40 protein-coding genes and 1 rRNA gene (1 of these 41 running past the window's edge) are annotated in these 44,042 nt (G+C 62.1%); 33 read left to right on the top strand and 8 right to left on the bottom strand.

The features are described 5' to 3' along the window. Positions 1-4: 4 nt before the first annotated feature. A 5S ribosomal RNA gene (gene rrf, locus GYK42_RS05290) occupies positions 5-117 on the top strand. A gap of 191 nt (positions 118-308) precedes the next feature. Here rrf and GYK42_RS05285 read toward each other — a convergent pair. After that, positions 309-869, bottom strand: a complete 561-nt coding sequence (locus tag GYK42_RS05285) for an acyloxyacyl hydrolase (RefSeq protein WP_166446600.1) — start codon at positions 867-869, stop codon at positions 309-311. Between the two features lie 107 nt (positions 870-976). Here GYK42_RS05285 and GYK42_RS05280 point away from each other — a divergent pair, with 107 nt between their 5' ends. Further along, entirely contained in the window at positions 977-1,873 is an 897-nt protein-coding gene (locus GYK42_RS05280) for an NAD(P)-dependent oxidoreductase (RefSeq protein ID WP_277346560.1), read from the top strand. Between the two features lies 1 nt (position 1,874). On the opposite strand, the gene GYK42_RS05275 is transcribed toward GYK42_RS05280, so the two are convergent. Beyond that, positions 1,875-3,068, bottom strand: coding sequence for a M20 aminoacylase family protein (locus GYK42_RS05275; protein WP_166446598.1), 1,194 nt, complete (start codon positions 3,066-3,068; stop codon positions 1,875-1,877). Between the two features lie 207 nt (positions 3,069-3,275). Between GYK42_RS05275 and GYK42_RS05270 the strand changes: the two genes are divergently transcribed. The 5 genes from GYK42_RS05270 to GYK42_RS29050 all read left to right on the top strand — a co-directional run bounded on the left by GYK42_RS05270 (position 3,276) and on the right by GYK42_RS29050 (position 10,404). After that, positions 3,276-5,351 (top strand): molybdopterin-containing oxidoreductase family protein, encoded by a 2,076-nt coding sequence (locus tag GYK42_RS05270; protein ID WP_166446597.1) that lies wholly within the window; start codon positions 3,276-3,278, stop codon positions 5,349-5,351. A gap of 2 nt (positions 5,352-5,353) precedes the next feature. After that, positions 5,354-6,403 carry an aminopeptidase gene (locus GYK42_RS05265; protein WP_166446596.1) on the top strand — a complete coding sequence of 350 codons (1,050 nt, stop codon included), beginning with the start codon at positions 5,354-5,356 and terminating at the stop codon, positions 6,401-6,403. 276 nt (positions 6,404-6,679) lie between these two features. Continuing rightward, positions 6,680-8,362, top strand: coding sequence for a long-chain fatty acid--CoA ligase (locus tag GYK42_RS05260; RefSeq protein ID WP_166446595.1), 1,683 nt, complete (start codon positions 6,680-6,682; stop codon positions 8,360-8,362). 60 nt (positions 8,363-8,422) lie between these two features. Continuing rightward, positions 8,423-10,105, top strand: coding sequence for a long-chain-fatty-acid--CoA ligase (locus tag GYK42_RS05255; RefSeq protein WP_166446594.1), 1,683 nt, complete (start codon positions 8,423-8,425; stop codon positions 10,103-10,105). A gap of 155 nt (positions 10,106-10,260) precedes the next feature. Further along, positions 10,261-10,404: a LytTR family DNA-binding domain-containing protein gene (locus GYK42_RS29050; RefSeq protein ID WP_346768060.1), complete on the top strand. Its 144-nt coding sequence runs from the start codon at positions 10,261-10,263 to the stop codon at positions 10,402-10,404. On the opposite strand, the gene GYK42_RS05245 is transcribed toward GYK42_RS29050, so the two are convergent. Together GYK42_RS05245 and GYK42_RS05240 are read right to left on the bottom strand one after the other, a co-directional pair. Continuing rightward, positions 10,401-11,993, bottom strand: coding sequence for an alkaline phosphatase D family protein (locus tag GYK42_RS05245; RefSeq protein WP_166446593.1), 1,593 nt, complete (start codon positions 11,991-11,993; stop codon positions 10,401-10,403). The two genes, GYK42_RS29050 and GYK42_RS05245, sit on opposite strands and share 4 nt — an antisense overlap. 21 nt (positions 11,994-12,014) lie before the next feature. Then, positions 12,015-12,380, bottom strand: coding sequence for an acyl-CoA thioesterase (locus GYK42_RS05240; protein ID WP_223278886.1), 366 nt, complete (start codon positions 12,378-12,380; stop codon positions 12,015-12,017). Positions 12,381-12,516: 136 nt separating this feature from the next. Between GYK42_RS05240 and GYK42_RS05235 the strand changes: the two genes are divergently transcribed. From GYK42_RS05235 to GYK42_RS05185, 12 genes are all read left to right on the top strand, one after another. Further along, positions 12,517-14,367, top strand: coding sequence for an ABCB family ABC transporter ATP-binding protein/permease (locus GYK42_RS05235; RefSeq protein ID WP_166446592.1), 1,851 nt, complete (start codon positions 12,517-12,519; stop codon positions 14,365-14,367). A 195-nt stretch (positions 14,368-14,562) separates the two neighbouring features. Then, complete coding sequence (locus tag GYK42_RS05230) at positions 14,563-15,519, top strand: amino acid ABC transporter substrate-binding protein (RefSeq protein WP_166446591.1); 957 nt, start codon at positions 14,563-14,565, stop codon at positions 15,517-15,519. Positions 15,520-15,617: 98 nt separating this feature from the next. Then, complete coding sequence (locus GYK42_RS05225) at positions 15,618-16,367, top strand: amino acid ABC transporter permease (RefSeq protein WP_077409318.1); 750 nt, start codon at positions 15,618-15,620, stop codon at positions 16,365-16,367. Position 16,368: 1 nt separating this feature from the next. Beyond that, positions 16,369-17,061, top strand: coding sequence for an amino acid ABC transporter permease (locus tag GYK42_RS05220; RefSeq protein WP_166446590.1), 693 nt, complete (start codon positions 16,369-16,371; stop codon positions 17,059-17,061). Between the two features lie 19 nt (positions 17,062-17,080). Further along, entirely contained in the window at positions 17,081-17,806 is a 726-nt protein-coding gene (locus GYK42_RS05215; protein ID WP_046684546.1) for an amino acid ABC transporter ATP-binding protein, read from the top strand. A gap of 37 nt (positions 17,807-17,843) precedes the next feature. Beyond that, positions 17,844-19,292 (top strand): amidohydrolase family protein, encoded by a 1,449-nt coding sequence (locus GYK42_RS05210; RefSeq protein WP_240943455.1) that lies wholly within the window; start codon positions 17,844-17,846, stop codon positions 19,290-19,292. A gap of 151 nt (positions 19,293-19,443) precedes the next feature. Further along, on the top strand, positions 19,444-20,508 hold the full coding sequence (gene pyrC / locus GYK42_RS05205; protein ID WP_166446588.1) for a dihydroorotase: 1,065 nt from the start codon (positions 19,444-19,446) through the stop codon (positions 20,506-20,508). A gap of 6 nt (positions 20,509-20,514) precedes the next feature. Then, on the top strand, positions 20,515-21,333 hold the full coding sequence (locus GYK42_RS05200) for a DUF3025 domain-containing protein (RefSeq protein WP_166446587.1): 819 nt from the start codon (positions 20,515-20,517) through the stop codon (positions 21,331-21,333). A gap of 1 nt (position 21,334) precedes the next feature. Then, entirely contained in the window at positions 21,335-22,324 is a 990-nt protein-coding gene (locus GYK42_RS05195; RefSeq protein WP_166446586.1) for a Gfo/Idh/MocA family protein, read from the top strand. Between the two features lie 11 nt (positions 22,325-22,335). Beyond that, entirely contained in the window at positions 22,336-23,550 is a 1,215-nt protein-coding gene (locus GYK42_RS05190) for an MFS transporter (RefSeq protein WP_166446585.1), read from the top strand. Beyond that, complete coding sequence (locus GYK42_RS29515; RefSeq protein WP_257620246.1) at positions 23,550-23,675, top strand: hypothetical protein; 126 nt, start codon at positions 23,550-23,552, stop codon at positions 23,673-23,675. The genes GYK42_RS05190 and GYK42_RS29515 overlap by 1 nt, the downstream gene beginning before the upstream one ends. A gap of 106 nt (positions 23,676-23,781) precedes the next feature. Continuing rightward, a complete protein-coding gene (locus GYK42_RS05185; protein WP_166446584.1) occupies positions 23,782-24,273 on the top strand; it encodes an REP-associated tyrosine transposase in 492 nt (163 codons plus the stop codon). 130 nt (positions 24,274-24,403) lie between these two features. Here the strand turns inward: GYK42_RS05185 and recG are convergent, their stop codons facing one another. Then, the gene (gene recG, locus GYK42_RS05180; RefSeq protein ID WP_166446583.1) at positions 24,404-26,506 is read right to left on the bottom strand and encodes an ATP-dependent DNA helicase RecG; all 2,103 of its coding nucleotides are present in this window, start codon (positions 26,504-26,506) and stop codon (positions 24,404-24,406) included. 178 nt (positions 26,507-26,684) lie between these two features. Here recG and queA point away from each other — a divergent pair, with 178 nt between their 5' ends. The 8 genes from queA (at position 26,685) to GYK42_RS05140 (ending at position 34,709) form a co-directional block, all read left to right on the top strand. Then, positions 26,685-27,740 carry a tRNA preQ1(34) S-adenosylmethionine ribosyltransferase-isomerase QueA gene (gene queA / locus GYK42_RS05175; protein WP_166446582.1) on the top strand — a complete coding sequence of 352 codons (1,056 nt, stop codon included), beginning with the start codon at positions 26,685-26,687 and terminating at the stop codon, positions 27,738-27,740. Position 27,741: 1 nt separating this feature from the next. Next, positions 27,742-28,881, top strand: a complete 1,140-nt coding sequence (gene tgt, locus GYK42_RS05170) for a tRNA guanosine(34) transglycosylase Tgt (RefSeq protein ID WP_035822848.1) — start codon at positions 27,742-27,744, stop codon at positions 28,879-28,881. Positions 28,882-29,077: 196 nt separating this feature from the next. Further along, positions 29,078-29,410 carry a preprotein translocase subunit YajC gene (yajC, locus tag GYK42_RS05165; RefSeq protein WP_035822846.1) on the top strand — a complete coding sequence of 111 codons (333 nt, stop codon included), beginning with the start codon at positions 29,078-29,080 and terminating at the stop codon, positions 29,408-29,410. A 95-nt stretch (positions 29,411-29,505) separates the two neighbouring features. Continuing rightward, a complete protein-coding gene (gene secD / locus GYK42_RS05160; protein WP_166446581.1) occupies positions 29,506-31,371 on the top strand; it encodes a protein translocase subunit SecD in 1,866 nt (621 codons plus the stop codon). A 90-nt stretch (positions 31,372-31,461) separates the two neighbouring features. Next, entirely contained in the window at positions 31,462-32,484 is a 1,023-nt protein-coding gene (gene secF / locus GYK42_RS05155) for a protein translocase subunit SecF (protein ID WP_166446580.1), read from the top strand. A gap of 76 nt (positions 32,485-32,560) precedes the next feature. Next, positions 32,561-33,310: a hypothetical protein gene (locus tag GYK42_RS05150; protein WP_166446579.1), complete on the top strand. Its 750-nt coding sequence runs from the start codon at positions 32,561-32,563 to the stop codon at positions 33,308-33,310. Beyond that, positions 33,307-34,008 (top strand): helix-turn-helix transcriptional regulator, encoded by a 702-nt coding sequence (locus tag GYK42_RS05145; protein ID WP_046684534.1) that lies wholly within the window; start codon positions 33,307-33,309, stop codon positions 34,006-34,008. Before GYK42_RS05150 ends, GYK42_RS05145 begins: the two co-directional genes overlap by 4 nt. Positions 34,009-34,082: 74 nt before the next feature. Beyond that, complete coding sequence (locus GYK42_RS05140) at positions 34,083-34,709, top strand: glutathione S-transferase family protein (RefSeq protein WP_166446578.1); 627 nt, start codon at positions 34,083-34,085, stop codon at positions 34,707-34,709. Between the two features lie 179 nt (positions 34,710-34,888). Here the strand turns inward: GYK42_RS05140 and GYK42_RS05135 are convergent, their stop codons facing one another. The 3 genes from GYK42_RS05135 to GYK42_RS05125 form a co-directional block, all read right to left on the bottom strand. Then, complete coding sequence (locus GYK42_RS05135; RefSeq protein ID WP_046684532.1) at positions 34,889-35,737, bottom strand: HDOD domain-containing protein; 849 nt, start codon at positions 35,735-35,737, stop codon at positions 34,889-34,891. 152 nt (positions 35,738-35,889) lie between these two features. Further along, positions 35,890-36,174 (bottom strand): hypothetical protein, encoded by a 285-nt coding sequence (locus GYK42_RS05130; RefSeq protein ID WP_034745526.1) that lies wholly within the window; start codon positions 36,172-36,174, stop codon positions 35,890-35,892. Positions 36,175-36,219: 45 nt separating this feature from the next. Then, the gene (locus tag GYK42_RS05125; RefSeq protein WP_046684677.1) at positions 36,220-36,654 is read right to left on the bottom strand and encodes a MarR family winged helix-turn-helix transcriptional regulator; all 435 of its coding nucleotides are present in this window, start codon (positions 36,652-36,654) and stop codon (positions 36,220-36,222) included. A gap of 131 nt (positions 36,655-36,785) precedes the next feature. On the opposite strand from GYK42_RS05125, the gene GYK42_RS05120 reads away from it, so the two are divergent. The 6 genes from GYK42_RS05120 to astB all read left to right on the top strand — a co-directional run. After that, complete coding sequence (locus GYK42_RS05120; RefSeq protein WP_166446577.1) at positions 36,786-37,730, top strand: GlxA family transcriptional regulator; 945 nt, start codon at positions 36,786-36,788, stop codon at positions 37,728-37,730. 140 nt (positions 37,731-37,870) lie between these two features. Beyond that, positions 37,871-39,112, top strand: coding sequence for an acetylornithine/succinylornithine family transaminase (gene astC / locus GYK42_RS05115; RefSeq protein ID WP_166446576.1), 1,242 nt, complete (start codon positions 37,871-37,873; stop codon positions 39,110-39,112). A gap of 107 nt (positions 39,113-39,219) precedes the next feature. Further along, positions 39,220-40,251 carry an arginine N-succinyltransferase gene (locus tag GYK42_RS05110; RefSeq protein WP_166446575.1) on the top strand — a complete coding sequence of 344 codons (1,032 nt, stop codon included), beginning with the start codon at positions 39,220-39,222 and terminating at the stop codon, positions 40,249-40,251. Positions 40,252-40,264: 13 nt separating this feature from the next. Then, complete coding sequence (gene astA / locus GYK42_RS05105) at positions 40,265-41,329, top strand: arginine N-succinyltransferase (protein ID WP_166446574.1); 1,065 nt, start codon at positions 40,265-40,267, stop codon at positions 41,327-41,329. Further along, positions 41,322-42,812, top strand: a complete 1,491-nt coding sequence (gene astD / locus GYK42_RS05100) for a succinylglutamate-semialdehyde dehydrogenase (RefSeq protein WP_166446573.1) — start codon at positions 41,322-41,324, stop codon at positions 42,810-42,812. The genes astA and astD overlap by 8 nt, the downstream gene beginning before the upstream one ends. Positions 42,813-42,821: 9 nt before the next feature. Further along, positions 42,822-44,042, top strand: partial view of an N-succinylarginine dihydrolase gene (gene astB, locus GYK42_RS05095; protein ID WP_166446572.1) — the 5' portion only. 120 nt of this gene lie beyond the right edge of the window; 1,221 of the gene's 1,341 nt are visible here — the first part of the coding sequence; its start codon is at positions 42,822-42,824; its stop codon lies off the right edge, out of view.

Raw genomic sequence — 44,042 nt, 5'->3', positions numbered from 1 at the left:
TATGCCTGATGACCATAGCAAGTTGGTCCCACCCCTTCCCATCCCGAACAGGACCGTGAAACAACTTTGCGCCGATGATAGTGCTGCAACCAGTGTGAAAGTAGGTTATCGTCAGGCTTGTTATTCGCAGTAGAGAAAAACCCCGCCAGCAATGGTGGGGTTTTTTTTCGTCTGGTGGTTTGATGCGTCGCGGGTGCTTGTCGGATTATGGCCTGCGGCCTGATCCGATAACATTGCTGGCAGACCACGCCATTCAAGGGACAAAAAAAGGCAGCGCTATGCGCTGCCTTTGTTATTTATCGCCTTCATTAAAAGTGATAAGCGACTTTGACGTTCATGTAATTGACGCCGCTATTCGGTTTTTTGTAGCCACCGTTGGAGAAGTGCTGGATCTTGGCAGCGACTTCCCATTTGTTATTGAAGACATAGCCAACGCCGATATGGTCGCCGAACTGGAAGTGGGTCGACAGGCGGTTATCGTCGTTATCGTACAGCTTGGACAGCATGTGTACGCCAATCCCGCCTTCCGCATAGAAACCGAGCTTATTGGTATTTTCAAAGCGGAACACGGGAGTAAAGCCCAGGTCCCACAGTTTTTGATGCTGGCCAGGGACATTGCGATAGCTCTTGCCATCCCAACCGCCGATGCTGGCATCCCAGTAACCGCTCAGCTGCGTGCCATTCGATACGAACCAGGCTTTATCCCAGTTCGAGGTCACGCCAGCACGCAACATTTGTACTTTGACGCCCTTGGCATATTCGCCGTAGACGGAATCGATCAGTTTGTCGTCGGCGGCAAAGCCGACATTGGCTGCCATCAGCGCGGCAACGGCAGCGATGGATTTGAGGATATTCTTCTTGAAGGACATAGAGGCTTTCATCGTAAAATTGGCCGTGAGGCTTGTCTTGTTTGCGCAGGCACCTAGTTTTGCACACTACTCCCGCCACCTGTTTGATCTCAGAGGTTGAATTGACATTGTCTACAAAAATCGCATTTCTCGGTATTGGCCTAATGGGAGGGCCGATGGTCCGGTGCCTGCTGCGCGCTGGATATTCTGTCACAATTTGGAATCGCACGCACAGCAAGGCCCAAGTCCTGCGTGCAGCAGGGGCGCAGCCGGTCGTTTCCGTGGCTGAGGCGGTCAATGGCGCGGATGTGGTCATCTCGATGCTGGAAGCAGGTCCCATCGTGGCAACAGTGCTGCAGGAGGCGCTGCCGGCATTGCAGGCTGGCACGATCTGGATCGACATGAGTTCCACCAAGCAATCGGAAGCCCAGCAATTTCATGCCACTTTGCAGGTGGCAGGCCATGGCTTCATCGATGCGCCCGTATCGGGCGGTGTTGGCGGGGCGCAAGCAGGTACCCTGGCCATCATGGCTGGCGCCAGCGCCAGCGATTACGCGCGGGTGGAAGCGATTCTGTCAGCCATGGGGCGCCCGACTCTGGTGGGGCCGGCCGGCAGTGGGCAGGTGGCCAAGCTGTGCAATCAGCTGATCGTCGGCGCCACCCTCAATATCGTGGCGGAAGCCTTGTTGCTGGCCCAGGCGGCCGGCGCCGATGCGGCTGCCGTACGGACAGCGATCCGCGGTGGTTTTGCCGAGAGCAAGATTTTGGAGGTGCATGGCCAGCGCATGCTGGAGCGCAATTTTATTGCTGGCGGCCAGGTGAAAAGCCAGATCAAGGATATGCACAACATCCTCGCGGCAGCCGAAGCAGCGCACGTCACCTTGCCGGTGACACAACTGGTGACTCAGCGCTATGAAACCCTCGCCACCACGCACCCGACGGCCGATCACGCGGCGGCCTTGCTGGCCCTGGAAGCGTTGAATCCGGGCCAGCGCCTGGGCACCGGTCCGGATCAACTGAGCTGATTCAAGCGATGGGCAGGCTCGCTTCGGCCAGCTTGACCCAGAAACTGGCGCCGATGGGCAGCAGATTGTCGTTGAAGTCGTAGCTGCCATTGTGCAAGACGCATGGACCCAGGCCGTGGCCGCCATCGCGGTGCTCGCCATCGCCATTGCCGATGAAGATGTAACAGCCGGCCTTTTCTTGCAGGAAGAAAGAAAAATCTTCCGCGCCCATGGTCGGTTCGACATTGGCGTTGACCTTGTCCGCGCCCACCACGCTTTTCATCACTTCGACGGCAAATGCCGTTTCCTTCGCATGGTTGACCAGCGGCGGATAGTTGCGCTTGAAGTGGAAGTCGACTTCCGCGCCAAAGGCGGCGGCCGTGTGCACGGCGATCTCGCGCATGCGCTCTTCGATCAAGTCCAGCACGGGCTTGGTGAAGGTACGCACGGTACCGACCAGGCTGGCGTCATCGGGAATCACATTGGTGGCGCTGCCTGCATGGATTTGCGTGATTGACAACACGGCCGTGTCGAGCGGACTCTTGTTGCGCGTGATGACGGTTTGCCAGCCTTGCGCGATTTGCACGGCCACCATGACGGGGTCGATGCCTTTGTGAGGCTGGGCCGCATGGGCGCCCTTGCCTTTGACGGTGACGTGGAATTCATTGCTGGACGCCATCATGGGCCCTTCCACCACGCTCAGGGTGCCTGTTTCGGCGCCTGGCCAATTGTGCATGCCATAGATGGCATCCATGGGAAAGCGCGTAAACAAGCCGTCTTCGATCATTTCGCGCGCGCCGGCACCGCCTTCCTCGGCCGGCTGGAAGACGAGGTAGATCGTGCCATCAAAGTTCCGGTGTTGCGCCAGGTAATGGGCGGCGCCCAGCAGCATGGTCGTGTGACCGTCGTGGCCGCAGGCGTGCATCTTGCCCGGGTGGCGTGAAGCATGCTCGAAGGTATTCATTTCCTGCATTGGCAAAGCATCCATGTCGGCGCGCAAGCCGATGGCGCGTGTCGACGTGCCATTCTGGATGATGCCGACCACGCCAGTGCGGCCCAGGCCGCGTACCACGGGAATGCCCCACTGCGTCAGCTTGGCGGCGACCACGTCCGAGGTGCGCTGTTCTTCGTAGCACAGCTCGGGATGCGCGTGCAGGTCGCGGCGGATACCTTGCAGCTCGGATTGAAACGCCAAGATCGGATCAACTAGTTTCATGGGACTCTCCTGTGGATGCTGGCACGCAGCAATGTATGGCGCGCCGGACCGCGCTTGTTTGATCAAAAACAGACGCGGCTAATAGTGCATTGTAGCCCTTGTTTGCCGGGTAAATCCAGCGCACGGACGTGCTTGCCACGGCGCCAACAGCAAGCGCGCGGAATGGTTTACAGTATCGCCTTCCCCCCAACGTTTTTGGATTGCCCCATGACCACCACCCAAGTGCGCGCCGCCTGCCCCCTCGATTGCCCAGATACCTGCGCCTTGCTGGTCACCGTGACCGATGGCGTGGCCACCGCCGTCAAGGGCGATCCCGACCACCCGACCACGGCTGGCGTGCTGTGCACAAAGGTATCGCGCTTCACGGAGCGCACCTACCATGCGGACCGGCTGCTGCATCCGCTGCGCCGCGTGGGCAAGAAGGGCGAAGGCAAGTTCGAGCGCATCAGCTGGGAAGAGGCGTTGCAGACCATCGCGGCCCGCTTGAAACCGATCGCCGCGCGCGATCCGCAGGCGATCTTGCCGTACAGCTACTGCGGCACCATGGGCCTGGTGCAGGGCGAATCGATGTCCTCGCGCTTCTTCAACCAGCTCGGCGCGTCCCTGCTGGACCGTACCATCTGCGCCTCGGCCGGTGCCACGGGCTACCGCTACACGGTGGGCGCCAGCATCGGCACGGATATGGAGCAGTTCCAGAACGCGAAATTGATCATCATCTGGGGCGGCAACCCGATCGCCTCGAACCTGCACTTCTGGATGCGCGCACAGGAGGCCAAGCGCAATGGCGCAACCCTGATCGCCATCGACCCCTACCGTTCGCTGACGGCCGAAAAATGCCACCAGCATATCGCCTTGCTGCCGGGTACCGATGCTGCCCTGGCGCTGGGCTTGATGCATGTCTTGATCACGGAAGACCTGGTCGACCATGACTATATCGCGCAGTACACCATTGGCTATGCTGAACTGAAACAGCGGGCCCTGGAATGGCCGCCCGAGCGCGTGGCCGAGGTGTGCGGTATCACGGCCACGGAAGTAGTGGAACTGGCGCGCCTGTACGGCCAGGCATGCCGCTCTGGCGAGGGCGCCGCCATCCGTGCCAACTACGGCGTGCAGCGCGTGCATGGCGGCGGCATGGCCGTGCGCAATATCGCTTGCCTGCCCGCGCTGACGGGCGCCTGGCGCCATCCTGCGGGCGGCATGCAGCTGTCGAGCTCGGGTTCCTTCCCTGTCAACCGTAAGGCCCTGCAGCGCCCGGACTTGCTGAAAGGCACGCCGCGCACCATCAACATGAGCACCATCGGCGACGATTTATTGAAAGAAAGTTCCGTCGAGTTCGGCCCGCAAGTGGAAGCCGTGATCGTCTACAACTCGAACCCGTTGGCGGTGGCACCCGATTCCTCGAAAGTGGCGCAGGGTTTTGCCCGCGAGGATTTGTTTACGGTCGTGCTCGAACACTTCCAGACCGATACCGTCGATTACGCCGACATCGTGCTGCCCGCCACCACGCAGCTGGAACATGTCGACGCGCATTCCACCTACGGTCACCTGTACATGATGGCGAACAACGCGGCCGTGGCACCGCTGGGCGAAGCGAAGGCGAATACGGAAATTTTCCGTTTGCTGGCGCAGCACATGGGTTTTGATGACCCGTGCTTCCAGGAAAGCGACGACGCGCTGGCGGCCAAGGCCTTCGATACGACGGATGCGCGCGCCGTGCATTTCGACTGGGAATCGCTGAAACGCACTGGCTGGCAAAAGCTGGCCATGGCCGAGGCGCCATTTGCCACAGGCGGTTTCCCCACGCCATCGGGCAAGTGCGAGTTGTATTCCAGCGCGATGGCGCAGGCGGGACTCGATCCCTTGCCCACGTATATCGCGCCGCACGAATCGCTGTCCAGCAATCCCGCGCTGGCGGCCCGTTATCCGCTGGCCATGATTTCCCCGCCCGCCCGCAATTTCCTCAATTCCACCTTTGTGAACGTGAAAAGCCTGCGCGCGGCCGAAGGCGAGCCGCACCTCGATATCCATCCCGACGACAGCGCCGCGCGCGGTATCGCGGCTGGCGACATGGTGCGCATTTTTAATGACCGCGGCAGCTTCGTTGCCAAGGCCAGGGTGACGGACAAGGCCAGACGCGGCCTGGTGGTGGGCTTGTCCGTATGGTGGAAGAAGCTGGCCAGCGACGGCAAGAACGCCAATGAAGTGACGAGCCAGCGCCTGACGGACATGGGCCGCGCGCCGACCTTCTACGATACGCTGGTCGAAGTGGAAAAGGCTGGCTGACCATGGCCCGCTGGCCGGCCCGCCTGCTTGTCGGCATGCTGTGCCTGTCGCTGGGCGGCTGCACGCAGCTGCGCTACTACACGCAGGCGGCGCAGGGGCAGTATGCGCTGTGGTACGGCGCGCGCCCCATCGGTGACTGGCTCGATGACCCGGCCACCGAGCCGCGCCTGAAAGTGCGCCTGGCCAAGGCGCAGCAAATTCGCCGCTTTGCCGTCAGCGAGCTGGATTTGCCGGACAACGGCAGCTACAAAAACTATGCCGCCCTGCAGCGTCCGTTTGTGCTGTGGAACGTGGTGGCCACGCCGGAATTGTCGCTGCAGCCGCTGCAATGGTGTTTTCCCATCGCTGGTTGCGTCAATTACCGCGGCTATTACAGCAAGGACGAGGCACTCGCGTATGCTGCCGAACTGCGGGCCCAGCATTACGACGTGCAGGTGGGCGGCGTGCCTGCGTATTCCACCCTGGGCTGGTTCGACGATCCCCTGTTGTCGACCTTTATCAATTACAACGATGCGGAACTGGCGCGCCTGATCTTCCATGAACTGGCGCACCAGGTGGTGTACGTGCCCGGTGATTCGGCCTTCAACGAATCGTTTGCCAGCGCCGTGGAAGAGGCGGGCGTGCAGCGCTGGCTGGCGCGCGAGGGCAATGACGCCATGCGCGCCGCGTACGCCCAGTATGCGGCGCGGCGCCAGGATTTCCTGGCCCTGCTGTTGACATACCGGGGTGAACTGGAAGCCGTGTATGCGAGCGGCGCCAGCGATGCGGAGAAACGCGCGCGCAAGGCGCAGGTGTTTGCGGCATTGCAAGACGCCTATCAGGTGCTGAAGAAAAACTGGGGTGGTTTTGCCGGTTACGACCGCTGGTTCGAGCAGCCATTGAGCAATGCGCACTTGGCTTCCGTGTCGACCTACAATGAATTTTTGCCTGCCTTCAAAAAATTGCTGGAAGAAAAAAAGAACTTTCGTGCTTTTTATGCTGCAGTGCACACAATGGCCCAACTCGACAAGCCTGAGCGCAGGCGTGCGCTGGAACAATTGTCCAGCCCCTGACCCGTAAAGATTGTCCTGTACGCCGAGCCAGACGATCCTGCAACAGTGTATTTATCATGCTGCATTGCAGCATAAAATACCCCTAGAGTTGCCGCTCGAATACTGTTGAAAGCGCTTGCATGGAAGCGCGGCGCCCGATAGCATCGCATTAGTAGCATAGAGCAATTGCTCGTCAGAATGCTCAAACTGACTGCAGGACGACAGAATCCGCAGCAATGATCCGCGCCGGCAGGGTGCGCCGGCTCCCCCACGATTATTCGAGACAAGAGGCACAGGATGGAAAAAATTTGGCTGAAGTCGTATCCTCCCGGCGTCCCCGCCGACATCGATCCTGATCAATATCGTTCGCTGGTGCACTTGCTGGAAGAAGCGTTTCAAAAATATGCGGATCGCAATGCTTATGTCTGCATGGACAAATTTCTCACCTATGCCGAACTCGATACCTATTCGCGCCAGCTGGGCGCCTGGCTGCAAAGCCGTGGCCTGAAGAAGGGCGCGCGCGTCGCCCTGATGATGCCGAACGTGCTGCAGTATCCGGTGGCCATCGCCGCCGTCTTGCGCGCCGGCTACACCGTGGTCAACGTCAATCCTCTCTATACGCCGCGCGAACTCGAGCATCAGCTCAACGATTCGGGCAGCGAAGCCATCATCGTGCTGGAAAACTTCGCCCACACTCTGGAACAGGTGCTGGCCAAGACAGCCGTCAAGCACATCATCGTTGCCAGCATGGGCGAAATGTTGGGCGGATTGAAGGGCATGATCGTCAATTTTGTCGTGCGCAACGTCAGGAAGATGGTGCCCGCGTATTCCTTGCCGAACGCCATGCGTTTCAAGCAGGCGCTGGCGCTGGGCAGCCGCATGAAACTCACGCCTGTCGAGCTGAGCATCAATGACGCTGCCTTCCTGCAATACACGGGCGGCACGACGGGCGTGTCGAAAGGCGCGACCCTGAGCCACCGCAATGTGATTGCCAACGTGCTGCAAAGCGAAGCGTGGTCGGGCGCGGCGCTCGACCAGAACAGCAAGGAGCAGATGATCGTTGTCTGCGCCTTGCCGCTGTACCATATCTTTGCCCTGACGGCGTGCGCCATGTGGGGTACGCGCGTGGGTGCGCTGAATATCCTGATCCCGAATCCGCGCGATATCCCGGGCCTGATCAAGGAGCTGGGCAAGTACAAGTTCAACCTGCTGCCAGCGGTCAATACCTTGTATAACGCGCTGGTGAACCACCCTGACTTCGCCAAGCTCGATTTCTCGGGCTTGAAGATCGCCAATGGCGGCGGCATGGCGGTGCAGCAAGCCGTCAACGACAAATGGCTGCAAGTGACGGGCGTGTCCATCATCGAAGGTTATGGCCTGTCGGAAACGTCACCTGTCGCCACCTGCAACCGGGCCGATACCACGGTGTTTTCCGGCACCATCGGCTTGCCCGTGCCCTCGACCGATATCGCCATCCTTGACGATGACGGCAAGGAAGTGCCGCTGGGCCAGACGGGCGAAATCGCCATCCGTGGCCCGCAAGTGATGAGCGGCTACTGGAACCGTCCCGATGAAACGGCCAAGGTCATGACACCTGACGGCTATTTCAAGTCGGGCGACGTGGGCATCATGGACGAGCGCGGCTACGTGAAGATCGTCGACCGCAAGAAAGACATGATTCTCGTCTCCGGCTTCAATGTATATCCGAACGAAGTCGAGGCCGTCATCGCGGCCCATCCGGGCGTGCTCGAGTGCGCCTGCGTGGGCGTGCCGGACGAGCATTCTGGCGAAGCCGTGAAAGTGTTTGTCGTGCGCAAGGATCCGAACCTGACCCAGGCAGTGCTGGCCGCGTATTGCAAGGAACAATTCACGGGCTACAAGCGTCCGAAATACATCGAGTTCCGCGATGAACTGCCAAAGACCAACGTGGGCAAGATTTTGCGTCGCGCCCTGCGTGACGAAACGAAGAAAGCAGCATAAACAGTGCAGGGTGTGCGCATCAGGCTGCACACCCTTTCTACAGATAAAGATGAGGCATAGATGGACAAGATTTGGTTGAAGTCGTACCCGGACAGCGTTCCCGCAGAGATTGATTGCACGCAATACCGTTCCGTCACGCATTTGCTGGAAGAGTCGTTCCAGAAATATGCGGACCGCAACGCGTTCGTGTGCATGGATAAATTCCTCACCTACCGCGAGCTCGACAAGCTGTCGCTGCAGATGGGCGCCTGGCTGCAAAGCAAGGGCCTGAAGACGGGTGCACGCGTGGCGATCATGCTGCCGAACGTGCTGCAGTATCCGGTGGCCATGGCGGCCATCCTGCGCGCCGGCTATACCGTGGTCAACGTCAATCCGCTGTACACGCCGCGTGAACTCCAGCATCAGCTGATCGACTCGGGCAGCGAAGCGATCATCGTGCTGGAAAACTTCGCCACCACGGTGGAGCAGGTGTTGCCGCATACCCAGGTCAAGCACGTGATCGTTGCCACCATGGGCGACTTGCTGGGCGGACTGAAGGGTACCATCGTCAACTTCGTCGTGCGCAAGATCAAGAAAATGGTGCCCGCGTTTTCCTTGCCGGGCGCCATCAGTTTCAACAAGATGCTGGTCGAAGGCGCGCGCTTGAGCCTGAAGCCGGTGCAGCAGGGGCATGACGATATCGTCTTCCTGCAATACACGGGCGGCACGACGGGCGTGTCGAAAGGCGCGATGTTGTTGCACCGTAACGTGATCGCCAACGTGTTGCAGAACGAGGCGTGGATTTCGCCCGTGATGACCAAGGAAATGCGCGCCACCTCGATGGGCTTCATGTGCGCCTTGCCCCTGTACCACATCTATTCGCTGACGGTCAGCGCCCTGATGGGCATGCGCGTGGGCGGCTTGAACGTGCTCATCCCCAATCCGCGCGACATCCCCGGTTTCGTCAAGGAATTGTCCAAGCACAAGATCGTTGTGTTCCCGGCCGTCAATACCTTGTACAACGCGCTGCTGAACAATGCCGACTTCGCCAAGCTCGATTTCTCCAGCTACAAAGTGTGCAATGGCGGCGGCATGGCCTTGCAGCGCAACGTGGCCGAGCGCTGGCTGAAATTGACCGGCTGCCCGCTGATCGAAGGCTATGGCATGTCGGAAACGTCGCCTGTGGTGACGGGCAACCGTGTCGACATCACGGAATTTACGGGCACCATCGGCTTGCCTTTCCCGTCGACGGAAGTGGCGATTCTGAACGACGACGGCGTGGAAGTACCGCTGGGCGAGCCGGGCGAGATCGCCGTGCGCGGCCCGCAAGTGATGGCCGGCTACTGGCAGCGTCCGGACGAGACGGCCAAATCGATGACGGCCGACGGTTTTTTCAAGACGGGCGACGTGGGTGTCATGGATGAACGCGGCTACGTAAAAATCGTGGACCGCAAGAAAGACATGATCATCGTGTCCGGCTTCAATGTGTATCCGAACGAAGTGGAAGACGTGGTCGCTTCCTGCCCCGGCGTGCTCGAATGCGCCTGCATCGGCGTGCCGGATGCCAACGCGGGCGAAGCCGTGAAAGTGTTTGTCGTGCGCAAGGATCCGAACCTGACGGTGGAACAGATCCGCGAGCATTGCAAGCATGAATTGACGGCCTACAAGAAACCGAAATACATCGAGTTCCGCGATGAATTGCCGAAGACCAATGTCGGCAAGATCTTGCGCCGTCAATTGCGCGACGAAAAGAAGGTTGCCTAGTTCGCCGCCAGGATTGTGTCCGCCACCAGGTTCCGGCCTGGTCGGGCGGGCAAGCCGAAGCAGGGGCGCAGCCAGTTCACCTTGCTGATCAGCAGCGACGTCCCCAGCCAGCAAGTCGCCATCGTGCCGCTGAGCATCAGCAGTGGTACCTGCGCGTGCACCGCAGCTATATCGTCAACCTCGATTTCGTGCAGGCAATCACACCAATGGAATCGGGCGACGCGCGCGCTATGCTGTCCACGGGCGGCGAGGTGCCCGTCAGCCGGTGCTACCGCGATGGCTTGAAAAGTAGTTGCTAGATGCGTTGCAGGCCCGCTTTGCCGTCCTGGACGGTAAAGCGGGCCAGTGTCGCGATGGTCGACGCGCTGTCGCGCACGTTCTCCAGGCCCTGGAACAAGGTCGTGGTTTTCTCCGGCGTGATTTCCATCAACATATAGCCGCGCTTGTCGCTGCGCCCGTAGCGGATGTGCGGGTTCATCGCTACGTACTGCTCCGTGCGCGCCTGTGAACGCGAGCTGGACGTGATGGAGGTGCCGCAAAACTCGGTGGCCAGCACGGGGTTGGCCTTGCTGGCGGGGCGCATTGCGTTGCGGCTCAGTTCGGTCGCATAGAAAGTGTGCACGTCGCCCGACAGCACGAGCGGATTGCTGGCCTTGCTGCTTTGCAAGGCGTCGAGCAGGTGCTGGCGCGCCATCGGGTAGCCATCCCAGCCATCGGTCCAGATGCGCTCGTCTCCGGGCCGCAAAATCGGCACCTGACTCGATTGCGCCATCAGCGTTTGCTGGGCCAGGATATTCCAGCGCGCGGGAGAATTATCGAGGCCGGCCTGCAGCCAGCGCTGCTGCGCCTCGCCCAGCATCGTCCGGCCGGGCTGGAGCAAGTCGGGGCAGTTGCGCGTGGTGACGGAGTTCGAGCCGCCACGGCCCGGCCTGGCGCAGGCGTGATGGGCGCGGTATTGCCGGTCGTCCAGCACATGGAAGCGCGCCAGGCGGCCCCAGTCATAGCGCTGGTAGATGCGCATGTCGACAAAGCCCCGCCTTCCCAGCGGCAGCAAACGCAGCGGCATGTGTTCATAAAATGCCTGGTAGGCAGCCGCGCGTCGCTGCAAAAAGGTGGGCGTGAGCAGCTCGTCGCGGTCATTGCCGTAATCGTTGGCCACTTCATGGTCGTCCCAGGTGACGATCCACGGCGCGGCCAGGTGCGCTCCCTGCAAATCCTGGTCGCTCTTGTATTGCGCATAGCGGGCACGATAGTCGTCCAGGCTGAAACTTTCATGTGTGCGCACGGCCCGGCCTGGATGCCGCAGCTGGTAGGGACCCCACTCGTAGATGTAATCGCCGAGGAAGGCCACCAGGTCGGGCGCGGCCGCCGCGATGTGCCGGTGCGCCGCATAGGCGCCGAATTCCCAGTGCTGGCACGAGGCCACGGCCAGTTTCAGCGAGGCAGGCATGGCGCCGGGCTCGGGCGCCGTGCGCGTGCGGCCCACGGGGCTGACGGCGTCGCCCAGCATGAAGCGGTACCAGTACCAGCGTCCGGGCGCGAGACCGCTCGCGTCGACGTGCACGCTGTGCGCGAGGGCGGGCGTGGCCGTGGCTTGGCCCTTGGCGGCGATGCGCCGGAACGCTACGTCTTCGGCCACTTCCCAGCGCACGTTCAGGGCGATGGCGGGCGTGGCGGCTGCGTGCAGCGGGTCGTAGCAGATGCGCGTCCACAGCACCACCGCATCAGGTAAGGGCGAACCGGAGGCGACACCAAGCGCAAACGGATAGCCGGCGCCATTCAAACGCGTGGCGGCGCTCGCGCTGGAACCGGACAGCACGCTGCCGGCCGCGGCCAGCGCCGTGATGCGCGCAGCGCTCTGAAGGAAGATGCGGCGCTGGCTATCCATGCTGTGGAATTATTGCGACAATCAAGACGACAGCAAGGTCTCGATCGGCGGCACCTTGCGCGGCTTGCGGTCGGAGTCCGTCGCCACGTAGATCAGGGTTGCTTCCGTGACTTTCACGATGCATGCCTGCAGGCGGTTGCGCTCGGCATATACCTCGACATTGACGGTGATCGAGGTATTGCCGACCTTGACGATATCGGCGTAGAACGACAGAAGATCGCCGACGAACACGGGGTTTTTGAAGACGAAGGAATTGACGGCGATGGTGGCGACGCGGCCGTTGGCGCGTCGGGTGGCCGGCAGGGAACCGGCGATATCGACCTGCGCCATGATCCAGCCGCCGAACACGTCGCCGTACACATTGGCGTCGGACGGCGCGGGCATCATGCGCAATTCCGGCATTTTTCCGGCGGGGAGGCCGGAGGCGAGGCAGTTGTCGGGACGGTCTGGGGAGGTGCTCATCTTTTATTCTCATGAAAGGCTACAATTGCCCCGATTGAACCATAAAAAGCCGACCTTCGCCATGCGCCGTTCCCAGACTCCCCCTCCGCCCCGCTCGCCAGCTTCCGCCAGCCACAGCGATTTCGCCACCATCAAGACCTTGCTGCCGTATCTATGGGTCTACAAATGGCGAGTGCTGCTGGCGCTGCTATGCCTGGTGGGCGCCAAGCTGGCCAACGTGGGCGTGCCCCTGATCCTGAAAAAGCTCGTCGACGCCATGACGATCACGGCGGCCCATCCGCAAGCGCTGCTGGTGCTGCCCGTCGGCTTGCTGGTGGCCTACGGCTTGCTGCGCCTGTCGACCACCTTGTTTACGGAGTTGCGCGAATTCCTGTTCGCCCGCGTCACGCAGCGGGCCGTGCGCACCATCGCCCTGCAAGTGTTCCGCCACCTGCATGCGCTGTCCCTGCGTTTTCATTTGAACCGCCAGACGGGCGGCATGACGCGCGACATCGAACGGGGCACGCGCAGCGTGGGCTCGCTCATTTCCTATACCCTGTTCAACATCTTGCCGACCCTGGTGGAAATCACCCTCGTGCTCGGCTATCTGGTCTTGCATTACGACATCTGGTTTACCGTGATCACGGCGGTGGCGCTCGTGTCGTATATCGCGTTTACCGTGCTGGTGACGAACTGGCGCACGCATTTCCGCCGCACCATGAATGACCTCGACTCGAAGGCAAATACCAAGGCCATCGATTCGCTGATCAACTATGAAACCGTTAAATATTTCGGCAACGAGGATTACGAAGCGCAGCGCTACGACGAAGGCTTGCAGCGTTATGAGTCGGCCGCCGTGAAATCGCAGACGTCCCTGTCCCTGCTCAATACGGGCCAGTCGCTGATCATCGCCACCGCCGTCACCCTGATCCTGTGGCGCGCCACGGTGGGCGTGATCAACGGCAGCATGACCCTGGGCGACCTGGTCTTGGTCAACGCCTTCATGATCCAGCTGTATATCCCCCTCAATTTCCTGGGCGTCATCTACCGCGAAATCAAGCAAAGCCTTGCCGACATGGAGCGCTTGTTTTCCCTGCTGAACGAGAACCGCGAAATCGCCGATACGCCGGACGCCAAACCCCTCGTCACGCAGGGCGCGGCCGTGCGCTTCGCGCATGTCGATTTCAGCTATGAAGCCAAGCGGCAAATCCTGTTCGACGTGGATTTCCAGATACCCGCCGGCACGACGACCGCCGTGGTAGGCCATAGCGGCTCGGGCAAGTCGACGCTGTCGCGCTTGCTGTTCCGCTTCTATGAAGTCGATGGCGGCGGCATCACCATCGATGGCCAGGATTTGCGGGCCATCACGCAGGACTCCCTGCGCGCGGCCATCGGCATCGTGCCGCAAGATACCGTGCTGTTCAACGACACTATCGAATACAACATCGCCTACGGCAAGCCGGGCGCCAGCAAGGAGGCCATCGTGGCGGCGGCCAAAGCCGCGTCGATCCATGATTTTATTGAAAGCTTGCCAGATGGCTACAACTCCATGGTGGGCGAGCGGGGCCTGAAGCTGTCGGGCGGCGAAAAGCAGCGCGTGGCCATTGCCCGCACCTTGCTGAAAGACCCGGCCATCCTGATCTTTGACGAAGCCACCTCGGCGCTCGATTCCAAGGCCGAGCAGGCGATCCAGTCGCAGTTGAAGGACATTGCCAAGAACCGCACCACCCTGGTCATTGCGCACCGTTTGTCGACGGTGGCTGACGCCCAGCAAATCCTCGTGCTCGACCATGGCCGCATCGTCGAGCGGGGCACGCATCCGCAATTGCTGGCGGCGGATGGCCTGTATGCGCAGATGTGGCAACGCCAGCAGGCGAACATGGACGATGAGGCGCAAGAGGACGAGTTGGCGGGGCTGGCGCCGGCGAAATAAATCGGAAAGGTGAAATCAGTAGGAAAAATGCTACAGCCGCGCTGATTCAGGCGCACGTATAGCGCCTATTTGCGGGCAATCGCAGAAAATGGCTGGTCGGGTGCTGAAAATGAAATAAAATTAATTCCAATGGTGGCGTCTGCACCACAGTTGTTTCGTTCGGAGTCCATCCCGTTTGTCCGCCCAGGAGAATTTATGAAATTGACCAAAATCTTCGCCACGCTGCTCAGCGTCGGTGTCATCAGCAGCATGTCGCCAGTCCAGGCTCAGGAATTGACCGGCACCTTGGCCAAGATCAAGAAAGCCGGTTCCGTCACCCTCGGTGTGCGCGACGGCTCCGTGCCCTTCTCCTATCTCGATGACAAGCAGCAATACCAGGGTTATTCGATCGACCTGTGCATGAAAGTCGTCACGGCCCTGCAAAAGCACCTGGGCCTGAGCGAACTGAAAGTGGTGATGAGCCCCGTCACCTCGGCCAACCGCATCCCGCTGATGGCCAACGGCACCATCGACCTCGAATGCGGCTCGACGACGAACAACCTGGAGCGCCAGCAGCAGGTGGCGTTCGCCCCGACCATGTTCGTCATCGGCAACCGCGTGCTGGCGAAAAAATCCTCGAACATCAAGACCCTGGAAGACTTGCGCGGCAAGACCCTGGTCGCCACTGCCGGTACGTCGACCATCAAGCAGATGACGATCCTGAACAAGGAAAAGAACCTGGGCATGAACATCGCCGTCGGCAAGGATCATCCCGAGTCGTTCCTGATGCTGGAAACGGGCCGCGCGGTGGCTGAAGCCAACGACGATATCTTGCTGGCGTCGCAAGTGGCCAACTCGAAAAACCCGAACGACTATGAAATCACCAAGGAAGCGCTGTCGGTCGAACCGTACGGCATCATGCTGCGCAAGGGCGACCCGGCCTTCAAGAAAGTGGTCGACGACGCGCTGATCCGCCTGTACAAGAGCGACGACATCAACCGCATTTACGCGAAATGGTTTACTTCGCCTATCCCGCCGAAAAACATCAACCTGAAATTCCCCATGCCGCCGCAATTGAAGGCCGTGTTTGCCAATCCGACCGACTCCGGCGACCCGGCTGCGTATGCGGCCGTACCGGAAGCGCAGAAAACGTCGGACAAGCGGAAAAAGTAAAGATTGCGTAACAAACCGGGGGGCGCAAGCCTCCCGATTTATTTGCGGGACGGGTGGCCGGCTGGCCGCTGTCCTCGGGCTGCATGCGAAGGATGATCATGAATTACAACTGGAATTGGCGCATTTTCTGGGAGATTTCTCCCGATGGCGTGGGCACGTATATGGACACCCTGTGGTCCGGCCTGGTCTGGACGCTGGCCACAGCCGGTGCGGCGTGGATCATGGCGCTGATCTTGGGCCTGGTGATCGGCACCATCCGCACCTTGCCGAACAAATGGCTGGTGGGCGTGGCCAATGCCTACGTCGAACTGTTCCGCAACGTGCCGTTGCTGGTGCAGATGTTCCTCTGGTATTTCGTCATGCCGGAACTGCTGCCGCCGGACCTCGGTGCCTGGGTCAAGTCGCTGCCAAATGCGCCGTTCGTCACGGCCGTGCTGTGCCTGGGGTTCTTTACTTCCTCGCGCGTGGCCGTGCAGGTGACGACGGGTATCGAGGCGCTGCCGCGCGGGCAGAAACTGGCCGGCACGGCGCTGGGCCTGACCCTGCCGCAAACCTACCGCTTCATTTTGCTGCCGATGGCCGCGCGCGTCATCATGCCGCCCCTGACCAGCGAATTTTTGAACATCATCAAGAACAGTTCCGTGGCCCTGACCATCGGCCTGATCGAGCTGACGGCCAGCGCACGCGCCATCCAGGAGTTTTCCTTCCAGGTGTTCGAAGCGTTTTCGGCTGCCACCATCATCTACGTCGTCGTCAACCTGCTGGTGGTGGTGCTGATGCACCTGATCGAGAAAAAGGTCGCCATCCCGGGCTTCATCGTCGCTGGCGCCAAGACGGGAGGACATTGATATGTTCGGCAATTTCGACTTCGATGTCATCTCCCGCTCGTGGGTCTACCTGTTCCAGACCGGCATGGTCTTCACCCTGAAACTGACGGCGCTGGCCATGGTCGGCGGCATCGTGCTCGGTACCGTGCTGGCGCTGATGCGCTTGTCCAGCAACCGCATCGTCTCGGGCGTGGCGTCGAGCTACGTCAACCTGATACGCTCGATCCCGCTGGTGCTGGTGATCTTCTGGTTCTACTTCCTGGTGCCGTATATCGCGGCCTGGATCATCGGCGCCAACGAGCCCGTGAAAGTGGGCGCGTTTTCTTCCGCGCTGATCACCTTCATCATGTTCGAGGCGGCCTACTATTGCGAGATCATGCGCAGCGGCATACAGTCGATCCCGCGCGGCCAGGTGTGGGCGGGCCAGGCGCTGGGCATGAACTACCGTCAAACCATGGGCAACATCGTGCTGCCGCAAGCGTTCCGCAACATGATTCCCGTGCTGCTGACGCAGACCATCGTGCTGTTCCAGGACGTGTCGCTCGTGTACGTGCTGTCGATCCCCGATTTCGTCGGCGCCGCATCAAAAATCGCCCAGCGCGACGGCCGCCTGGTGGAGATGTATGTGTTTGTCGCCGTCGTGTATTTCGTGCTGTGCTATGCCTTGTCGTTCCTGGTAAAACGCCTGCAGAAACGCGTCGCCATCATTCGCTAACCGTAAAAGAAAGAACAAGATGATTGAACTCAATAACGTCAGCAAATGGTATGGCCAGTTCCAGGTACTGACCGATTGCACCACCAACGTCGCCAAGGGCGACGTGATGGTCATTTGCGGCCCGTCCGGCTCCGGCAAGTCGACCCTGATCAAGACCGTCAACGGCCTCGAGCCGATTCAGCAGGGGCAGATCGTTGTCGACGGCATCACCGTCAACGATCCGAAAACGAATTTGTCGAAACTGCGCGCGCGCATCGGCATGGTGTTCCAGAATTTCGAGCTGTTCCCGCATCTGTCGATCCGTGAAAACCTCACCATCGGCCAGATCAAGGTGCTGGGCCGCAGCGCCGACGAAGCCAACGCCAAGGGCTTGAAATACCTGGACCGCGTGGGCCTGCTGTCGCAGCAGGATAAATTCCCCGGCCAGCTGTCCGGTGGCCAGCAGCAGCGCGTGGCGATCGCGCGCGCGCTGTCGATGGACCCGATCGCCATGTTGTTCGACGAACCGACATCGGCGCTCGATCCGGAAATGATCAACGAGGTGCTCGACGTGATGGTGGGCCTGGCGCAGGAAGGCATGACGATGATGGTCGTCACGCACGAAATGGGTTTTGCCCGCCGCGTGGCCAACCGCATCGTCTTCATGGACCAGGGAAAAATCATCGAAGATTGCAGCAAGGACGACTTCTTCAACACGACGCGTTCGGACCGCGCACGCGATTTTCTCGCCAAGATCATCCATTAATTTTTCATTATTTTGAAGTTGAGTACGAATGCCTGACATGAAACAACTAGCCGGCGCCATGCTGGCGCTGGGCCTGCTTGCCCATGCCCACGCGGCCGACAAGATCGCCGTCGATATCGCCCTGCGCGGCGCCACCCTGATCGACGTTGCCGCCGGCCGCGCCGTCAAGGGCAAGACCGTGCTGCTCAAGGGAGACAGCATCGTCGCCGTCGTCGATGACGCGCAGCTGCGCAGCTACGCGCCGAAGCAGACCATCCGCCTGCCTGGCAAATATATGATGCCGGGCCTGTGGGATACGCACGTGCATTTCGGCGGCGGCCCCGAGTTGATCGACGAGAACAAGCAGCTGCTGCCCTTGTACCTGGCGCATGGCATCACCACGGTGCGCGACTGCTCGGGCGACTTGCCCGACACGGTGCTGGCATGGCGCCAGCAGATCAATGCGGGCCAGCTGCAAGGCCCGACGATTTTCACCTCCGGCGCCAAACTCGAAGGCATCAAGCCGCTGTGGAAGGGCACCATCGAAGTGGGGACGCCGCAGGAAGTCACGCGCGCGCTCGATGGTCTGCAGGCGCAGCAAGTGGACTTCGTCAAGATCACGGAAAACACCCTGAAGCCGGAGCTGTACCTGGAAGCGCTGCGCCAGGCGCGCGAACGTAGCATGCGCACGTCGGGCCATATCCCCGTGCAGCTGACCCTGGAGCAGATGGCCGATGCGGGCCTGGGCACGATCGAGCATCAATCGTATTTGCTGCGCGCCACCACGCCGCGCGAGCAGGAGCTGACGGCCAAGGTGGCTGCCGGCGCGATGACGGGCAAGGAAGCCATGCAGGCCAGCGTGCAAAGCTACGACGAGCCGACGGCGCGCAAGGCTTTCAGCTACCTGGCCGCGCGCGGCACGGCCATCGTGCCTACCCTGTGGGGTTCGCGCGTGACGGCGTACCTGGACCGCGAAGACCACACCCACGACACGGCCCTGCAATACATCGGCAAGGGCTTGCGCGCCACCTACGACTGGCGCGTGCAGCGTGCCGCCAAGGATGGCCCGGAAGCCATCGTCCAGCGCCACGCGCAGTTCGAGCAATCGGCCAAGCTGCTGCCGATTTTGCAGCAGCAGGGCGTGAGCATCATCGCCGGCACCGATGCGGGCTTCTTGAATTCCTTCGATTATCCGGGCCAGGCTCTGCACGATGAAATCGGCCTGTACGTGCAGTACGGCCTGACGCCGCAGCAAGCCTTGCAGTCGGCCGTCATCAACGGTCCCCGCTTCCTGGGCAAGCTGGACCGTTACGGCAGCGTGGCGGCCGGCAAGGCGGCCGATTTGCTGGTGCTCGACGCCAATCCCTTGCAGGATATCGGCGCCACGCGCCAGATCCGCCTGGTGGTCAGCCGTGGCCGCGTGTATGACCGTGCCGCGCTGGACCAGATGCTGGCCGATATCCGTGCTTGGGTGGCAAAACAGGAGACGGTGCCTGCGGCGTCCTGATTCGCGTGTACTCCTGATCTTGAAAACGGCCAGCGCATGCTGGCCGTTTTGCCATCTGGCAGGCGGCGTGCACTGGGTCTCCCGGCCGGCGGGACCGCCCCGCGGCTGGTAAAATGGCGCTATCCGCAATGACCGCCTGAGAGCAGCCGCCATGTCCACACTCGATCACACCCCAGCCGCCGTGCCATCCTCCATCACCATCACCCGTCCGGATGACTGGCATTTGCACCTGCGCGATGGCGCCGTCATGGCCAGCGTGCTGCCGCACAGCGCGCGCCAGTTCGGCCGCGCCATCGTCATGCCGAATCTGAAACCGCCCGTCACCACGACGGCCGACGCTGCCGCCTACCGCGAACGCATCCTGGCCGCCGTGCCGGCAGGCGTGAACTTCGATCCGCTGATGGTGCTGTACCTGACGAACAACACTTCGCCCGACGAGATCCGCCGCGCGCAGGACAGCGGCATCGTGCAAGCCGTCAAATTGTATCCGGCCGGCGCCACGACGAATTCTGACCTGGGCGTGACGGATTTGAAGAATTGCTACAAGGTGCTCGAAGTGATGCAGGAAGTGGGCATGCCCTTCCTCGTGCACGGCGAAGTGACGGACCCGGAAATCGATATTTTCGATCGCGAAGCCGTCTTCATCGAGCGCGTGATGCGCCCGCTGCGCAGCGCCTTCCCGGCCCTGTCAGTCGTGTTCGAGCACATCACCACCAAGGATGCGGCGCAGTACGTGGCCGAAGCGGAAGGCCCGATCGCCGCCACCATCACGGCGCATCATCTGCTGTACAACCGCAACGAGATTTTCAAGGGTGGCATCCGCCCCCATTACTACTGCCTGCCCATCCTGAAACGCGAAGAGCACCGCCTGGCCCTGATGACGGCGGCCGCCAGCGGCGACGAGCGCTTCTTCCTCGGCACGGACTCGGCGCCGCACGCGCAAGGCGCCAAGGAAATGGCTTGCGGCTGTGCCGGTTGCTACACGGCCCTGCACGCGATGGAAATGTATGCGGAAGCGTTCGAACGGGCCGGCGCGCTCGATAAGCTGGAAGCGTTCGCCAGCTTCCACGGCCCGGCCTTCTACGGCGTGCCGCGCAACACGGACACCATCACCCTGAAACGCGAAAGCTGGACCTTGCCAGCTTCGCTGCCGCTGGGCGACAGCCATGTCATTCCGCTCAATGCGGGCGAGCAGATCAACTGGAAAATGGTCTAAGCGTTCATGCTGCCATCGATAGACTGGACCCGCCCCTGGTTTGCCACGGTGCTGCCGGCGCGACGGCAGCTGGACCTGCAGCGCGACACGGTGATTGCCGCGCTCAATGGACAGGCGCGGGCGCTGGACTTGCACAATCCATCGGGCCTGCCGCTGGCCTTCGTGCCGCAAGCGGACCTGCCCGAAGGCGTGGCCTATGAAGAGTTCATCGGCGCGACGGGCGGCGTGCCCACGCGCGACAATCTGCACGATTTTTTCAACGCGCTTGTGTGGCTCACCTTCCCCCGCATCAAGCGGCAATTGAATGCGCTGCAGGCGGCGCAGATCGCCCTGTCCGGCGTGGGCAAATCGCGTGGTCCCGCGCGCGATGGCGCGACGATTTTTGACGAGAATTCCGCCCTGCTGGTGCTGCGCGACAGCGATGCGGGGCGCGCGCTGGAGGCTGCCTTGCGTGGGCACGACTGGCGCGGCGCGTTCATTGCGCAGCGCGATAAATTTGGCGCCGGTGGTGACGCCGAAGTCTGGCTGTTCGGCCACGCGCTGATGGAAAAACTGGTGGCGCCGCGCAAGGCCATCACGGCGCACACGCGCGTCATTTTTGTCGGCGATGCGTATTTTGCGCTCGATGATGCGGCACGGCGCGCCTGGCTCGACGAACGGGTAGCGCAGGACCTGGCGCAGCAGGGCCTTACGACGGCGGACTTCACGCCGCTGCCGGTGCTGGGCTTGCCCGGCTGGTGCGAGGACCAGGACGACGATTTTTACAATGACGCGGCGGTGTTTCGCCCGAAGCGCAAGGTGGCTGGCGCAGAAAGAGATCAATAGCATGGAAAATACCGTCCGCTGGGGCATCCTCGGCACCGGAAAAATCGCCCGCGCGATGGCCAATGGCTTGCGTGACGCGCCCGGTGCGCAACTGGTGGCGGTCGCTTCGCGCAGCCCTGCCGGTGCGCAGGCGTTCGGCGCCGAATTCGGCATCGAACGTTGCCACGGTTCCTACCAGGCGCTGGCTGACGATCCTGGCGTGGACGTGATCTACATCGCCACGCCGCACACCCTGCATGCGGAAAATGCCTTGCTGTGCCTGGCCGCCGGCAAGCACGTCGTGTGCGAAAAACCATTCACCATGAATGCGCGCGAAGCGCAGGCCGTGGTCGACATGGCGCACGAGAAAAAGCTGTTTTTGATGGAGGCCATGTGGAGCCGTTTCCTGCCCGCCGTGCAGGAAGCGCAGCGCATCATCGCCAGCGGCGAAATCGGCGTGCTGCAGCAGGTGCAGGCCGATATCGGTTTTGTCGCCAACTTCCCGCCCGAGCACCGCATGCTCAATCCGGAGCTGGGCGGCGGCGCGCTGCTCGACGTGGGCATCTACCCGCTGTCGATGGCGGCCTTCTTCCTTGGCCCCGTATCGCAGGTGCAGGCGCTGGCCGAGATGGGCGCCACCGGCGTCGATGAGCAGGTCGTGTTCTCGCTGCTGCACGCGGGCGGCGGCACCTCGTCGTGCGCCTGCAGCTTGCGCGCGCAGACGCCGACGGAAATGACTATTTCCGGCAGCCTGGGGCGTATCCGCTTGCCCAACCGTTTTTACAAGCCCGATCACCTGATCGTCGAAACGATGGATGGCGAACGCCGCATCGTCGCCGCGCCGCACCTGGGCAATGGCTATGCGCACGAAGCCATCGAAGCGATGCGCTGCATCCGCGCCGGCCTGCTGGAAAGCCCCCTCATGCCGCACGCCGACAGCGTGGCGCTGATGCGCAATCTCGACACCATGCGCGGCCAGATCGGCCTCGTCTACCAAGCCGACCAGGCGTGAACAGGAACCCCATGACATTGCACCCATCGCGTCCCAGCCTGAAAACTGTCCTCATCGCCAGCGGCGTCGTCCTGACCTTGGCGATGGGCGTGCGCCACGGCCTGGGCTTCTGGATGCAGCCGATCTCGCAAGCGAATGGCTGGACGCGCGAAACGTATTCGCTGGCGCTGGCCATGCAAAACCTGATGTGGGGCGTCTTCGGCCCGTTCGCCGGCATGGCGGCCGACCGTTTCGGCACCATGCGCGTCGTCATCGTCGGCGCCATCAGCTACATGGCGGGCCTCGTGTGGATGGCGCTCGTGACGCAGCCCACCCTGTTCATCGTCGGCTCCGGCATCTTCATCGGCCTGGCGCTGGCTTGCACGGCTTTTGGCGCCATCAGCGGGATCATCGGCCGCAGCGCGCCGCCCGAGCAGCGTTCGTGGGCCTTCGGCATCTCGTCGGCTGCCGGCTCGTTCGGCCAGTTCCTCATGATGCCCGTGGAGCAGCAGCTGATCTCCGCCGTCGGTTGGCAAAACGCCTTTTATGTGCTGGCAGCGCTGGTGCTGCTGGCGATGATCCCGATGGCTTTCTACCTGCGCGAGCCGCCCGTCTCGCACGCCAGCGGCCCGCAGCAAAGCGTGGGCGCCGCCTTCAGCGAAGCCATCGCCAGCCGCTCGTTCTGGCTGCTGCTGGCCGGTTATTTTGTCTGCGGTTTTCAGCTGGTCTTCATCGGCGTGCACTTGCCGGCTTACCTGAAGGACCAGGGCCTGATGAACCCGAACGTCGCCGTCACGGCGCTGGCTCTGATCGGGCTGTTCAACATCGTCGGCTCCTACTATGCGGGTAAACTCGGTGGCAAGATCGCCAAGCGCTACCTGCTGTCGGCCATCTACGTGACGCGCGCCGTGGTCATCACCGCGTTCCTGCTGGCGCCATTGTCGGCATGGTCCGTGTACCTGTTCGCCGCCGGCATGGGTGTGCTGTGGCTGTCGACCGTTCCGCTGACGAATGGCATCATCGCCGGCATCTTCGGCGTGAAGCATTTGTCGATGCTGGCCGGGATGGTGTTCTTCTCGCACCAGGTGGGCAGTTTCCTCGGCGCCTGGCTGGGCGGCTATCTGTACGAGCACCAGGGCAGTTACCACATCGTGTGGATGATCACCATCGGCCTGGGCTTGCTGGCCGCGCTGATCAACCTGCCCATCGACGAGCGCGCCGTCAAGCGCGTGGCGGTGGCCGCGTAATGGCCAGCTGGCGCACATGGCTGTGGCGCCTGGCTGGCGCCGCGCTGCTGGCCATCGTCTTCCTGGCCTATCTGCGTCCAGATTTCATGCTCGACCTGGCGAACCGCTTCTGGATGTGCATGTAGGCTGCGTGGGCGTAATGTCGTTTGCGAAAAGCCGGATTACGCTACGCTAATCCGACCTACGCGACCTGCTGCGGCGGATTCGCGTAATCCGACAACATCCGAAACCATGCGATACCGACGCGCATTCCAGCCAGGTGGCAGCTTTTTCTTCACGGTGGTGACGGCCCATCGCCGGCCCATTTTTTCGTCAGCAACAGCATTGGACTTGCTGCGTGACGCATTCAGCGCCGTACGCCATCAACGGCCATTCGATATCGACGCCATCGTCATCCTGCCCGATCACCTGCACTGCATCTGGACCCTGCCTGAAGGCGATGCCGATTTCATGACGCGCTGGAGACTGATCAAGACGTGGTTCAGCAAGCATTCAGAATTTAAAGATGTTTGGCAGCAGCGGTATTGGGAGCACGTCTTGCGCGATGAGCGCGACTTCGCCAATCATGTCGATTACATTCATTACAATCCGGTCAAACATGGCTTGGTGGGCAAAGTCATCGATTGGCCGTATTCCAGTTTTCACCGATATGTAAGGCAGGGATGGTGTGCTGCGGATTGGGGCGGGGATGGTGTGGATGTGGCGGGTGTTGGGCGGGAGTGAGGGGCGGTAACAATCTTGTCGGATTACGCGCTGCGCGCTAATCCGACCTACCACGGCGTATTTGTTGCGTAGGTCGGATTAGGCCGTAAGGCCGTAATCCGACAACACCGGGAAATAAACAATACCAGATCTACACCTTCAAAAACTCCTCTTTCCCACCCAGCCAGCGCGCCAGGTGCGCTTCCACGGTGGCGGCGGCAGCCGCCGTGGTGGCGTGCAGCAAATCGTGCGCCACGTCGCGCGCCTGGTCTACCAGCCATTGATCCGTTTCCAGGTCGGCGAAGCGCAGCATGGCCTGGCCGGATTGGCGCGCGCCGAGGAATTCGCCGGGGCCGCGGATTTCCAGGTCGCGGCGGGCGATTTCAAAACCGTCCGTCGTTTCGCGCATGGTCATCAAGCGCTGGCGCGCCACGCCGCCCAAGGGGCCCTGGTACAGCAGCAGGCAGACGCTGGCAGCCGAGCCGCGGCCCACGCGGCCGCGCAGCTGGTGCAGCTGCGACAAGCCAAAACGCTCGGCGTGCTCGATCACCATCAGCGAGGCGTTTGGCACGTCGACACCCACCTCGATGACAGTGGTGGCCACCAGCACGTGGATATGGCCGGCGATGAAGGCGTCCATTACTTCCTGTTTTTCCGCCGGCTTCAAGCGGCCGTGCACGAGGCCCACCTGCAGCGCGGGCAGGGCTTCGGCCAGCATCATGTAGGTGTCGGTAGCCGTCTGCAGCTGCAGCGCTTCCGATTCCTCGATCAGCGGGCAGACCCAGTACACTTGCCGGCCTTCCAGCGCGGCTGCATACACGCGGGCGATGACTTCGTCGCGCCGGTTCTGGTCGATGGCGCGCGTGACGATGGGGCTGCGTCCGGGCGGCAGCTCGTCGATCACCGACACTTCCAGGTCGGCGTAATACGTCATGGCCAGGGTGCGCGGGATGGGCGTGGCCGACATCATCAACTGGTGCGGCACGGCCGCGCTGTCACCCTTGTTGCGCAGGGTCAGGCGCTGGCCCACGCCGAAGCGGTGCTGCTCGTCGACGATCACCAGGCCCAGCTTGGCGAACAGCACGTTGTCCTGGATCAGCGCGTGCGTGCCGATCACCAGTTGCGCTTCGCCCGATTCGATCAAGGCCAGCGCCGCCGTCTTTTCCTTTTTCTTCAGGCTGCCCGTCAGCCACGCCACCTTCACGCCCAGCGGCTCCATCCAGGCGGCGATCTTGCGGAAGTGCTGCTCGGCGAGGATCTCCGTGGGCGCCATCAGCGCGGCCTGGTAGCCGCTGTCGATGGCTTGCGTGGCCGACAGGGCGGCGACGACCGTCTTGCCGCTGCCGACGTCGCCCTGCAGCAGCCGCTGCATCGGGTAGGGCTGGCGCAGGTCGGCGCGGATCTCGTCGAGCACGCGCGCCTGCGCGCCCGTCAGCTTGAAGGGCAGCGCGGCGCCGAAGGCGTTCGACAAATTGCCGACGATGGGCAGCGATGCCGCGCCTTTCGAGCGGCGCGCGCGCTGGGCGCGTTTGAGCGACAGCTGCTGCGCCAGCAGCTCATCGAACTTCATGCGCACCCAGGCCGGATGCGAGCGATCCATCAGCGCGCTTTCATCGATGTCCTGCGGCGGATAGTGCAGCAGGTGCACGGCGGCGCGGAACGGCGACAGCTGCATCTCGCGCAGCAGGGATTCCGGCAAAGTGTCCTGCCAGTCGATGCGGCGCATGGCGTCGGCGATTTCGCGCCGCAGCACGTGCTGCGACAGGCCCTCGCCTGACGGATACACGGGCGTCAGGGCCGTGGGCAGCGGCGCGCCTTCGTTGACGACTTTATACGTCGGATGCACCATCTCGGCGCCAAAAAAGCCGTGTTTGAGTTCGGCGCGCGCACGTACCCGCGTGCCTTCGGCCAGCTGCTTGACCTGGCTGCCGTAGAAATTCATGAAGCGCAGCAGCAAATTGCCCGTTTCGTCGGCGATCGTCACCAGCAATTGCTTGCGCGGCTTGAAATTGACTTCGCACTTGGTGACGATGCCCTCGACCTGCCACGACTCGCCGCCGCGCAGGCAGGCGTCGCGTATCGTGTAGATCTTGGTCTCGTCCTCGTAGCGCATCGGCAGGTGCAGCACCAGGTCCATATCCGTGCGCAAGCCCAGTTTGGCCAGCCGGCTCTCCGTGCTGACCACTTTTTTGACGGCTTTCGGCTTGGCGGCCGGCTTGGCTGCGGGAGGAAGATCGGGCTTGGGATCGGACATATGCAAGGTTTTGGTGCCGCTAGCGTAAAATAGAGGGTTGTCCGGCACACCCTGTGCGTACCGCAGTTGTAAATTGTTGCGGCGGATTATTGTAATGCCTGTATAGGCGCACAGTATAGTGCCAGATGTTCCATTGCGCACTCCTAATCATTTTTGACGTACTTTTGAAGCAAAACGCATGTATTCGCTTTCCGATTTCGATTTTAATTTGCCGCAAGAAAACATTGCGCAAACTCCGCTGGCCGAGCGCAGCGCCTCGCGCCTGTTGCATCTGGACGGCGACGCCCTGGTCGACCGCCAGTTCGCCGACATCGTCGGGCTGTTGCAGGCGGGCGACCTGCTGGTGATGAACGACACGCGTGTGCTCAAAGCGCGCTTCTTTGGCGTCAAGGAAAGCGGCGGCAAGATCGAGGCGCTCGTCGAGCGCGTGCTCGATGACCGCACCGTGCTGGCCCAGGTACGCGCGTCGAAGTCGCCGCCGCCCGGCTGCCGCATCCGCCTGGCCGACGCCTTCGACGTGACGGTCGGCCAGCGCGCGGGCGAATTCTTTACCCTGCACTTCGATGCCGACGTGTTCGAGCTGATCGAGGCGCATGGCCGCTTGCCGCTGCCGCCGTACATCGAGCACGATGCGGACGAGTTTGACGAGACGCGCTACCAGACCGTGTTCAACAAGGTGCCCGGCGCTGTCGCCGCGCCGACGGCGGGCCTGCATTTCGACCAGGCCCTGCTCGACCAGCTGAAGGCCAAGGGCGTCAACTTTGCCTATGTGACCCTGCACGTGGGGGCCGGTACCTTCCAGCCCGTGCGCACGGAGGTGCTGGCCGAACACAAGATGCATACCGAGTGGTACACCATGCCGCAGGAAACCGTCGACGCCGTGCGCGCCGCCCAACTTGCCGGGCGCGACGTGGTGGCCGTCGGCACGACCAGCCTGCGCGCGCTGGAGTCGGCCTCGCAAAGCGGCCAGCTGGTGGCGGGCAGCGCCGATACGGCCCTGTTCATCACGCCCGGCTATGCTTTCAAGACGGTAACGCGTCTGATCACCAACTTCCATTTGCCGAAGTCGACCCTGCTGATGCTGGTGTCGGCCTTTGCCGGCTATGCGCCGATCCGCAGCGCCTACGCGCATGCGATCGCGCAGAACTACCGTTTCTTCAGCTATGGCGACGCGATGCTGCTCACCACGCAATCGCGCGCTCCGCTGAACCTTGATACTCCCGTGAAAGACTGACATGCTGGAATTTAAACTACTCAAGACCGACACGAGCGGCCTGACCAAGGCACGCCGCGGCACCTTGAAACTCAACCATGGTGTCGTGCAGACGCCGATCTTCATGCCAGTGGGCACTTACGGCTCCGTGAAAGCCATGTCGCCGCTGGAACTCAACGAGATCGACGCGCAGATCATTCTGGGCAACACGTTCCACTTGTGGTTGCGTCCAGGCAACACCGTTATGGAAAAATTCGGCGGCTTGCATGGCTTCATGGGCTGGAACAAGCCGATCCTGACGGACTCGGGCGGCTTCCAGGTGTTTTCGCTGGGCGCCATGCGCAAGATCACGGAAGAGGGCGTGCATTTCAATTCGCCCATCAACGGCGATAAATTGTTCCTCTCGCCGGAAGTGTCGATGCAGGTGCAGCGCGTCTTGAATTCCGACATCGTCATGCAGTTCGACGAATGCACGCCGTACGAAATCCAGGGCCGCCCGGCCACCATCGAGGAAGCGGCCAAGTCGATGCGCATGTCCTTGCGTTGGGCGCAGCGCTCGAAGGACGAGTTCCACCGCGGTGAAAACCCGAATGCGCTGTTCGGCATCGTGCAGGGCGGCATGTTCGAAATGCTGCGCGACGAATCCTTGGCCAAGCTGGAAGAGATCGATTTCCCCGGCATCGCCATCGGCGGCCTGTCCGTCGGCGAGCCAAAGGAAGACATGATGCGCATGCTGGCCCACGTGGGCCCGCGCCTGCCGGCTAACAAGCCCCATTACCTGATGGGTGTGGGCACGCCGGAAGATCTGGTGGCGGGCGTGTCGAACGGTATCGACATGTTCGACTGCGTCATGCCGACGCGTAACGCCCGCAATGGCTGGCTGTTCACGCGTTTTGGCGACATCAAGATCAAGAACGCCAAGTACAAGGAAGACCAGGCGCCGCTCGACGAAACGTGCAGCTGCTATGCCTGCCGCAATTTCTCGCGCGCGTATTTGCACCATTTGCACCGCTCCAAGGAAATCCTCGGCGCGCGTTTAAATACCATCCACAACCTGCATTACTACCTGGACCTGATGCGCCAGATGCGCGAAGCGCTCGATGAAGACCGTTTCCACGCGTTTACCCTGCAATTCCACGCGGAACGCGCACGCGGAACTTAAGAAAACCTTAGCTTGCGCCCTGGCCGCAGCAAGGCCGGAAGTTTTGTGTATTGGTGCTTGGACGGGGGCGATAAAGCATTGCATAATGCCTTTTTAGCCCCATTTGAAGCTGCCATGCCTGCAATTGGAGGCTTGGCGGATTGCCAATGCTAGAATACAGCGCTATTTTTTCAAACTGATTAGAACTGGAGTCACCGTGTTTTTCATTTCCAACGCTTATGCGCAAGCCCCAACCGAAGCCCTGGGCCTCGGCGGCAACCTGACCAGCTTCCTGCCGCTGGTATTGATGTTCGTGGTCATGTATTTCCTGATGATCCGTCCACAGCAAAAACGCGCCAAAGAACAACGGGCGATGATGGACGCGCTGGCCAAGGGTGACGAAGTCGTCACCGCCGGCGGCATGCTGGGCCGTGTTGTCAAGGTAGTGGACGCTTACGTCACCATCGAAGTGGCGGCCGGCACCGAAATCACGGTGCAAAAGAGCTCCATTACCACCTTGCTGCCTAAAGGCACCCTGAAGGCGCTGTAATTCCTCGCTGTCATTGCCTCGGCAATGATTAACGGGGCGGCTACCCGCCGCCCCTCGCGACGCCTCCGACGCTCAACACTGAACGCTGAATCAATATGAATCGCTACCCTGCCTGGAAATACATCATCATCGTCGTCGCCTTATTGCTGGGCGCACTCTATACGGCGCCCAACTATTTCGGTGAGTCACCGGCGCTGCAAGTAACCAGCGGCAAGTCGACCGTCAAAGTGACGGGCGAGCTGATGACGCAAGTCGAGCAAATATTGACGAAAGAGAACGTCAAGTCGGAAGGTGTCACCATGGACGGTGCCGGCAACCTCGCCTCCGTGCGCGTGCGTTTCGCCGATCCCGATACCCAGTTCAAGGCGAAACTGGTGCTGGAAAAGGATCTCAATCCCGATACCACCGATCCCGCGTACATCGTGACGGTCAATCTGCAAGCCAATACGCCAGTGTGGATGCAAAAATTGCATGCCTTGCCCATGTTCCTAGGCCTGGACTTGCGCGGTGGCGTGCACTTCCTGATGCAGGTCGATGCGAAAGCCGTACTGAACAAGAAAGTCCAGGGCGTCCAGTCCGCCGCGCGTAGCGTGTTGCGCGACAAGAATATCCGCCATGCCGGCATCGAGCGTGTGGGCGATAGCGTCCAGATCAACTTCCGCGATGCGGAAACGCGCCTGAAGGCAAAAAATGTCCTGTCCGACCAGATGACGGAACTGGCGTTTGCCGATGCGGGCGAAGGCAGCGATTTGAAACTGAACATCACCTTGAAGCCGGCCGCCCTGAAGGCAACCATCGATGAAGGCGTGAAACAGAATATCTCCACCCTGTCCAAGCGCGTCAACGAGCTGGGAGTGGCCGAGCCGCTGATCCAGCAGCAAGGTCCTGACCGCATCGTGGTGCAATTGCCTGGCGTGCAGGACGTGGCCCGCGCGAAAGCCATCATCGGCCGCACGGCGACGCTGGAAGTGCGCCTGGTCGATGAAACCATCGTGCCTGGCACCGAACTGTCGAGCGCCATCCCGTTCAACTCGGAACTGTTCACCGTCGGCAAGGGCGTACCTGTCGTGCTGGCGAAAGACGTGATCCTGACGGGCGACTATATTTCCAGCGCCACGGCCAGCTTCGACCAGAACCAGCAGGCGGCCGTATCGATCGACCTGAACGGCGACGGCGGCCGCAAGATGCGCGAAGCGACGCGCGAACGCGTGGGCAAGCGCATGGCCATCGTGCTGTTTGAAAAGGGCAAGCCGGAAGTGCTGTCGGTTGCGACCATTCAGCAGGAACTCGGTTCGCGCTTCCAGATCACCGGCATGGGCGGCGCGGAAAACGCGAATGAACTGGCGCTGCTGCTGCGCTCGGGCGCCTTGTCCGCACCGATGACCGTCATCGAGGAACGCACGATCGGACCGCAACTGGGCGCGGAAAACATCGCCAAGGGCTTCCACTCGACCTTGTACGGCTTCATCGCCATCGCCATCTTCATGATCGCCTACTACATGCTGTTCGGCGCCTTCAGCGTGCTGGCCCTGGCGGCCAACCTGCTGTTGCTGATCGCCTTGCTGTCGATGATTCAGGTGACGTTGACCTTGCCCGGTATCGCCGCTATCGCGCTGGCGCTGGGTATGGCGATTGACGCCAACGTGCTGATCAATGAACGTATCCGCGAGGAGCTGCGCGCCGGCAATACGCCGCAAGCGGCGATCGCCGCCGGCTTCGACCGCGCCTGGGCCACGATTCTCGACTCGAACGTGACCACCCTGATCGTCGGCCTGGCGCTGCTGGCCTTCGGCAGCGGCCCTGTGCGCGGCTTCGCTGTTGTGCATTGCCTGGGTATTCTGACCTCGATGTTCTCCTCCGTGTTCGTCTCGCGCGGCGTGGTCAACCTCTGGTATGGCCGCAAGAAAAAGCTGACGACCTTGTCGATCGGCACGGTGTGGGTGCCGGGCACCAGCAAGTAAGCGGCGTCCCAGACTCACTCCATAGCGACAACAGCGATCGCGTCCGGTGGCACAGCCGCCGGACGCACAGAATAGAACTCAGAGGATTTCATGGAATTTTTCCGGATCAAAAAAGATATTCCCTTCATGCGCCATGCGTTGATTTTCAACGTGATTTCGGCCGTGACCTTCCTTGCCGCCGTCTTCTTCCTGGTGCACAAGGGCTTGCACCTGTCCGTCGAATTCAAGGGCGGCACCTTGATGGAGGTGAAATACCCGAAGGCAGCCAATCTTGAAGGCATACGCGGCACCCTGATTAAGATGGGCTATGAAGAGCCTGGCGTGACCAGCTTCGATACGGCGCGCGACGTGATGATCCGCCTGCCGGTGGAAAATGGCGTCAGCGCCGCGAACACGTCGCAGCGCGTGTTCGAAGCCTTGTGCAAGGCCGAGCAAGGCACGACCAAGGGCATCGATACCGTCACCGAAAAGGGTGAACACGTCATCAAGAGCGCGTGCGTGGACGCTGCCGGCAGCGAAGCGGTCGTGCTGCAGAAAGTCGAATTCGTCGGCCCGCAAGTGGGCGAGGAACTGGCGCAGAATGGCTTGAACGCGCTGGTGATGGTGATTCTGGGCGTGATGATCTACCTGGCCATCCGCTTCGAGTGGAAATACGCCGTCTCGGCCATTATCGCCAACTTGCATGACGTGGTGATCATCCTGGGCTTCTTCGCCTTCTTCCAGTGGGAATTCTCGCTGACGGTACTGGCGGCGATCCTGGCGGTGCTTGGCTATTCCGTCAACGAATCGGTGGTGATCTTTGACCGTATCCGCGAAAACTTCCGCAAGCAGCGCAAGGCAACCGTGCATGAAGTGATCGACAGCGCGATCACCAGCACCATTTCGCGTACCATCATCACCCACGGCTCGACCCAGATGATGGTGCTGTCGATGCTGGTCTTCGGCGGCCAGACCCTGCACCACTTCGCACTGGCGCTGACCATCGGTATCTGCTTCGGTATTTACTCGTCCGTGTTCGTCGCGGCCTCGATCGCCATGTGGCTGGGCGTCAAGCGCGAAGACTTGATCAAGCCGGTCAAGGAAAAAGACGAAACCGACGGCGCCGTGGTGTAAGCGCAGGGTTTTTTGCAGCTTGAATGAAAGAACGATCACCGTTTGCGGTGGTCGTTTTTTTTTGTGGTGGATGACGATGAAGCGTTTTTTATGGGTAGGTCTGATGGCGGGCGTGACGGCATGCGCGGGCGCCGCCGATTTCAGCCGTGTCGATACCGGCAGCATCGCCATGCGCGGCCCGATTGCCGAGGGCGACGTGGACAAGCTGCGGCTGTTGGCCACGCCGGGCACCGCGCTGTTGCGCGTCAATAGCGACGCAGGCGACCCGCAGGCGGCGATGCAGCTGGCACGCCTGGTGCGCCAGCTGCGGCTCGACATCGCCATCGACACGGTGTGCGCGGGCAGCTGCGCCCTGTACGTTTTCCCCGCTGCGCTGCGCAAGAGCATACCCGGGGACGCCGTGCTGGCGCTGCAGGAATCGGCTTTCCTGCGCGCGCGGATGGACCGGGTGCAGATGCGGCGCAGCCTGGTTGACGCCGGGGTGGCGGCCGAGGACCTGGACAGCGAAACGGTGGCGCTGGCGGCCCAGTTGGCAGAGACTGCGGCGCAGGAAGCGGCGTTTGCCGCGGAGCTGGGCATCGCCGCCGCCTTTTACCGCGAATTCCGGCAAGTGGCGGCGCAGGCCGATAGCGTGCGCCAGCGCTTTCCCGACCAGGAGGCGGCCGTCTACTGGTGGCCGGCCGCCGCCCGCCTGCAGCGCTGCTACGGCATCGCCGGCGTGGACGAGGGCGCGCGCACGGCGCGCCTGGCGCCCGGTGGCTATGTGTACGTGCCGGCCCTGTCGGCCCTCGTCATGGGCGACCAGGCCTTGCAGGGCTGTCCATGAGCCGCAGCGGCCGTTTATTCCTGCTGATGGACGCCATGCGCGCCAAGCGCGTACCCGTCACGGCGGCCCAGCTGGCGCAGCAGCTGGGGGTATCCGAGCGCACGATTTACCGCGATATCCAGACCCTGGCCGAACTGGGCGCGCCCCTGCAGGGCGAGGCCGGCATCGGCTATGTGCTGCGCCGCGGCGCCTTCCTGCCGCCGCTGATGTTCGGTCCCGATGAACTGGAAGCGCTGGTGCTGGGCGCGCGCTGGGTGCGCCGGCAAGGCGATGCGGGCCTGGCGCAGGCGGCCAGCAATGCCCTGGCCAAGATCGCGGCCGCTTCGCCGCGCGACTTGCGCGACAGCATGGCCGAGACCAGCTTGTGGGTGCCGCTTGGGCGTCCCGCCGATGGCACGCAGCCGGCCGACCGTTACGTGCAGCCCGTGCGCGAGGCGATCCGCTACGAACAGAAGCTCACGCTCGCCTATCAGGATGAGCATGGCAGCGCCACATCGCGCACGGTGTGGCCGTTCGCCCTGGCTTTTTTCGAAGGCAAGCGCCTGCTGGCCGCCTGGTGCGAGCTGCGCGGCGATTACCGGCATTTCCGCATCGACCGTATCGCCGAGGTGCTGCAGCATGCGGAGCGCTATCCCACGCGGCGCCATGTGTTGCTCGATGCCTGGCGCAAGGCGCACGAGATTGACCCGGAATCGTGACATTCGCTCCTGACAAAAACTGTCAGTGACGGCGACTACGATGGTGGCTTCTTCACTCACCGGAGCCATCTATCATGCGCCTGTACCACCACCCCATGTCTTCGAATGCCCGCCGTACGCTGATGACGGCGATCCACCTCGGCTTGCGGCTGGAGCTGGCCGAAGTCGACCTGATGAATGCGGACGACCGCCGCCGCCTGCTCGAACTGAACCCGAACGGCAAACTGCCCGTGCTGGCCGATGGCGATTTCCTGCTGTGGGAATCGTGCGCCATCATGCAATACCTGGCCGAGCAGGTGCCGGGCCAGACGATTTACCCGCAGGCGCCGCAAGCGCGCGCCGACGTCAACCGCTGGCTGTTCTGGGCCGCGCAGCACTTTGCGCCCGCCATCAGCGTGCTGGCCTGGGAGCGCGCCTGGAAAGGCATGACGGGCAATGGTCCGGCGGACCCGCTGGAAGAGGCGCGCGGCGAGCATGAACTGCATGCCTGCGCCGTGGTGCTGGACGCGCACCTGGCGCAGCGTGAGTGGCTCTGCGGCGATGCCTTGACCCTGGCCGAGTTCGCCGTGGCCGCGCCGCTGATGTACAGCGAGGCCGTGCGGCTGCCGCTGGCGCAGTACCAGCACATCCAGGCGTGGTTTGTCCGCGTGCGGCAGCTGCGCGCCTGGCAGGAAACGGACGTTGAACTGTTGCCGGGATAATCTGCGCGCTAAGTGAGCCAGCGCACGGAGCCGGCGCGGCGCAGCGCATAAGATAGGGCTGTCTCTTTCAGGACATCCCTAGCTTTGGACTTTACCCGCTTTCGAGCGGGTTTTTTTTGTTTGGAATTCCTGGCGCCTGCTGCTGATAGTGAGTGCCTGTATCCGGCGCGGCAGGCAGCTTAGTGCACGAGCACCTTCAGCAGCGACTGCACTTCATCGTCCGATTCTTCCATGATGCTCGACAAGGTCGCATCGTCGCCGATCAGGCAATCGATGCTGCGCGCGGCGCGGGCGGCTCGCACGGCGATGGCGGCCGGGCTTTCGTTGAGCGGCGACGAGACGGGCGCCAGGTCATTTGCCAGCAGCAGGGTGTCGCCCAGCGATTCGGGCGGGATGGCGCGCAAGCCTTCCCACAGAGCGTCGATGGCGCCCATCACCGCTTCCGGCACTTTCAGTTTGGTCAGGACGCCATGGCCGATGGCCTGTTCGCCATGTTCGACCCAGTCCTCCGGTTCACCGTCGAGGATGCCGGGAAATTCGGCTGCGCGCGACAGCAGATAAAAGCCGCCCACTTCATGCATGATGCCGGCAAACAGGGCCGTATCGGGGTCCACCTTGGTGACGCGGCGGGCCAGTACCTGCGACAGGGCCGCCACGTGGGCCGTATGCTCCCACAGCTGGTTGGCCTTCGCTTGCAGCACGGGATCGGTGATGGTGCTGCCCAGCTGGCGCACGATCAGCGATGCCACCACCGATTGCAAGGTACGCACGCCGAGCCGCTGCACGGCGTTGCGCACGCTGGTGATTTCGTTGCCGGAACGGTTGAACGCCACGGAATTGGCGATGGCCACCGTGCGCGCCGCCAGCAGCGGGTCAGCCTGCACCAGCTTGGCGGCGGCCTCGATATGGCAGTCGGGATCGGCCAGCGCCTCTTGCAGCTTGAGCGAAGCGTCCACATTGGCAGGAAAGGTCAGCTCGCCACGAGCGGCTTGTGCGGCGATGCTTTTAAAGGCGTCGAGTCTGTTCATTGAAAAAATTATACTCGCAATATTTCCGTACGGAACTTTTTAAGCATGATCTTTTCGCAAACAGCCTGGCAAAAGGCAAGCAAAGCCCCATAAACGGAAAAAGGCATGCCGCTGGATCAGCGGCATGCCCTTTTTGGATCTTGCGAGCGTTATCAGTCTGCTTCGCTAAATATCGCATCGCAGCCTTCGACCAGCTCATCGCTGTCTTCCAGCTCATCCGTCAAGCCCAGGTCGAACAGTTCCTCGACGGCGTTCATGAAGCTGTTGTGCTTGGTGGCGCCGATCAGGCGGTAGATTTCACCGTCTTCGTTGCGCACGCCGATGATCAGTTTTTCCTGGCGCACCAATTCCGGCGTGCTGGCGTTGAGCAGCAGGTTGCCGATGATGTGTTTATCGAAATGAGCAGGCTTTTTGCCTTCGAGCAGTGAGGTTTTCAACTTGGTTTCCTTTGTCTTGTTTGAATGTCTGTGCTTGGTGAATAGTCAGCCGTGGCCGTTGGCGATGACGTGTTTCAAGCCCGCCAGGGTGGTTTCCAGCCGCATGAAATCGTCTTCTGTATAGCCGTCGAACAGGCGCTGGCCCTGCTTTGTCAGCTTGGGGAACACATCATGAAACACCTGTTCGCCCTCGCAGCTCAGGCGCACGTAATAGGAACGCTTGTCGCGCGGACAACGTTCGCGTATCACCAGCCCCTTTTGTTCCAGCCGGTCCACCACGCCCGTCAAAGTCCCCTTGGTAATCAGGGTTTTCTGGCCCAGTTCCTTGTAGGACATGCCGCGGGTGTTGCCGAGCGTGGCGATGATGTCGAATTGCGCATGCGTCAAGCCGTACTGGCGCACGAAGTCGCTAGAAAACCGCTCGAAGCCTTGCATGCATTCGGCCAGCAGCCGGATACTTTTTAAATATCGTTCACCCATGGTGGTGATTATATCCTTCCGCTCCGCTTTTTTCCGCCGCGCCTGGATGCGCCCTTGCATGAGGGGCTGAATGGTGCGGAAGTCCGGTATCATGTGGGCAACTCAGCCCTTGCCCCTGGCCCGCCTCGCCGATGTCCTTCGCTAATCTTTCCCGTATCGGCCTCGACAAACCGCTGCGTTTACTGCTGGTGCATGCCGGCGACGCCGAGTCGATTACCTGGGCCGGCCTGGTGCAGCCGCTGCGCCTGTGCGCGCGGGCGCTGGGGCCGGAGGCCCTGCAACTGGACGTGCGCACGCCGGAACAGGTGGCCGCGCAGGGCGGCAACTGGCATATCGCGCTGCTGGTGGCCGACGAGACGCAGGCGCCGCTGCGCGCCGAGCTGTGCCGGGCCGTGATCGAGCGCTGCCGCTCGGCGCCATTCTGGGGCGGCGTGGGCGCGGCCGTGCTGTGGCTGGCCGGCGCGGGCGTCATGGATGGCGTGCGCATCGCCTTGCCGTGGGCCCTGTACGCGGATGCGGAAGCGAAGGCGGAACGGGCCATCCTGACGCCGCATTTGTTCGACATCGATGGCCCGCACATCACCTGCTGCGGCGGCGCGGCCAGCATCGATTTTTCGCTGACCCTGATCGAGACCATCTTTGGCGCCGACGTGCAGGCGCTCGTCAAGGAAGCGCTGTGCGTGGACAAGGTGCGCGGCAAGGAAGAGCGCCAGAGGGTGGCCCTGCAGGCGCGTTTCGGCGTGCTGCAGCCCAAGCTTTCCGAGGCGGTGACCTTGATGGAAGCCAATATCGAGGAACCGCTGTCGACGGACGACATCGCCAGCCTGGTGGGCTTGTCGCGGCGCCAGCTCGAGCGGCTGTTCAAGCAATACCTGGGCAGCTTGCCGTCGCGCTACTACCTGGAGCTGCGCCTGCAACGCTCACGGCAACTATTGCTCGATACACATTATTCCATCGTGCAAGTTGGCCTGATGTGCGGCTTTTCCTCCGGCTCGCACTTTTCCACGGCCTTTGGCACCCTGTTTGGCAATACGCCCCGCGAAGAGCGGCAAAGAAAGCTGATGCCGCCTGTTTGATTAAAGCAAGCCCGGCTGTGATGAATTGTGAAAATCCTTGTCGCAGATTCAAAAGAGTTTTAGCATCCCGCTTTTTATAATGCAGTACACACGTAGCTGTCGTAGCTGCGGAGTACCTAACATATTGATGGGGAAATGCTATGAATGCCAAGCTTGATTCGACCGTAACGGCTCGTCCAGTCACCCGGGAAACCTTTGACCAGGTCCTCGTTCCTACCTACGCCCCTGCAGCCATGGTGCCCGTGCGCGGTTCCGGTCTGGACCTGTGGGACCAGTCAGGCAAGCATTACCTCGATTTCACCTCCGGCATCGCCGTCAACAGCCTGGGCCACTGCCATCCGGCCCTGGTTGACGTGCTGACCAAGCAAATCAATAATTTGTGGCATTTGGGCAACGGCTACACCAATGAGCCTGTGCTGCGCCTGGCGCTGGCCCTGACGGAAGCGACCTTCGCCGACCGCGCCTTCTTCTGCAACTCGGGCGCGGAAGCCAACGAAGCGGCCCTGAAACTGGCGCGCAAGTACGCCCACACCAAGTTCGGCGCGCACAAGTCGCGCATCATCTCGTGCTTCAGCTCCTTCCACGGCCGCACCCTGTTTACCGTCTCCGTCGGCGGCCAGGCCAAGTACACGGAAGGTTTCGAGCCGCTGCCGCAAGAGATCGACCACATCGCCTACAACGACATCGAAGCGGCGCGCGCCGCCATCGGCGATGACGTGTGCGCCGTGATCGTCGAGCCGGTACAAGGCGAAGGCGGCGTGGTGCCGGGCAATCCGGAGTTCCTCAAGGAGCTGCGTGCCCTGTGCGACAAGACGGGCGCCCTCCTGATTTTCGACGAAGTCCAGTGTGGCATGGGTCGCACAGGCGCCTTGTTCGCCTACATGGGCTACGGCGTCACGCCGGACATCCTGACGGCCGCCAAGGCGCTGGGCAATGGTTATCCAATCGGCGCCATGCTGACCACGAATGAACTGGCGCAAACCTTGGCCGTCGGCACCCACGGCACCACCTACGGCGGCAACCCGCTGGCCGCCACCGTGGCCCTGACCGTGCTGGACACGATCAACACGCCGGCATTCCTGGCGCGTGTGAAAGAAGCGAGCGTCAACACCATCGCCATGCTGCAAGGCTTGATCACTGATTACTCGCAAGTGTTCTCCATCGTGCGCGGCAGCGGTTTGCTGCTGGGCCTGGTCGTCACCGATGCCTACAAAGGCCGCGCGAAGGACATCCAGAAAGCGGCCGAAGCGCAAGGCTTGATGGTGCTGATCGCCGGCATGGACGTGGTGCGCCTGGCGCCGGCCCTGATCGTCTCGGACGAGCAGATCGCCGAAGCGGGCCGTCTGCTGCGCGCCGCCATCGACGGCATGCTGAAAGCCTGAAGCTAGCTCCGCTCCCTGTTTGATCACCGGCCCGCCGCTTTGCTGCGGGCCGGCTTGGTTCTACCCGGGTATTCAGCCCAAGTATCGTCAGCATTGAAGGAGTACCCATGTATGTTGTCCGTCCGGTAGAAATTGCGGATATTGCAGCCCTCGAAGCGCTGGCCGCAGTCACCATGCCGGGTGTCCATACCCTGCCGAAGACGCGCGAAAAAATCGCCGCCTCCGTCGAGCGCTCCATCGCCTCGTTTGCCGCCCATGTCGACATCCCCAGCGAAGAGTCGTATCTCTTCGTGCTTGAATCCCTGCTCGACAAGAGCATTGCCGGTACGGCCGCCATCTTCGCCTCGGCCGGCTCGAACGGCACCTATTTTTCCTTCCGCAACGACGTCATCCAGCAAGTCTCGCGCGACCTGAACATCAGCCACAGCGTGCATGCGCTGACCCTGTGTTCCGAGTTGACGGCGTACTCGCAGCTGTCCGGCTTCTATGTGCGCAACATGGAGCAGGCGGGCCTGGAAGCGGCCTTGCTGTCGCGCGCGCGGCTTCTGTTCGCCGTGCTGGCGCCGCACCGCTTCGGCGACCGCTTCTTCGTGCCGCTGGCCGGCATCACGGACGCCGATGGTCAGTCGCCATTCTGGGATGCGTTGGGCCGCAAGTTCTTCCAGATGGATTTCCTCGATGCCGAAAAAGTCATCGGCGGGGCGCGCAACCGCACGCTGATCGTCGAACTGATGCCGCACTACCCTGTGTACGTGCCGCTGCTGCCCGGCGATGCGCAGGCGGCCATGGGCCAGATCCACCCGAGCGGCGAACTGGCTTTCAATCTGCTGACGGAAGAAGGCTTTGAAGCCGACGACTACATCGACATCTTCGATGGCGGCCCGATCCTGCAGGCGCACAAGCATGCGCTGCGCTCGTTTACGGGTTCGCTCACGCGCCGCGTCGTCGCGGGCGTCACCCCCAGCCGCACGGGCCTGAAAGTGCACTATGCGGTCGCTTCCGGCGCCGAGCGCAATTTCCGCGCCGTCACCTTCACGTGCGATGCGCTCGAAGCGCAGGACACCATCGGCTTGCCGGCAGACTTGCTCGAAGCGCTGGCCGTGGCCGAAGGCGATAGCGTCATTTGCGTGCGTATCTAAGGGAGTTAATTTTATGCTAGTAGTACGCGCCATCAACGCCAATGACCTCGATGCCCTGTATGGCCTGGCCAGCCAGGTCGGCACCGGCATGACCACCCTCAAGCCGGATATGAAAATGCTGGGCGACCGCCTGGCCATCGCCTGCGCTTCGTTCGCCGAAACCATCCCGCCCGAAAAGCGCGACTACATGTTCGTCATGGAGGATACCGACACGGGCCGCCTGGCCGGCGTGTGCGCCATCAAGGGCGCCGTGGGTCTGGACGAACCGTTCTATAACTACCGCATTGGCACCCTGGTCCATTCCAGCCGCGAGCTCGATGTGTTTACGCGCATGGAAACCCTGTACCTGTCGAATGACCTGACGGGCAGCACGGAACTGTGCTCGCTGTTTTTGCACCCCGATTACCGCAGCGGCAACAACGGCAAGCTGCTGTCGAAAAGCCGTTTCCTCTTCATCGCCCAGTTCCCGCAACTGTTCACGGAAAAGCTGATCGCCGAAATGCGCGGCTACCAGGCGCCGGACGGCAGCTCGCCGTTTTATGAAGGCCTGGGCCGCCATTTCTTCAAGATGGATTTCCACCACGTCGACGACTTGACGAGCCTCGGTAAAAAATCCTTCATCGCCGAACTGATGCCGCGCCAGCCCATGTACGTGGCCTACCTGCCCGACGAAGCGCAGGAAGTCATCGGCAAGGTGCATCTGAGCACGGCGCCCGCGCGCCGCCTGCTGGAACAGGAAGGCTTGCACTTCGAAGGCTATGTCGACATTTTCGACGCCGGTCCCGTGCTGCAGGCGCGCGTCTCCGAACTGCGCGCCATGCGCGACAGCATGCCGGCCGTGCTCGACGCCGCGACTGTGCCAGTGCCTGCGCCGGAAGTGTGCGGTGACACGGCCCAGGCCGAGCCTTACCTGGTGTCGAACACCGATCTGAAAGATTTCCGCATGATCGTTACCAGCGCCAATCCGCACAGCGGCAAGATCGCGCTCGACGACGATGAACTGCATCTGCTGCGCTGCCATCACGGCGACACCGTGCGCACCTTGTCACTCAACCCGAGGAAGCATTCCCATGTCTAACGTATTGAATCCATCTACCGCAGCATCGAACTTCATCAACGGCGCCTGGTTGCCAGGCACGGGCCGTGAACTGCTCACCATCGATCCGTCGAACGGCAAGCAGACCTGGGCCAGCCTGGAAGCGACAGAGAACGAAGTCGAACAGGCCTGCCAGGCCGCCCGCGCCGCCTTTGAAGCATGGGCCGAGACGCCCGTCGAAGAGCGCATCGCCATCTGCGTGCGCTTTCGCGAACTGCTGAAGGAACATGCGGAAGCGCTGGCGCTGCTGATCTCGGAAGAAGTGGGCAAGCCGTTGTGGGAGTCGCGCACGGAAGTGGCCACCATGGCCAACAAGATCGATATCTCGGTGCAGTCGTACAACGCGCGCACGGGCGTCACGCAAAGCAGGATCGCCGATGGCGACGCCGTGCTGCGCCACCGTCCGCATGGAGTGTTCGGCGTCTTCGGTCCATATAATTTCCCCGGCCACCTGCCCAACGGCCACATCGTGCCGGCCCTGATCGCCGGTAACACCATCGTCTTCAAACCCAGCGAATATGCACCGCGCACGGCCATCAAAACCGTGCAGCTGTGGCAGCAGGCGGGCTTGCCGAATGGCGTCGTCAACCTCGTCAACGGTGGACGCGACACGGGCGTGGCCCTGGGCGCCAATCCACACCTCGACGGCGTATTGTTTACGGGTTCCTGCCAGACGGGCATCAGCCTGCACCGCCAGTTCGGCGGCCAGCCGGGCAAGATGCTGGCGCTGGAAATGGGCGGCAACAACGCCCTGGTCGTGTGGGATGTGAAGGATGTCGACGCGGCCGTGCACCACGCGATCTTCTCCGCCTTTGTCTCGGCCGGCCAGCGCTGCACCTGCGCGCGCCGCCTGGTGGTGCAGGATAACGCCTTTGGTGCCGCCTTCGTTGCGCGCCTGGTGGAAGTGGCCGCGAAACTGGGCATCGGCGCGTCCGACGCCCAGCCGCAGCCATTCATGGGCCCTGTCGTGTCGAGCGCCGTGGCCGCGCGCCTGGTGCAGGCGCAGGCGGACATGGTCGCCAAGGGCGGCACCACCTTGCTGCAGATGCGCCAGTTGAATCCCGAGGCGGGCTTTGTCACGGCCGGCATCGTTGACGTCACCGCTGCTGTTGGCATCCCCGACGAAGAATGGTTCGGCCCACTGCTGCAAGTGATACGCGTGGCCGATTTCGACGCGGCCCTGAAGGTCGCCAACGCCACGGAGTTCGGCCTGGCAGCAGCGCTGTTGTCCGACGATCCGGCTCTGTGGCAAACCTTCCAGGTACGCGCGCGCGCCGGCATCATCAACTGGAATCGTCCGACGACGGGCGCGGCCAGCACGGCGCCGTTCGGCGGCATCGGCAAGTCGGGCAACCACCGTCCGAGCGCCTATTACGCGGCCGATTACTGCGCCTATCCGGTCGCCTCGATCGAGAACAGTGCGCTGGAAATGCCGGCCAAGCTGTCGCCCGGCCTGAATTTTTAAGGAAATCCCATGCACAGCACGCGCGAATACAATTTTGACGGCCTGGTCGGGCCATCGCATAACTATGCCGGACTCTCGTTCGGCAACGTGGCCTCGTTCAGCAATGTGAAAAGCGCCTCGAATCCGAAGCAGGCCGCCTTGCAGGGTCTGGCCAAGATGCGCGCGCTGGCCGCGCGCGGCTTTGCGCAAGCCTTGCTGCCGCCGCAGGACCGGCCCAATTTCCGCCTGCTGCGTTCCATCGGTTTCACGGGCACGGACGCCGACGTGCTGGCGCGCGCCTACCAGGAGTCGCCCGTCATCCTGGCCTGCGCGTATTCCGCATCGCCCATGTGGACGGCGAATGCGGCCACGGTCAGCCCGTCGGCGGACACGCAGGATGGCCGTGTGCATTTCACGGCCGCCAACCTGAATAGCAAGCTGCACCGCGCCTTCGAGCACGCGCAGTCGGCGCGCAGCCTGCGCGCCATTTTTGGCGACGACAAGCACTTCGCCGTGCATGACGCGCTGCCGTCGACACCGGCCTTTGGCGACGAGGGCGCGGCCAACCACACGCGCCTGGGCGCGAGCCACGGCGCGCCATCCGTTGAATTGTTCGTGTATGGTCGGGTGGAGTTCGATCCATCGACGCCGTCGCCGAAGCGATACCCGGCGCGCCAGACCCTGGAAGCGTCGCAAGCCGTGGCGCGCCTGCATGGCCTGGACGCGAAGCGCACCGTGTACGTGCAGCAGAACCCGGACGTGATCGACCAGGGCGTGTTCCATAACGACGTCATCGCCGTCGGCAACGGCAATGTGCTGTTCTATCACGAGCAGGCGTTTGCCGATGAAGAAGCAAGCCTGTCGCAGCTGCGCCGCGCCGTCGCCGCCACGGGCGCGCAACTGGACGCGCTGCGCGTGGACACGGGCCAGGTGCCGATCCAGGATGCGGTGACCAGCTATCTGTTCAACAGCCAGCTGCTGACGAAAGAAGGCGGCAAGATGGCGCTGGTGATACCGCAGGAATGCCAGGAAAACCGCGCCGTGTCGCGCTACCTGGAAGGCCTGGTGGCCAGCGGTGGACCGATCGACGAACTGATACATTTCGACCTGCGCCAGAGCATGCGCAACGGCGGCGGGCCCGCCTGCCTGCGTTTGCGCGTGGCCCTGACGGAAACCGAGGCGCGCGCCATGCACCAGGGCGTGGTCATGACGGAAACGCTGTACCATCGGCTGGTGCAGTGGGTGGAAAAA

It is taken from the genome of Janthinobacterium lividum (assembly GCF_011601275.1).
In the GTDB taxonomy this organism is placed as follows: domain Bacteria; phylum Pseudomonadota; class Gammaproteobacteria; order Burkholderiales; family Burkholderiaceae_D; genus Janthinobacterium; species Janthinobacterium lividum_E.
This window is presented reverse-complemented; position numbering and strand designations above follow the sequence as displayed.

Coding starts and splice junctions, on each gene's coding strand:
- GYK42_RS05235 (WP_166446592.1), top strand. CDS start 12,517: ATGCGCCGTTCCCAGACTCCCCCTCCGCCCCGCTCGCCAGCTTCCGCC.
- queA (WP_166446582.1), top strand. CDS start 26,685: ATGTATTCGCTTTCCGATTTCGATTTTAATTTGCCGCAAGAAAACATT.
- GYK42_RS05210 (WP_240943455.1), top strand. CDS start 17,844: ATGAAACAACTAGCCGGCGCCATGCTGGCGCTGGGCCTGCTTGCCCAT.
- GYK42_RS05275 (WP_166446598.1), bottom strand. CDS start 3,068: ATGAAACTAGTTGATCCGATCTTGGCGTTTCAATCCGAGCTGCAAGGT.
- GYK42_RS05240 (WP_223278886.1), bottom strand. CDS start 12,380: ATGATGCCCGCGCCGTCCGACGCCAATGTGTACGGCGACGTGTTCGGC.
- GYK42_RS05270 (WP_166446597.1), top strand. CDS start 3,276: ATGACCACCACCCAAGTGCGCGCCGCCTGCCCCCTCGATTGCCCAGAT.
- secD (WP_166446581.1), top strand. CDS start 29,506: ATGAATCGCTACCCTGCCTGGAAATACATCATCATCGTCGTCGCCTTA.
- GYK42_RS05220 (WP_166446590.1), top strand. CDS start 16,369: ATGTTCGGCAATTTCGACTTCGATGTCATCTCCCGCTCGTGGGTCTAC.
- GYK42_RS05200 (WP_166446587.1), top strand. CDS start 20,515: ATGCTGCCATCGATAGACTGGACCCGCCCCTGGTTTGCCACGGTGCTG.
- astA (WP_166446574.1), top strand. CDS start 40,265: ATGCTAGTAGTACGCGCCATCAACGCCAATGACCTCGATGCCCTGTAT.
- GYK42_RS05195 (WP_166446586.1), top strand. CDS start 21,335: ATGGAAAATACCGTCCGCTGGGGCATCCTCGGCACCGGAAAAATCGCC.
- GYK42_RS05110 (WP_166446575.1), top strand. CDS start 39,220: ATGTATGTTGTCCGTCCGGTAGAAATTGCGGATATTGCAGCCCTCGAA.
- recG (WP_166446583.1), bottom strand. CDS start 26,506: ATGTCCGATCCCAAGCCCGATCTTCCTCCCGCAGCCAAGCCGGCCGCC.
- GYK42_RS05215 (WP_046684546.1), top strand. CDS start 17,081: ATGATTGAACTCAATAACGTCAGCAAATGGTATGGCCAGTTCCAGGTA.
- GYK42_RS05150 (WP_166446579.1), top strand. CDS start 32,561: ATGAAGCGTTTTTTATGGGTAGGTCTGATGGCGGGCGTGACGGCATGC.
- astC (WP_166446576.1), top strand. CDS start 37,871: ATGAATGCCAAGCTTGATTCGACCGTAACGGCTCGTCCAGTCACCCGG.
- GYK42_RS05260 (WP_166446595.1), top strand. CDS start 6,680: ATGGAAAAAATTTGGCTGAAGTCGTATCCTCCCGGCGTCCCCGCCGAC.
- GYK42_RS29515 (WP_257620246.1), top strand. CDS start 23,550: ATGGCCAGCTGGCGCACATGGCTGTGGCGCCTGGCTGGCGCCGCGCTG.
- GYK42_RS05255 (WP_166446594.1), top strand. CDS start 8,423: ATGGACAAGATTTGGTTGAAGTCGTACCCGGACAGCGTTCCCGCAGAG.
- GYK42_RS05120 (WP_166446577.1), top strand. CDS start 36,786: ATGTCCTTCGCTAATCTTTCCCGTATCGGCCTCGACAAACCGCTGCGT.
- GYK42_RS05125 (WP_046684677.1), bottom strand. CDS start 36,654: ATGGGTGAACGATATTTAAAAAGTATCCGGCTGCTGGCCGAATGCATG.
- GYK42_RS05265 (WP_166446596.1), top strand. CDS start 5,354: ATGGCCCGCTGGCCGGCCCGCCTGCTTGTCGGCATGCTGTGCCTGTCG.
- GYK42_RS05245 (WP_166446593.1), bottom strand. CDS start 11,993: ATGGATAGCCAGCGCCGCATCTTCCTTCAGAGCGCTGCGCGCATCACG.
- tgt (WP_035822848.1), top strand. CDS start 27,742: ATGCTGGAATTTAAACTACTCAAGACCGACACGAGCGGCCTGACCAAG.
- secF (WP_166446580.1), top strand. CDS start 31,462: ATGGAATTTTTCCGGATCAAAAAAGATATTCCCTTCATGCGCCATGCG.
- GYK42_RS05230 (WP_166446591.1), top strand. CDS start 14,563: ATGAAATTGACCAAAATCTTCGCCACGCTGCTCAGCGTCGGTGTCATC.
- GYK42_RS05185 (WP_166446584.1), top strand. CDS start 23,782: ATGCGATACCGACGCGCATTCCAGCCAGGTGGCAGCTTTTTCTTCACG.
- GYK42_RS05140 (WP_166446578.1), top strand. CDS start 34,083: ATGCGCCTGTACCACCACCCCATGTCTTCGAATGCCCGCCGTACGCTG.
- astD (WP_166446573.1), top strand. CDS start 41,322: ATGTCTAACGTATTGAATCCATCTACCGCAGCATCGAACTTCATCAAC.
- GYK42_RS05135 (WP_046684532.1), bottom strand. CDS start 35,737: ATGAACAGACTCGACGCCTTTAAAAGCATCGCCGCACAAGCCGCTCGT.
- GYK42_RS05225 (WP_077409318.1), top strand. CDS start 15,618: ATGAATTACAACTGGAATTGGCGCATTTTCTGGGAGATTTCTCCCGAT.
- GYK42_RS05190 (WP_166446585.1), top strand. CDS start 22,336: ATGACATTGCACCCATCGCGTCCCAGCCTGAAAACTGTCCTCATCGCC.
- GYK42_RS05285 (WP_166446600.1), bottom strand. CDS start 869: ATGTCCTTCAAGAAGAATATCCTCAAATCCATCGCTGCCGTTGCCGCG.
- GYK42_RS05145 (WP_046684534.1), top strand. CDS start 33,307: ATGAGCCGCAGCGGCCGTTTATTCCTGCTGATGGACGCCATGCGCGCC.
- pyrC (WP_166446588.1), top strand. CDS start 19,444: ATGTCCACACTCGATCACACCCCAGCCGCCGTGCCATCCTCCATCACC.